52 protein-coding genes (2 of these 52 running past the window's edge) are annotated in these 57,362 nt (G+C 62.0%); 10 read left to right on the top strand and 42 right to left on the bottom strand.

Going from position 1 to position 57,362, the window contains the following annotated elements; translation table 11 throughout:
* The 20 genes from QTJ18_RS24675 to QTJ18_RS24580 form a co-directional block, all read right to left on the bottom strand.
* A protein-coding gene (locus QTJ18_RS24675) for a hypothetical protein (RefSeq protein WP_252753804.1) crosses the window boundary here: on the bottom strand, window positions 1–175 show its 5' end (the start). 191 nt of this gene lie to the left of the window's left edge; 175 of the gene's 366 nt are visible here — the first part of the coding sequence; the start codon lies at window positions 173–175; its stop codon lies beyond the left edge, outside the window.
* 26 nt (window positions 176–201) lie between these two features.
* Window positions 202–762: a rod-binding protein gene (locus QTJ18_RS24670; protein ID WP_252753803.1), complete on the bottom strand. Its 561-nt coding sequence runs from the start codon at window positions 760–762 to the stop codon at window positions 202–204.
* 177 nt (window positions 763–939) lie between these two features.
* Window positions 940–1,350, bottom strand: coding sequence for a hypothetical protein (locus QTJ18_RS24665; RefSeq protein ID WP_252753802.1), 411 nt, complete (start codon window positions 1,348–1,350; stop codon window positions 940–942).
* Between the two features lie 7 nt (window positions 1,351–1,357).
* Entirely contained in the window at window positions 1,358–2,110 is a 753-nt protein-coding gene (fliR, locus tag QTJ18_RS24660) for a flagellar biosynthetic protein FliR (protein WP_252753801.1), read from the bottom strand.
* Window positions 2,107–4,194: a flagellar biosynthesis protein FlhA gene (flhA, locus tag QTJ18_RS24655; protein WP_252753800.1), complete on the bottom strand. Its 2,088-nt coding sequence runs from the start codon at window positions 4,192–4,194 to the stop codon at window positions 2,107–2,109. The genes fliR and flhA overlap by 4 nt, the downstream gene beginning before the upstream one ends.
* Before the next feature lie 120 nt (window positions 4,195–4,314).
* On the bottom strand, window positions 4,315–4,581 hold the full coding sequence (gene fliQ, locus QTJ18_RS24650; RefSeq protein ID WP_252753799.1) for a flagellar biosynthesis protein FliQ: 267 nt from the start codon (window positions 4,579–4,581) through the stop codon (window positions 4,315–4,317).
* An 81-nt stretch (window positions 4,582–4,662) separates the two neighbouring features.
* Window positions 4,663–5,133, bottom strand: coding sequence for a flagellar hook assembly protein FlgD (gene flgD, locus QTJ18_RS24645; protein WP_252753798.1), 471 nt, complete (start codon window positions 5,131–5,133; stop codon window positions 4,663–4,665).
* Entirely contained in the window at window positions 5,124–5,573 is a 450-nt protein-coding gene (gene flbT / locus QTJ18_RS24640; protein WP_252753797.1) for a flagellar biosynthesis repressor FlbT, read from the bottom strand. The genes flgD and flbT overlap by 10 nt, the downstream gene beginning before the upstream one ends.
* Window positions 5,570–5,917, bottom strand: coding sequence for a flagellar biosynthesis regulator FlaF (gene flaF / locus QTJ18_RS24635; RefSeq protein WP_252753796.1), 348 nt, complete (start codon window positions 5,915–5,917; stop codon window positions 5,570–5,572). Before flaF ends, flbT begins: the two co-directional genes overlap by 4 nt.
* Before the next feature lie 37 nt (window positions 5,918–5,954).
* Entirely contained in the window at window positions 5,955–7,037 is a 1,083-nt protein-coding gene (locus QTJ18_RS24630) for a flagellar hook-associated family protein (protein WP_252753795.1), read from the bottom strand.
* Window positions 7,038–7,041: 4 nt separating this feature from the next.
* The gene (flgK, locus tag QTJ18_RS24625; RefSeq protein WP_252753794.1) at window positions 7,042–8,529 is read right to left on the bottom strand and encodes a flagellar hook-associated protein FlgK; all 1,488 of its coding nucleotides are present in this window, start codon (window positions 8,527–8,529) and stop codon (window positions 7,042–7,044) included.
* A gap of 31 nt (window positions 8,530–8,560) precedes the next feature.
* Complete coding sequence (locus QTJ18_RS24620; protein WP_252753793.1) at window positions 8,561–9,766, bottom strand: flagellar hook protein FlgE; 1,206 nt, start codon at window positions 9,764–9,766, stop codon at window positions 8,561–8,563.
* A gap of 208 nt (window positions 9,767–9,974) precedes the next feature.
* Window positions 9,975–10,646 (bottom strand): response regulator transcription factor, encoded by a 672-nt coding sequence (locus tag QTJ18_RS24615; RefSeq protein ID WP_252753792.1) that lies wholly within the window; start codon window positions 10,644–10,646, stop codon window positions 9,975–9,977.
* A 281-nt stretch (window positions 10,647–10,927) separates the two neighbouring features.
* Window positions 10,928–11,503, bottom strand: coding sequence for a transglycosylase SLT domain-containing protein (locus tag QTJ18_RS24610; RefSeq protein ID WP_252753950.1), 576 nt, complete (start codon window positions 11,501–11,503; stop codon window positions 10,928–10,930).
* Entirely contained in the window at window positions 11,433–12,974 is a 1,542-nt protein-coding gene (gene fliK / locus QTJ18_RS24605) for a flagellar hook-length control protein FliK (RefSeq protein WP_252753791.1), read from the bottom strand. Before fliK ends, QTJ18_RS24610 begins: the two co-directional genes overlap by 71 nt.
* Window positions 12,975–12,976: 2 nt before the next feature.
* Entirely contained in the window at window positions 12,977–14,284 is a 1,308-nt protein-coding gene (gene motC, locus QTJ18_RS24600) for a chemotaxis protein MotC (protein ID WP_489667234.1), read from the bottom strand.
* The gene (locus tag QTJ18_RS24595; RefSeq protein ID WP_252753789.1) at window positions 14,281–15,606 is read right to left on the bottom strand and encodes a MotB family protein; all 1,326 of its coding nucleotides are present in this window, start codon (window positions 15,604–15,606) and stop codon (window positions 14,281–14,283) included. The genes motC and QTJ18_RS24595 overlap by 4 nt, the downstream gene beginning before the upstream one ends.
* Window positions 15,603–16,241 carry a hypothetical protein gene (locus QTJ18_RS24590; RefSeq protein WP_252753788.1) on the bottom strand — a complete coding sequence of 213 codons (639 nt, stop codon included), beginning with the start codon at window positions 16,239–16,241 and terminating at the stop codon, window positions 15,603–15,605. The genes QTJ18_RS24595 and QTJ18_RS24590 overlap by 4 nt, the downstream gene beginning before the upstream one ends.
* 316 nt (window positions 16,242–16,557) lie before the next feature.
* Complete coding sequence (locus QTJ18_RS24585) at window positions 16,558–17,529, bottom strand: flagellin N-terminal helical domain-containing protein (RefSeq protein WP_252753787.1); 972 nt, start codon at window positions 17,527–17,529, stop codon at window positions 16,558–16,560.
* A gap of 283 nt (window positions 17,530–17,812) precedes the next feature.
* Complete coding sequence (locus QTJ18_RS24580) at window positions 17,813–18,754, bottom strand: flagellin N-terminal helical domain-containing protein (RefSeq protein ID WP_252753786.1); 942 nt, start codon at window positions 18,752–18,754, stop codon at window positions 17,813–17,815.
* A gap of 277 nt (window positions 18,755–19,031) precedes the next feature.
* Here QTJ18_RS24580 and cysD point away from each other — a divergent pair, with 277 nt between their 5' ends.
* Together cysD and cysN are read left to right on the top strand one after the other, a co-directional pair.
* Window positions 19,032–19,931: a sulfate adenylyltransferase subunit CysD gene (cysD, locus tag QTJ18_RS24575; RefSeq protein WP_252753785.1), complete on the top strand. Its 900-nt coding sequence runs from the start codon at window positions 19,032–19,034 to the stop codon at window positions 19,929–19,931.
* The gene (cysN, locus tag QTJ18_RS24570) at window positions 19,931–21,808 is read left to right on the top strand and encodes a sulfate adenylyltransferase subunit CysN (RefSeq protein ID WP_289852125.1); all 1,878 of its coding nucleotides are present in this window, start codon (window positions 19,931–19,933) and stop codon (window positions 21,806–21,808) included. Before cysD ends, cysN begins: the two co-directional genes overlap by 1 nt.
* A gap of 37 nt (window positions 21,809–21,845) precedes the next feature.
* On the opposite strand, the gene QTJ18_RS24565 is transcribed toward cysN, so the two are convergent.
* From QTJ18_RS24565 to QTJ18_RS24535, 7 genes are all read right to left on the bottom strand, one after another.
* Window positions 21,846–23,099 carry a DUF6250 domain-containing protein gene (locus QTJ18_RS24565; protein WP_252753784.1) on the bottom strand — a complete coding sequence of 418 codons (1,254 nt, stop codon included), beginning with the start codon at window positions 23,097–23,099 and terminating at the stop codon, window positions 21,846–21,848.
* Between the two features lie 194 nt (window positions 23,100–23,293).
* Window positions 23,294–25,357, bottom strand: coding sequence for an O-linked N-acetylglucosamine transferase, SPINDLY family protein (locus QTJ18_RS24560; RefSeq protein WP_252753783.1), 2,064 nt, complete (start codon window positions 25,355–25,357; stop codon window positions 23,294–23,296).
* Between the two features lie 181 nt (window positions 25,358–25,538).
* The gene (locus tag QTJ18_RS24555) at window positions 25,539–33,050 is read right to left on the bottom strand and encodes a beta strand repeat-containing protein (RefSeq protein WP_301557799.1); all 7,512 of its coding nucleotides are present in this window, start codon (window positions 33,048–33,050) and stop codon (window positions 25,539–25,541) included.
* 869 nt (window positions 33,051–33,919) lie between these two features.
* Entirely contained in the window at window positions 33,920–34,390 is a 471-nt protein-coding gene (locus QTJ18_RS24550) for a DoxX family protein (RefSeq protein WP_252753782.1), read from the bottom strand.
* Window positions 34,391–34,473: 83 nt separating this feature from the next.
* A complete protein-coding gene (locus QTJ18_RS24545) occupies window positions 34,474–35,253 on the bottom strand; it encodes an HvfC/BufC N-terminal domain-containing protein (protein WP_252753781.1) in 780 nt (259 codons plus the stop codon).
* Complete coding sequence (gene bufB / locus QTJ18_RS24540) at window positions 35,250–36,125, bottom strand: MNIO family bufferin maturase (RefSeq protein ID WP_252753780.1); 876 nt, start codon at window positions 36,123–36,125, stop codon at window positions 35,250–35,252. The genes QTJ18_RS24545 and bufB overlap by 4 nt, the downstream gene beginning before the upstream one ends.
* A 150-nt stretch (window positions 36,126–36,275) precedes the next feature.
* Entirely contained in the window at window positions 36,276–36,563 is a 288-nt protein-coding gene (locus tag QTJ18_RS24535; protein ID WP_252753779.1) for a BufA1 family periplasmic bufferin-type metallophore, read from the bottom strand.
* 203 nt (window positions 36,564–36,766) lie between these two features.
* On the opposite strand from QTJ18_RS24535, the gene QTJ18_RS24530 reads away from it, so the two are divergent.
* Together QTJ18_RS24530 and QTJ18_RS24525 are read left to right on the top strand one after the other, a co-directional pair.
* Window positions 36,767–37,303, top strand: coding sequence for a sigma-70 family RNA polymerase sigma factor (locus QTJ18_RS24530; RefSeq protein ID WP_252753778.1), 537 nt, complete (start codon window positions 36,767–36,769; stop codon window positions 37,301–37,303).
* A gap of 1 nt (window position 37,304) precedes the next feature.
* The gene (locus QTJ18_RS24525; RefSeq protein WP_252753777.1) at window positions 37,305–37,946 is read left to right on the top strand and encodes an NrsF family protein; all 642 of its coding nucleotides are present in this window, start codon (window positions 37,305–37,307) and stop codon (window positions 37,944–37,946) included.
* A 148-nt stretch (window positions 37,947–38,094) separates the two neighbouring features.
* On the opposite strand, the gene QTJ18_RS24520 is transcribed toward QTJ18_RS24525, so the two are convergent.
* Window positions 38,095–39,036, bottom strand: a complete 942-nt coding sequence (locus QTJ18_RS24520; RefSeq protein ID WP_252753776.1) for a flagellin N-terminal helical domain-containing protein — start codon at window positions 39,034–39,036, stop codon at window positions 38,095–38,097.
* 313 nt (window positions 39,037–39,349) lie between these two features.
* Between QTJ18_RS24520 and QTJ18_RS24515 the strand changes: the two genes are divergently transcribed.
* Complete coding sequence (locus tag QTJ18_RS24515) at window positions 39,350–41,275, top strand: O-linked N-acetylglucosamine transferase, SPINDLY family protein (protein ID WP_252753775.1); 1,926 nt, start codon at window positions 39,350–39,352, stop codon at window positions 41,273–41,275.
* Window positions 41,276–41,578: 303 nt separating this feature from the next.
* Here QTJ18_RS24515 and QTJ18_RS24510 read toward each other — a convergent pair whose 3' ends face one another.
* Entirely contained in the window at window positions 41,579–42,781 is a 1,203-nt protein-coding gene (locus tag QTJ18_RS24510) for a glycosyltransferase family 2 protein (protein WP_252753774.1), read from the bottom strand.
* Window positions 42,782–43,074: 293 nt separating this feature from the next.
* On the opposite strand from QTJ18_RS24510, the gene QTJ18_RS24505 reads away from it, so the two are divergent.
* From QTJ18_RS24505 to QTJ18_RS24495, 3 genes are read left to right on the top strand one after another with little or no spacing between them, the layout of a single operon-like run.
* A complete protein-coding gene (locus QTJ18_RS24505) occupies window positions 43,075–43,911 on the top strand; it encodes a hypothetical protein (protein WP_252753773.1) in 837 nt (278 codons plus the stop codon).
* Window positions 43,912–43,956: 45 nt separating this feature from the next.
* Window positions 43,957–45,447 carry a hypothetical protein gene (locus QTJ18_RS24500; protein ID WP_252753772.1) on the top strand — a complete coding sequence of 497 codons (1,491 nt, stop codon included), beginning with the start codon at window positions 43,957–43,959 and terminating at the stop codon, window positions 45,445–45,447.
* Between the two features lie 53 nt (window positions 45,448–45,500).
* A complete protein-coding gene (locus tag QTJ18_RS24495) occupies window positions 45,501–46,613 on the top strand; it encodes a DUF707 domain-containing protein (RefSeq protein ID WP_252753771.1) in 1,113 nt (370 codons plus the stop codon).
* 334 nt (window positions 46,614–46,947) lie between these two features.
* On the opposite strand, the gene fliP is transcribed toward QTJ18_RS24495, so the two are convergent.
* From fliP to flgF, 13 genes are all read right to left on the bottom strand, one after another.
* Window positions 46,948–47,685 carry a flagellar type III secretion system pore protein FliP gene (gene fliP / locus QTJ18_RS24490; RefSeq protein ID WP_252753770.1) on the bottom strand — a complete coding sequence of 246 codons (738 nt, stop codon included), beginning with the start codon at window positions 47,683–47,685 and terminating at the stop codon, window positions 46,948–46,950.
* Entirely contained in the window at window positions 47,682–48,197 is a 516-nt protein-coding gene (locus QTJ18_RS24485; RefSeq protein ID WP_252753769.1) for a flagellar basal body-associated FliL family protein, read from the bottom strand. Before QTJ18_RS24485 ends, fliP begins: the two co-directional genes overlap by 4 nt.
* Before the next feature lie 132 nt (window positions 48,198–48,329).
* Window positions 48,330–49,040 carry a flagellar basal body L-ring protein FlgH gene (gene flgH / locus QTJ18_RS24480; RefSeq protein ID WP_252753768.1) on the bottom strand — a complete coding sequence of 237 codons (711 nt, stop codon included), beginning with the start codon at window positions 49,038–49,040 and terminating at the stop codon, window positions 48,330–48,332.
* Complete coding sequence (locus QTJ18_RS24475) at window positions 49,037–49,597, bottom strand: MotE family protein (RefSeq protein WP_252753767.1); 561 nt, start codon at window positions 49,595–49,597, stop codon at window positions 49,037–49,039. Before QTJ18_RS24475 ends, flgH begins: the two co-directional genes overlap by 4 nt.
* Window positions 49,594–50,709, bottom strand: coding sequence for a flagellar basal body P-ring protein FlgI (locus QTJ18_RS24470; protein WP_252753949.1), 1,116 nt, complete (start codon window positions 50,707–50,709; stop codon window positions 49,594–49,596). Before QTJ18_RS24470 ends, QTJ18_RS24475 begins: the two co-directional genes overlap by 4 nt.
* Window positions 50,709–51,191: a flagellar basal body P-ring formation chaperone FlgA gene (gene flgA / locus QTJ18_RS24465; RefSeq protein WP_489667233.1), complete on the bottom strand. Its 483-nt coding sequence runs from the start codon at window positions 51,189–51,191 to the stop codon at window positions 50,709–50,711. The genes QTJ18_RS24470 and flgA overlap by 1 nt, the downstream gene beginning before the upstream one ends.
* A gap of 18 nt (window positions 51,192–51,209) precedes the next feature.
* Window positions 51,210–51,998, bottom strand: coding sequence for a flagellar basal-body rod protein FlgG (gene flgG, locus QTJ18_RS24460; RefSeq protein ID WP_252753766.1), 789 nt, complete (start codon window positions 51,996–51,998; stop codon window positions 51,210–51,212).
* Window positions 51,999–52,015: 17 nt separating this feature from the next.
* On the bottom strand, window positions 52,016–52,357 hold the full coding sequence (gene fliE, locus QTJ18_RS24455) for a flagellar hook-basal body complex protein FliE (protein ID WP_252753765.1): 342 nt from the start codon (window positions 52,355–52,357) through the stop codon (window positions 52,016–52,018).
* A complete protein-coding gene (flgC, locus tag QTJ18_RS24450) occupies window positions 52,354–52,773 on the bottom strand; it encodes a flagellar basal body rod protein FlgC (protein ID WP_252753764.1) in 420 nt (139 codons plus the stop codon). Before flgC ends, fliE begins: the two co-directional genes overlap by 4 nt.
* Window positions 52,774–52,776: 3 nt before the next feature.
* Window positions 52,777–53,169, bottom strand: coding sequence for a flagellar basal body rod protein FlgB (gene flgB, locus QTJ18_RS24445; protein ID WP_252753763.1), 393 nt, complete (start codon window positions 53,167–53,169; stop codon window positions 52,777–52,779).
* Window positions 53,170–53,220: 51 nt separating this feature from the next.
* A complete protein-coding gene (locus tag QTJ18_RS24440; RefSeq protein ID WP_489667232.1) occupies window positions 53,221–53,790 on the bottom strand; it encodes a flagellar protein in 570 nt (189 codons plus the stop codon).
* Between the two features lie 13 nt (window positions 53,791–53,803).
* Window positions 53,804–55,189, bottom strand: a complete 1,386-nt coding sequence (gene fliI / locus QTJ18_RS24435; protein WP_252753762.1) for a flagellar protein export ATPase FliI — start codon at window positions 55,187–55,189, stop codon at window positions 53,804–53,806.
* Window positions 55,190–55,206: 17 nt separating this feature from the next.
* A complete protein-coding gene (flgF, locus tag QTJ18_RS24430) occupies window positions 55,207–55,941 on the bottom strand; it encodes a flagellar basal-body rod protein FlgF (RefSeq protein WP_252753761.1) in 735 nt (244 codons plus the stop codon).
* 258 nt (window positions 55,942–56,199) lie between these two features.
* Here flgF and motA point away from each other — a divergent pair, with 258 nt between their 5' ends.
* Window positions 56,200–57,075 (top strand): flagellar motor stator protein MotA, encoded by an 876-nt coding sequence (gene motA, locus QTJ18_RS24425; RefSeq protein ID WP_252753760.1) that lies wholly within the window; start codon window positions 56,200–56,202, stop codon window positions 57,073–57,075.
* A 14-nt stretch (window positions 57,076–57,089) separates the two neighbouring features.
* On the top strand, window positions 57,090–57,362 hold the 5' end (the start) of the coding sequence (locus tag QTJ18_RS24420) for a FliM/FliN family flagellar motor switch protein (protein WP_489667231.1). 660 nt of this gene lie beyond the right edge of the window; only the first 273 of its 933 coding nucleotides appear in the window; it begins with the start codon at window positions 57,090–57,092; its stop codon lies off the right edge, out of view.

Raw genomic sequence — 57,362 nt, 5'->3', positions numbered from 1 at the left:
GATTGGTGCCGCGAAACAGCATGGTCAGTTCATAGAGGCAGCGGCTCTTATGCGCATTCGATACTTTCAGATCGAATTGGGGATCCGTGCCGATCCGATCATTCTCGTTGTCGATGATCATTTCCAGCCGGCCGAGAACCGTCTTTATCCGGTAATCCGTCGAGACAACATCCATAGCTTCTGTTCCTGTCATGTTCATTATCAAGCCTCAGTCCGCTCGCTGGGGGCGAGATCGAGTACTTTGCGTTGGAAATCGTCAATCATGCTGAGAGACCGGTTACGGCTGTCTTCGTCCGTTGCGGCATTGGGCGTCGCTTCGTTGCGCAGGCGCTGGAGCGATTGCGAATAGACCTGTTCGGCAATGCCGATGCCGCCATTGCGCGACATCTGGTCGGCAATCTGCTCGGACATCATGCTCTGCCAGAATTCGCCGGCCGATCCCTTGCCGTAGACTTCCTCGGAATCCTTCGGCATCATCGTGTTGACGAAATTCTGCAAAATGCTGGCTTCAAACTTCCGGTATTCTTCGGGCATCTTCTCCGTGCCGGCTGCGCGTGCATCGGCATGGGTGAGGTTGGCCTTGGAGGCGGCATTGTCGAGAAGGTCGACGGCCGCCGAAAATCCGTTGCCGGCAGCGGCCAGGCTGGAGGCCGCGAAATTGGCCCGGTTCGCGTTCAGTTTCGCCTGTGCGGCCTGCACCTCTGAAGGGTCTGCGGCGCGCAGCACGTCAAGTACGAGATCGCTTGGAGGAGAGATCGCCACGTGAGCTTCCTTTCTTGTCAGTGGCGAAACTATGCTTTGTGAAGCTTGCTGCAGGCTGGCGTCCGTTTCGCAACCCGCTGATTGCGCGGTTTTTTTGAAAAACAACCAGTTGGCCGCGGTGGTCGCCAGGGCCGAAAATGCCTGATATCGTGGCGATCCAGACCCGTCTCGCCGTCCTCAGTAGGTCTTGCCGCCGCCCGGAATGAGGGTGATTTCCAGGAGGTCGAAGATCGCATTGTCTTCCCGCTCCCGGTCTTCGAGGCCGCGCGCCTCCTTCATCTGCTCCTCCAGCCTGTCGCCCTTGATGCGTTCGCGCCGGATATTGGCCTCCTGCACCTGCTGAACGCCGTTCAACTGCTGATCCTTCACCATCAGCCGGCCGAAACGTTCCGAATAGCCTTTGGCAAATTGCATATGCACCGGCGTCATCGAGCCGATGGCGCCGATGACGCTGTCCATCTGTTCGCTGACTTCGCCGCGCTGGCGCATGGTCTCGGCAAGATCGCCCTCCATCATCTTCTCGACATGCCGCTGGAGCGAAACGAGGCGTTTCAACTTCTTCGAGCGGGGTTGGCCACTGCTTGCCATGAGAACCTCAAAAGGAGTTGAAGACCGGCGCGAATCCGTCGGCGAACTGCCGCACCATGGCAGCAATCGCCAGATAGAGCATGAAAATGCCGCCGGTGATCAGATAGGGGGTCGAGATGAAGTAGACGGGAATCTGCGGTGCAAGCTTGTTGATAAGGCCGATCGCCACGTTGAAGAGCAGGCCGTAGATCAGGAAGGGGCTGGCCAGCCGCAGCATGATGTTGGTCGAGGCGCGCAGCGTATCGGTGAGGGTGATCAGCAATTTCTGCGGCTCCAGCACGGAACCGACCGGCGTGACCGAATAGGATTCGACCAGCGCGCGGAAGACGACATGATGAAAATCGAGCATGAAGAGCATCATCAGGCCGCTGAAGGTGATCAGGCTGGTCATCGCCGTATCCTGGCTGTCTTCCAGAACATCGTGACCGCCGGGTGCGGTGAAGCCGATTGCCATCGTCAGGATCGATCCGGTGAATTGCAGACCCAGCACATAGACCCTTGCAATCATGCCATACATGATGCCGATCAGCATTTCGGAGCCGATCAGGCCGATCATCGTGGCCGGCGAGGTGGAGACGCGCGGATAGAGCGTATCCCACAGCATGGGCAGAACGGCGAGAGAAAGGCCGAGCGCGAGGAAGAGCCGGATATTGGTCGGCACGCGCCCGCTGGAAAAGCCCGGCAGGGTCATGAAGCACCCTCCAATCCGGCAGAAAGCCAGAAAAAGTGCCAGCACGGTCCCCTGCGGGTCTGTGATCATGAAATCGAGCCCAGTATCTTGATGTCGAGCCCCTTCGCCAGCTCGACATGCGAGAGCACCGGCAGAGTCGGGAAGAGTCGCTCTATGATCATGCGCACATAGGACCTTGTTTCCGGCGAGGTGACAAGAACAAAGGGCAGGCCCCTGTCCATGAACTCACGGATAACTTTGCTGGCCTGCTCGCTGAATTCCTCCAGCGTGCGCGGATCGATATCGAATTCCAGCACCTCGCCCTTGCCGTCGCGCTTGAGCGCCTGGTGGAAGAGGAGATCCCACTTGCCGCCAAGCCGCAGAACCCGCAATTGACCATTATCGGCCAGGTCCCCGCACAATTGCTGGGCCATGCGCACACGCACATGCTCGACGATCTGCTCTGTCTTGCGCACATGCGGCGCCAGTTCGGCGACCGCCTCGAGAATGAGGTGGAGATTGCGGATGGAAACACGCTCCGCCAGCAGAAGTTTCAGAACCGCCTGCAGGCCGGAATAGGACATATGCGAGGTGCAGATCTCGTCCGCGAGCTTCTTGTATTCCGGATCCATCCGGTCGATCAGGATCTTCACATCCTTATAAGACAGAAGCTGCGGCAGGTTGTTGCGGATCACCTCGCTGAGATGGGTCAGAACGACGGAGACATTGTCGATGGGGTGGAAGCCCTCGCGCTTCAGGTCGTCGGCGAAGGCTTCGAGAATGGAAACGGCCGGCATGCCGAAGGCCGGTTCGCGGATCTCGTCGCCGGGAATGCTCGGCTTGCGACCGGAGCCCGTGATGACGAGGACGTCGCCGACGCGCAGCGTATTGGAGGCGATCGTCGTCCCGTGGATCCGGATCTGGTATGACTTTTCCGGAATGGTGATATCGTCCGCCACTTTGATTTCCGGCACGACGAAACCGTATTGCGTGGCGAATTTCTTGCGCATCTTGCCGACCCGGAAGGCGAGTTCCTGATGCGCGCCGAGAAGGCGGGTGGAGACCTGCTTGCCGAGGGCCAGCTCGATTTCCGCCGTCTTCAGCATGGATTTGACCGAATCCTTGTCGGATTCCTTCGTCTGGATCTTCTTCTTTTCCTCCGATTCGCGACGGATCCGGTTTTCCGCCTCGATCCGGCGCGGCACGATCCAGGCGCCGAAGCCCATGACGCCGCCAAGGGCGACAAATGGCAGGAAAGGCAGGCCGGGGACCACTGCGAGAAGCGTCATGAGGCCCGCGGCGACCCAAAGGGCGCGCGGATAGCCGCCGAGCTGATCGAGAACCGCCTTGTCGGCCGTGCCGGCCGTGCCGCCGCGGGTAACAAGAAGGCCGGCAGCCAGCGAGACGATGAGGGCCGGCACCTGCGAGACGATACCATCGCCGACCGAGAGCTTGACGAAGACATCGGCCGCTTCGCCGATGGCCATGCCATGCCGGAAATAGCCGATGACGATGCCGCCGAAGACGTTGATGGCGGTGATCAGAAGGCCGGCAACCGCATCGCCGCGGACGAATTTCGAGGCACCGTCCATGGCGCCGAAGAACATGCTCTCCTCTTCGAGCTCGCGGCGGCGCTTCTGCGCCTCCTTCTCGTCGATGATGCCGGCGGAAAGGTCGGCGTCGATCGACATCTGCTTGCCGGGGATCGCGTCGAGGGTGAAACGCGCGCCGACTTCGGCGATACGCGTCGCGCCCTTGGTGATGACGATGAAATTGACGGTGACGAGGATCATGAAGACGATCACGCCGATCATGAAGTCGCCGGACATGACGAGCGTGGCAAAGCCGGCAATCACGCCGCCTGCGGCGTCATGGCCCTCATGCCCGTGCGTCAGAATGGTTCGCGTCGTGGCGATGTTCAGCGCCAGGCGAATCATCGTCGAGATCAGCAGAATCGTCGGGAAGGACGAGAAGTCGAGAGGCTTCTGGATCCACAGGGCAACCATCAGGATCAGAACGGAGAAGGCGATGGAAAAGGCCAGCCCCATATCGATCATGAATGTGGGAATCGGCAGGAACAGAATGCACAGAATGCAGACAATGCCGAGGGCGAAGCCAATATCACGCCCGTTCGGGCTGACCTTGGGAATGGATAATGCCGGAGGTTGCGCCATCGATAATCCGTCTCTTCATGAGAGGGTGGCACGGACTGAGCCATGCCGGTTTATCGTCACTTTACAAAGTGAAGCTTGCGCGAGGATGGCATGACGCCGAAAGGCCCGCCCTGCGCGCCCTCAGAAGCCTGACTGGATGCGCGAAAAGACGAGCTGGGCAAACAGGTTGATCTGGCTGCCGATAAAGGGGGCCGTCAAGCCGACGGTCAGCAGGATAGCGACGATCTTCGGGACGAAGGTCAGCGTCATTTCCTGCACCTGCGTGAGCGCCTGGAGAAAGGCGATGACCACGCCGACCACCATGGCGACCAGGATGGCCGGTCCAGAGGCGATCAGGACGGTTCGCATCGCGGCCTGCATGACTTCCAATGCATCGGCTTCGTTCATCCGAGCCTCTCCTTCCCCCGGATCATCCAGGGTGATTCGACCAGCCCGTTTTACCGGGCCTGTCCGACGACGTCGAGCCGCCTACTTTGTGTTGGACGTGCCGTCCGTCGTTTTTGCCTTCGCAGTGATGACATTGTCCGACACGGTGACGCCGGCCTGCAGCAGGACCTTCTTGTCGTCCTCGGTCAGCGCGATGACGCCGTCCGTATAGACCTGCATTTCCTTGATCTTGCCGGTGGTCGTCTGGTCGGCCGACATGATGTACTTGCCGACCATATCGGCGGCGCGGGTGAGCGCTTCCGCCTGAAGCATGCTTTTCAGATGGGTGTTCGTCTGGATCGTCTGCTCGACCTGCGAGAAGGAGGCGAGCTGCGAGATCTGTTCCGAGGCATCCATCGGAGAGGTCGGATCCTGGTTCTTCATCTGTGCGATCAACAGCTTGAGGAAGCTGTTATAGTTCACGGATGCCTTGTTCTGATCCGAAGTGGTGGCAGCGGCATTGGCCCAAGGATTGGTGGTCGCGGTCGTGCTGGAGACTGAACCTACCGCCACGGCGCAATCTCCCTGCGGATCTGTTCCACCGTCGCCGGGGTCATTTCCTGGCTGTTGAGGATACGATCTTCGATCGAGTAGAGACCGCGGATGGCCTTCAGGGCGTCGAAGGCACGGCCGCTGGCGACCATGGCATCGATGCGCTTCAGTTCGGCCAGGACCTCTTCGTCGCGGAAGCAGGTCAGCAGCATGGTGACCGACTTGCGGAACATCGACAGCGACTGTTCCTTGCCTTCCGGATTGATCAGCATCATCTGTGCGATGAAATAAAGCTGACGAAGCGGCGTCGTCGCGTCCTCCAGCTGGAGAACATGGTTTTCGAGCAGGAAGGTCACATCGTTGAGGAATTCCACGGCAACCTTCCGGTCGACCCGCAAAACGGCTCCGTTGATGAAGATTCTTTCGCCCGACTTCAGCGAGATGCGCAGCGTACTTTTCATTTAAGTCCATCCCTGATGATGGTGGTCACGTCAATGATACCTTGGAAGTTGTCCGACTGGCGGCGCCGTATCTGTTCGCATTCCTTCAAGATCCAGATTGCGATGGAGATAAGGTTGGCCCGCAGGTCGGTATTCAGTTCGTTTTCCGGTTGCCGTAGATCTTCGATAAATCGGATCCAGACGCGCCGCGTATAAAAGAGGGCTTCGATGGAGACGCGAGAATAGTCCTTTTCGTCGCGTGCTGCTTTCAGAAGCTCGATACACCGATCCAACGCTTGCCGTTCGCGGGTTTTGGCGTCGGCGACGTCATCCTCCATGATCTCGGCATATGAAAACTGGTACATTCATGTATCCTTCATTTTCATGGACTCCCTTTGATCATCAAAGGTAGTTGATAAGGCTCATTTTCTGCAGTTTCGACGTCAGCGTGTAAGCGGCTTCGAGAAGGGACTGCAATTGGGTAACCCGCGTTGCTGCCTCGTAAGGATCAACGGACTGAAGGTCGTTGACACTGACCTCCAGGATCTTCTTCTGCGCCTGCAGGCTGTCGGTCGCCTTGGCGATCCGTTCGCTGGACAGGCCGAGCTGGCTGCGCAGGTCCGAAACATCGGTCGAGGCGCGGCCGACGGCAGCCTGGGCGACATCGACGATGGCCGAACGCGTCGCATCCGTCGCCGTCGGCAGGAACTCGATCGCGACGATCGCGCCGAAGGTGAAATTGCGGAAGGCGGCATCATTGGCGTTGACGGAACTGGTGATCGTCTCGCTCGGGGTGATGCGCGTCGACATATTGGTGCTGGAGGCGCCGGATCCGAAAGCGGTCCAGAAATCCTCGCCGCCATGGCCGGTCTGCGGCGGATCGGTGACCGGCGTCTGACCGTTGAACTTCTTCTCCAGGTCGGCGAGGAAGGTCTTGGTCTGCGCGGCGGTCATGTCCGACTTGGAGGCAATGCCGTTATCCGTCAGGTACTTGTTCAGTTCCCGATCGACGGCTTCCTTCAGGGGCGAGTTCTGCTCCGTATAGGATGTCAGAGGCTTGACGTCGGTATTGGTGCCCGAGAACAGATATTCTCCGGCGGCGGACGAATTGCCGGCGGCGGTGAAGCCGTCCAGCGCCGCCTTCAGCGACAGCACGACCTGGTTGACGGTCGACTGGTTGTTGCCGAGACCGGTCAGAAGGCCGCTCGCCTTCGTGGCGTTGTCGGCCATGTTCTTCAGCGCGCCTTCGGACGAATCGATCCGCGTCTTGGCCAGCGCATTGGAGGCCTGCAGGCTCTCGATGCGCAGAAGTTCCCGCGTCAGGTCCAGGCTGCGCGTGGTGGAGGAGCCGAGCGAGACCCCCATATCCGCATGCTGTCCGGTCGAGACTTCCTTGTTGGCGTCGACCAGCTGCTTCTGGGCCTTCGCCATGGTCTGCGCAAGACTGCTTTGAACGCCGAGATTGGAACTGAATGATGTTTTCATGGGTCTAACCTACCGAATCCAGCAATGTCTTGATCATCTCGTCAACGGTGTTCAGCAATTTCGTTCCGGCCTTGTAGGACTGCTCGACTTCCAGCAGCAGGGACAGTTCCTCATCGAGGCTCACTCCGGTCGTATTAGAATATGCTTCGCTTGTGCGAGACATGAGTGCCGTCTTGGTTTCATCCGCTTTGCTGGCAGAACTGCGGATCGTCTCGAACCAGCCGGTCGAAGCGGTCGAGAAATTCAGCAAGGTCTGGAAGCCGCCGATTTCGGTTGCCGCGGCAAATTCCGGGAAGCGATCCGTTGCAGGCGCCTTACGCTGCCCGGTATCGTTGAAGAGGTCGGCATATTTCTTCAGCAGGTCCGAGTAACCGCTCGAATTGGTCGTGTTGCTGCCGTAGCCGGCGCCATTGATATTGCCGTCGCGCAGCTTGGCCGGATCGCCGCCGGGCGGTGTGACGGCCGAATTGATGCTGATGCGGAAGGCAAGGTTGTCGATGCCGCCGACGGTCCCGGTCGTCGAGCCGCTGTCGACGAAGAGGCCCATGCGCTCGTCGGTCGAAGGCGGGTTGGCCGTTTCCTTGAAGATGTCGATCAGGCGGTTGGCGATCTCGTCCATCTGCCGCTGGAATGTCGGTGCGATGTCGTCGCGGATCTGCAGCAGTGCCTGCAGCGAGCCGGACGCGGAGGTATCCCCACCCTTGCCGGGCGGCAGCGTGACGCCCTCGATCTGCACCTTGCCGCCGATTGTCGCGGCATCGTAGGTGACGGTCGGCGTGAAGGATACCTTGCGCGGGATCGTCTCGAACAACGTGGTGCCGTCCTTGGTATAAAGCGCCATATCGCCGTTTTCGCGGATCGTCGTGCGCACGCCGACGATTTCGCTGATCTTCTTGAGGAGCGAGGCCCGCTCGTCGATGGCGGAATTGGCGTCGCGGCCGGTCGCCGTCGCCTGGATCACTTCGTTGTTCTTGGCCTCGAAGCGCTCCAGAAGCTTGTTGAGGTTGCCGACCTGCTCGCTGATCTTCTTGTCGGCATCCGCGCGGATGTCCTGCAGCCCCTTCGACGTCTTGTTCAACGAATCGGTGAGGTCGCGTGCGGCGGAGATGGCGCCGGAGGCGAGCGTCTTGTCGCTCGGCTTTGCGGTATAGGATTCCAGCGCGCTGTAGAATTTCGTCAGATAGGTGTTGGGCGACAGGCCGTAATTATTGCCGCCCAGCAGGTTTGCGATCTGGCTGGTCAGACCCTCGACCAGCGTCTGCTGGCCGCTCGCATCCGACAGGCTGTCGAGAGCCTGGCGGAAGAGCGCTGCGTTTTCCTCCCGATAGACGGAGCCGACGCGTGCGCCGTCTTCCGTCGATACGATCATCACGGTTCGCTTGTTGTAGTCAGGGTTCTGCACATTGGAAATATTGGTTCCAATGACCGCCGATTGACGGGCGGTGTTGTTGAAGATGGCCTGAGCTGTGGACCGTGCAGAAGAAAGCGACATGGGTCTGCCTTTTATGCGTCACGCGACGCGATTAGCGCTTCAGGTTGACGAGAGTTTCCAGGAGTTCGGAGCCGGTCTGGAAGACTTTCGAATTGGCTGTGTAATTGCGCTGGGACTCGATCATCGAGGTCAGTTCGGACGCGATATCGACATTGGAATTTTCGAGCGTGTTCGACAGGATCTCGCCATAGCCGGAGCTGCCGGCATAACCCATGACCACCACGCCGGAATCCCGGCTCTGCGCGTAGACGTTGCCGGCCAGAGGCGTCAGATTGTTCGGGCTCTGCACATTGGCCATGGCGATGCGGTAGGTCGGGATCGACTGACCATTCTTGTAGAGAATGGAGACGATGCCGTCCTTGCTGATCTCGACCTTGTCGACCGCCGAGGCGCCCTTGCCATCGATATTGCCGGTGACCGAATAGGCCGCGCCGAGCTGCGACATCTGGCCGATGTCGATCTTCAGCGCCCCGAGCTCTGCTCCGTCAATGGTCTGGGCCGTCGTCGTCACCGGTGTCGTCGGCGCCGTCAGCTTGCCCGTGGCGTCGAAGGTGAGCGACGAGGTTGCAAGCGTGGTCACGGTGCCGCCGGCATCCTTGTAGCTGACGGTCAGCGACCAGGCATTTGCTGCCGTCTTCTCATATTCGAGATTGAGCAGGCGCGAATTGCCCTGCGAATCGAATGCGACGAGCGACGAGGATTTCTTGAAGCCGATCGCTTCATTGGCGGGCAGGTTGCCGGTCACGGAACCCTGGGTCGACGGGGTGGCCTTCAGGCCGCCGCCCTTGACGTTGATTTCCTGCAGACCTTCGAAACCGTTGATGACGATCGTCGGATCCTTGCCGGCTTCATAGGGATAGCCCATCAGCTTGAACCCGGCCGCATTGCGCAGCGAGCCGTCGGCCTGCGCTTCGAAATTGCCGGCGCGGGTCATGTATTTCGCGCCATCCGCACCCTGCACGATGAAAAAGCCATTGCCGTTGATGGCGAGGTCCGTGGTGGAGGTGGTGTAGCTGAACGAACCCTGGCTATCGATGGAGTAGCGCACATTGGTGTTCACGCCGCCGGAATTATACTCTCCGCCGCCGGAGGGCAGGACCATCGATGAGAATTCGGTCGTAGCTTTCTTGTAACCAACCGTGCTCGAATTGGCGATATTGTCGCCAACCGTGCCCAGCCTGTTCGCCTGTGCGTTCATTCCAGACACACCGGTCCGCATTGTTCCGTAAAGGCTCATGTCAAATCCTCGTTTTGCCTATGGGACGACATTAGACAGCGGGCCTTGCGTGAAGCTGTCTGTCGCGTCAGCTCCGGTGCTCGCTATGCGTGCCGCCAGATATCCAAAACCAGGCCCAAAATAAAAACCCCGGAAATCGAAGTCGATTTCCGAGGTCGAAGATAATTAATACTGGATTAGGACCTGTATTTCCTGAAGCGTAACTGTATCAACTCCAGTCGATACAATAGCCGAGGAAGCGCTTCGAATCGATCGGATCGAAATCGAGCTTTTTGCGCAGCTTCTTGCGCAGCTTGCTGATGTGGCTTTCCACGACGTTTTCTTCCACTTCGTCGTCGAAGATGCCGTAGATCGCGTTGAAGATCTGCGTCTTGGAAACGCGTCGGCCACGATTGGCGACCAAATATTCCAGGATGCGGCGCTCGCGGCGCGGCAAGGGGAAGATGTCGCCGTTGATTTCCGGATCACGCCCGTCATCGAAAACCCGGATCGGGCCGATATCGGTGTAATTGGTCAGCGCCTTGACGCGCCGCCGAATGGCCGCGGCCCGTGCCAGGATTTCCCTGGGATGAACCGGCTTGCGCACGACATCGTCCACGCCGCTGTCGAACAGCGCCAGCGTGGCTTCCAGCGAGGGTTGATCGCTGACCGCGATAACCGGTGCCGATGTTCTGTCGCGAATGGCACGCGGCAATTCCAGCGCGTGCTCGCTCTGCCCGATGAGAAAGGCTTCGACGGCAGCGATATCCATATCCGCTGCCGTATTGACCCATTCTCCGAATTCCTTGGGATCAAAACCTGTGGAAGGTACACCTTCACGCCCAAATAGTGAGGTGTAACCCTCTTTAACAAGCTCACGCTCATCAACCACTACGATCATTCGTCCGCCTCCGAATCAGTGTGGTGCCTCGATGTACTATGCGTACGAATCGACGGAGTCTGGGACAACTCTATAAAATTAACCATGGAATTTAATAGTTGATTAAGACTTGGGTTCCGATTTGCCCTATATCTAGTGGGTCTTCGGAAAATCAAACACAACTCTCCGGTGGAAAAGTTAACAAGGTCGGAATCGGCGCTTGGCATGCCACATTTTCGCCAAATCACTTGGGTCCCAGCACCCCATAGATCGGCGCGGGATTCAACCAACTTTCGGTTGCATTACTCGCAAAAGCTCTTGGCGGTCGGAGTCCAGTTTCCGTAGCCGGTGGCGACAAGATTGGCGATGACGCGGCACACATAGCGCTTCTGCGCCGGGTCATTATTGGGTCCGGCATGGTATCGCGCGACGGCCATGGTCCAGGTTTCATGCCTGTCATGGAGGTTGCGCAGAAAGCGCGCCGCATATTCCACGTTGCGCCGTGGGTTTAGCATGTCCTCCACGGAGACGAAATTCTCCCCGTGGAAATACTGGTTGATCTGCATGCAGCCGACATCGATCAGCTTCTTCCCGGCTCCGCGCGCCTCGGCAAAGGTCTGCAGCGCCTCGTTCGGATCCTTGGGGAAATAGGCCTTCCCCTCGATGTTCAGCGCCCAGGGATAAAGGCTCCCCTTGCGGCCGGTCTCCGTCAGCCCAACCGAATAAAGAATGCCTTCCGGTATGCCGTATTTGGATGCCGCCGCCTGGATCTCTTGTTCGCAGGCGCCGGAACTGGCCGTCGATGCGTCAGAGGTAGAGGCCGCCAGAAGAACGGCCGCCGTCAGGGGAAGAAGACCGAGTATCAACCGCCGCATCATGTTCATTCGTTCCACCTGACGTCCTTGATTGGCCGGACGAGGCCTGGCCCTGCTGCTGCATCTGGCCCTGTTGCGCATTGGGATCCATGGATCGCTGCTGTCCGTCACCGGTCGCCGTCTGATCGCCTTGCTGGGCAGGCGCCACGCTGACCGTCACCTGATCGACAGAGAAGCCCTGGGCCCGCAGAGCGCCCAGTATGCCGCTGCTGTCATCCGACAGCTGCTTTTGGGCAGCGCGGGTTTCGACGGTCAGATGCACCGTCAGCGCCTCCCCGGCCAGCCGCAGCGTGGCTGTCACCGTTCCGAGATCGATCGGTGTCATCTGGAGCTTCAGCGTATTGACGACGTTCTTCGTGGCATTCTGCGAGGCCGTGTTGCGCAGCTCCGAATCGGCCTGCATGGCCGATTGCCAGCCTGGATCGGACGACATGGCCGAGGCGAGCGCCGAACCGTTCAGGGACTGCGTGAAGCCGAGGAAGCGGCGACTGTCGAGCACGGTGATGGTGTCGGCGCCGGCAGCGGCCTTCTTGCCTGTTTCGAAGCTCGCTTTGCCCTCGGAATCGGTGCCGATGGTCATGCTCATGCTCCGGCGTCCGTCCTGCGCCGATGTCAGCTGGAAGCTGCGCTTTTCACGATCGGCCTCCACACCATCCCGCGCGACGAGACCGTCAATGACATCCTTGGAAAGCGTCTGACCATCGACAATGGCCTCATCCTTGCCCTCGCGTCCCGCCTTCTGAACGGCATCGGTGCGCGATGTGCTGGCCTGGCCGCGGCTATTTGCCCGGCCGTCCATGCCGGCCTGCCCCGCTTGCCCTGCCTGTCCCGCGAGGCCCTGCGCAGCGGCAAGACCGGTGAGCAGAGTGGCCACCGCATCCTGCGCCGCAGCCTTCGTGCCCGCCTCATCCTTGGCCGGCATCTGCGGCGTGGCGGCGGCGGCGCCTTCCATGGCTGCCGCCATGGCGGCCTGCGCGTTCATGCCGATTGTCGCCGATCCGGACGGCACGGCGCTCTCGGCGGTCTTGCCATCAGTGGCGGCGGCAGCCTCATCCGACTTTTCCGCAGCCTGGCCTTTCGCCGGCCGCGGCTGGGGGGCCTTGCCGTCTTTTGCAATGGTTGAAGGATCTGCGCTGGCAAGCAGCAGGCGCTCGGCCTCGCTCAGCACCGCGACATCGGATCCGCTGCCGGCCGGCAGGTTTGCCTGCGCAGCCTCTGTTGCGCCGGCACGCAGATAGCTGAGGTCCAGCCGCGATTTGCCGCTCTGGCCGCTCTGGCCGGCCTCGCCGCTGCCGACCTCATCCTCCGCCTTGTGCTTGTCGGCTTTCCGGGCATGGCCGTCACGCGGCGCGTTGCGGTCCCCTTCGACCGAGGACAAGGCATCGTCGAATTCGCCGCTGCCGGACCCGGAGCGGCTGGAAGGCATGCGATTTCCCTGGCTGTAGGCAGCCGCCGTCGTGTCCGGTGTGATCATTGTCACTTGTCCTTGTTGAGCAATTCATCGATTGCGCTCAGGCTTGAGCGACCCTTCTCCAGTATCGTCTGGATGGTGGGATCGATGGCAGGTGAACCTGCCGCACCATGCGCGCCGGGGACATCCTGTCCGGGCAAGGCCGATGTCTGTTCGGCACTGATCTGATTTGGAATAGTGCTCGGCCTGTCTTGCCTGAGACTGTCTTGCCTGAGACTGTCTTGCCTGAGACTGTCTTTCTCAACGCCGTCTTGCGTCGGAGCGCGCAGCACCTGTTCGGCCACGCGCCGGGCCGCAGCACGCAGCGCCCTGTCGCCGGGGCTGAGCTGGCTTTCCTCGACCGCGTCGATGGCCTGCGCCGCCTGATTGACCTTGCCGGAGGAGAGATCGGCGACATCGGCAAACAGCCGGGCGGCCTGGCGGGCGAGAGCAGGCGCATTTTCGCCTCTCTCCTTGGCGCGCCGGGCGGCAAGTGCGGCAAGCTCGGTCTTGCCCTGGATGGTCGCCTGGCGGGCGATGCGCAGGTAGATTTCCTGTGCCCGGTCATCGCTCATCACCTCCAGGGCGCCATCCACATCATCAGCCGTCACGGCGCCGTAATGCTCGACGGCGAGGCGGACGAAGAGGTCTGCGAACTGGCTCGCATAGGGCGAATGGATGAAGCGGCGGGCATATTGCCGGGCATAGGCCAGACCCTCTTTCGCCATGCCGGCCTCCACCGCAATGGCGACCGAACGGCGCAGGGCAGCCTCTTCGACAATGGTGCCGGGCAGCGTCAGCCGGGCTAGCGCATAAAGCCTCAGCGCCTCCTTCGGCTCCTTGGCGACCATCACATTGCCGGCCACAAGCGCCAGATAGGGACCGATGCGCTTGTCCTGATATTCGGGCACCATCTCCACCAGCGTCTTGGCCGCCAGCAGACCACGCCCGGCAAGATATTTGCGCAGGACATCCGATACACGATTGTCGAAATAGCCGCTGACATCCCGCGTCACCAGATATTCCAGCGTCGCCGGATTGCCGCCGCTCATGGCATAGATCAGCGCCGCGTCGACATTGCGGGGATCTTCGAAGACCTTGGGATTGGCCGTGCGCAATCGCCTGTCCAGCGATGTCAGCATGAAGCGCTGCATTTCCGCCGCAGAATGATCGCCCATCACGACGGTATCCTGCACATATTGCAGGGAGCGCATCATCTGATAGGGCTCCAGCGTCTCGCTTGGCTCCTGCGCACGGACCTGCCCGCCGAGCGGCGCAAGAAATGCCGCAGCGGTCGCCAGAAGAAGAGTGTGCCTGATCGCCAATCTCATCAAGTCTCGCCGCCCTCGAGCAGGATCTCGATACGTCTGTTCTGCGGCGCCATAGGATCATCCGGCACCTGCGGGCGGCGATCGGCAAAGCCGGAAATCTGCTTGACCCGGCCGTCCGCCAATCCGCCCTTTACGAGCATGAAGAAGGCGCTGTGGGCGCGCGCGGCCGAGAGCCGCCAATTGTCGTTCGTCGCATCCTTGAAGGGTCGCGCATCGGTATGGCCGCGGATCACCACGTCGCCGCGCCGCTGCTGCAGGATCTGGCCGATCTTTTCCATGGCAAGCACGAGTTCCCTGCGCGGAACGGCGGATCCCACATCGAACATGGGTGTCTGAAGCTGGTCGGAAATGGTGATCAGCACCCCGCCTTCGGCCGGCTTGACGATCAGCCCTTCCGGCAATTTGCCCGCCACGCCGCCGATCTGCGCCTCGATTTCCTGCTTCAGCGCATTTGCCTGCGTCTCAGCGCTCTCGGCGCTCTCAGCGCTCTGGGCGCTTGCTGCAGAGGCGCCTTCAGGCTTGTCTGCCGCCTTCTGGAGCTGCGTTGGCTCGGGCCGCGGCTGCGGCACCGCGACGGCCATCTCTACCGGCTTGTCCTCGGGAGAAGCCTTTGCCTGCGTGGTATCCTGCACTGTCGACGGCGCTGTTCCGGCAACCGGGGGTACGGGCGGCAACATCTCGGTCGGCGCCTCGTCGGCCGCGTTGACAGGGCGCGATTCGGCCGGCGCCTGGTTCTGGCCGTCCGCCCGCGTCACCTCTATCTGCTTGGTCCAGAAGTCGGGATCGAAAGGATCGCGATAGGCTTCGCCGCCGTCAGCGCCGGTTGCCGGTCCCGAATTATTGGCACCTCCCTCACCCTTGGCGCTCACATTGGCCTGCTGACCGACCTCCTGGGCGATCTCCGCCAGCACCGAATAGGGATTCTGGAAGAAATCGGCTTCTGAGTAATTGGATTCCTCGCCGGAACTGGATGTCTGGTCTTCGCCGGTTGCGGCAGCCGCACCCACTTTGTCGGCATCCGCCTCGACGCGCGACCTTTCCTTGGTCTGTTCGCCTTCGGCCGAACTGGTAGGCTTTTCAAGGCCCTTCTTGGCCGGCGTATCGTCCGACAGCTTGATCGGGTTGAAATAGCTTGCGACCGAGGCCTTCGTCTCCTCATTGGCCGCGTTGACAAGCCACATCACGAGGAAGAAGGCCATCATGGCGGTCATGAAGTCGGCATAGGCGATCTTCCACGCGCCGCCATGGGCGCCGTCATGGCCGCCGCCATGCTTCTTGACGATGATGATCTCGTTCTTGCCGTGATGATGGTTCTGTTCGCTCATCCGAGCACCTTCTTCACACTGCCGGCCCAGGCGGACAGGCGTGTCACGAGAACGGCTTCATTGATATCCACCGAGAGATCCAGATCGGCCGATTCGATGTGGCGCAGGTCGCCGGCATCCTCGCCCATGGCGTCCTGCAATTGCTTGAACAGTGATTGCGGTCCGCGCACGGTGATCTGCGCCGCCTTTTCCGCCATCAGGGCCTGCTTCACCGCCGCAGCAAGCTGCTTGACGGCCCGCTTGGCAAGCGCCTCCTCGAGAACCGGTGCGAGCAGCGGCGCAAGCTCAGCGCAGACCTGATCGGCCACCTGATCGACGCTCTCGCGCAGCCTGGTCTCCAGCCGCGTCACCGCCTCGCCTTCCAGACGCGCCCGCAACAGGCTTTCCGCCTTGGCATTCTCCGCCTCGCTTAGCGCGCGCTCGGCATCGTATTGTGCCTTTAGCCTGGCTTCGGCAGCCGCCTCGCCTTCCGCATAGGCCCGGGCCTTTTCCGCCTCCAGGTCGACGGGCGGCTCGTGATGCACGTCCTCGAAGGCAAAGCCTGCACCGAAATCCTCGCTGATTGCCGTCACGACGGGCGGCAGAGGCGGCGGCGCGGAGAAATCCTTGAGGAACCTCGACAGCGGTGGTGTCATTGAAAAGCTCCTCGTCCTGATGCGGCCTGCGCCATGGCGATCGTTCCGAAGATGGCTCCGGACGGGCGAACCGGGTCCCTTCCCCGCACTCCGGCGGCCTGCCGGAAAACGCACCGGCCTTGCTTGGCCAATCGACAATCGGAGTTTGGAACGGTCATCTACACAGTCCTGAGGAAAGCCGGGAAGCACGCATCTCATACTTAACGAAAAAGCGTGAAGAGATCGGAACCTTAGGCAGCCAAACTTGTGCGAAGGTGAAGCGTCCGGACCGCGACGGGGCAGCGCGTGGTCCGGACGCCTCAATGCAGAGCGAGCCTTACTGCTGGAACAGCTGCAGGATGTTCTGCGCGTTGGTATTGGCGATCGAGAGTGACTGGATCGCCAGCTGCTGCTGTGTCTGCAGCGCCTTCAACCGCGTCGATTCCTCGTTCATGTCGGCATCGACGAGACGGCCGACGCCCTTGTCGATCGCGTCCATCAACGTCGATACGAACTGCTCCTGCATGTCGATGCGGGTGGTGATCGCACCGAGCGTCGACGCCGAATCGGTCAGCTGCTGCAGCATGGCTTCCACAGCCAGGAGCATGCCCGAGAGATCCTTGGCCGTCGTATTGGCATCGATCTTGATCTCGGCGCCGGTTGCGCTGCTGCCTGCGGTGCCATTGGGGATGAGATAGTAATGGGCGGTGGTCGTGATGCCGGAACCGTTCGTCTGACTGACGGACCAGTCGCGGGTCAGGATGCCGCGTCCGGCGCTGTGGGTGTCGATCATGATCGAGCCCGACGCGTCGTAATTCAGCGTCGTCAGCGAGATCGCGCCGTCGGCCGAGCGGTTGAAGGAGGCGACGATGTTCTTCGTGCCGGCGGTGGCACTGTTGGTGTTGTAGAGCCAGTTCTCGCCGGAGAAGGAGGCCGATTCGGCAATCGAGGCGAGCTGTTTCTTCAGCTCGGACACTTCCTTGTCGATCTTGGTTTTGTCGACGCCGGGCTGCGAGGCGGCGACCAGCTTGGACTTGATGCTGTCAACCACCTTGATTGCGGATTGCAGGCCGGTATAGGCGGTGTCGGTCGTGGCAGCACCGAGGCCGAGCGCGTCCTGAACCGTGCTCAGCGCCTGGTTGTCGGACCGCATTGTCGTCGCGATCGACCAGTAGGCAGCATTGTCGGCGGCCGTTTCGACCCGAAGTCCCGAGGAAATGCGGTTTTGGACCTGCTCCATGTTCTGGTTGACGGAACGAAGCGTTTGCAGCGCGGCGAGCGCTCCGGTGTTGGTAATGATACTGGTCATCGAGGTACTGCCCCTGGTGTTTGCGGGACATTCCGGAGCGCAACCGGCAACGCAGGATAGCATCATGCTGGCAGGCGGGGGGCATTGCCCCGGCATCTGCCCGGCGTTCTCAAGCAAGCATGTGCCATGCCGCCGGGCTTTCGCCGACGACGCATGCACTGCGTCTCGATGCCGATTAAAGAGCCATTATCCTGCGCGAAGCTGGTGTCTATGCACGATTGCGAAAAAATAAAAAGGCCGCGCAACCGCGCGGCCTTTCCGAATGGCGATGTCTGGCAGACGTTTACTGGAAGAGCTTGAGAACGTTCTGCGAGCTGCTGTTGGCAATCGACAGAGCCTGGATGCCCAGCTGCTGCTGCGTCTGCAGGGCCTTCAGGCGGGTCGATTCTTCGTTCATGTCCGCATCGACCAGCTTGCCGACGCCCTTGTCGATCGAGTCCATCAGGTCGGACACGAAATCCTTCTGCATGTCGATACGGCTCTTGATCGAGCCCACATCGGCGGCAGCGTTGGTCATGTCCTGGATGACCTTTTCGACGCCGGAAAGCGCGTTCGACAGGTCGCCGGTGGTCATGTTCTTGATGTCGAGCGTCAGGACCGAGTAGTTGAGGGCGACAGTACCGCCCGTCGCAGTGCTGAACTTCATGTTGTTCGACAAGAGGCCATTGCCGTTGGTGACGTTGGCGCCAGCCGTGTCGGTCTGGATCAGCGAAGAATTGGTCGTGTCGTATTCGAGCGTGGTGAGCGAGACATTGCCCTGGGCGTCGCGGTTGAAGGAACCGACAATGGCCTGCGTGCCGGCACCTGCAGACGCCGTGTGGTAGACCCAGTTTTCGCCGGAGAAGGAGGCCGACTTGGCAATCGAGGTCAGCTGGTTCTGCAGCTGCGTGATTTCCTTCTGGACCTTGGCCTTGTCAACGCCCGGCTGAGACGCGGCGGTGATCTTGGCCTTGATCTCGTCGAGAACCTTGATGGAGGAGTTCAGAGCGGTATAGGCCACATCGGTGGTTGCCGCGCCAAGGCCGAGAGCGTCCTGAACGGTGCCGAGTGCCTTGTTGTCGGAGCGCATGGTCGTTGCGATCGACCAGTAGGCGGCGTTGTCGGCGGCGGTTTCAACCCGGTAACCCGAGGAAATCCGGCTCTGCGTCGTCTCCATGTCGCTGTTGATGGAGCGCAGTGTGGAAAGGGCTGCGATTGCAGCGGTGTTGGTCAAGATGCTCGTCATTTTACTGCCCCTTGTGCAGGTTGAATGTCAGGGACATTCCGGTTCCGTTCCGGCAAAGGGTGCTGCGCTTCATGCTTGTCTCGACATCCCGTGTGTCAAGAGCGCACCGCTTGAGTGGTCACAGTTAATCGCAGCTTGGTTAATGAGCCGTAAACGGCCGGCCCGATTTGTTTAATTGCTTAAGCTTCTTTTGAATTAGTAACATCTCACTCAGCAGTTAACACCTAAGCAGGAATCAGCTAGGCAGACGGCGACCGAAACGGAACGCACGCAAATCATGGCTCTTTCCCATCTTCAGCGGCTGGAATCCGAGGCAATCCACATCTTCCGGGAAGTCGCGGCCAGTTTTTCGAAGCCCGTCATGCTGTATTCCGTGGGCAAGGACTCCTCGGTCATGATGCATCTCGCGCTGAAGGCCTTCTTTCCCCGCAAGCCTCCGTTTCCCTTCCTGCACGTGGATACGACGTGGAAGTTCCAGGAGATGATTCGCTTCCGCGACGCCATGGCGAAGAGGCATGGCTTGGACCTCCTCGTGCATCAGAATCCCGAAGGCCTCGCCCGGAACATCAACCCCTTCGACCACGGCTCCAGCATGCACACGCATATCTGGAAGACCATGGGTCTGCGCCAGGCGCTCGACGCCTACGGCTTCGATGCGGCCTTTGGCGGTGCAAGGCGTGACGAGGAGAAGTCGCGGGCGAAGGAGAGGATCTTCTCCTTCCGCAATGCGCAGCAGGCCTGGGATCCGAAGAGCCAGCGTCCGGAAATGTGGAAGACCTACAATACCCGCATCACCGCCGGCGAATCGATCCGCGTCTTCCCCATTTCGAACTGGACCGAGGCCGATATCTGGCAATATATCCAGCAGGAATCCATTCCGATCGTGCCGCTCTATTTCGCCGCGCCGCGGCCCGTTGTCAGCCGTGACGGCACGTTGATCATGGTTGATGACGACCGCCTGCGCCTCCGACCGGGCGAGACCATCGAAATGAAGACGGTGCGCTTCCGCACCCTTGGCTGCTACCCGCTGACCGGCGCGATCATCTCCGACGCGGCAGACCTCGACGCGGTGGTGCGCGAGGTCTTGGGTGCCAGGACCTCCGAACGCCAGGGGCGGCTGATCGACAGCGACGAGACCGGCTCGATGGAGCGCAAGAAGAAGGAGGGCTATTTCTGATGACGCAAGCATCCCTCTCTTCGGCGCCCGATCACGAGATCTCCCTGCTGCGGTTTCTCACCTGCGGATCGGTGGATGACGGCAAGTCAACACTGATCGGCCGCCTGCTGCACGATACGAAGACGATCTTCGAAGACCAGATGACCTCACTGCAGCGCGACAGTTCGCGATTCGGTACGACAGGCGAGGAGATCGACTTCGCCCTTCTGGTCGATGGCCTGGAAGCGGAGCGCGAGCAGGGCATCACGATCGACGTCGCCTACCGGTTCTTTGCCACGGCTCGGCGCAAATTCATTGTCGCCGATACGCCGGGCCATGAGGAATATACCCGCAATATGGCCACCGGCGCCTCGACGGCCGATCTTGCCATCGTGCTGGTCGATGCGCGGCAGGGCCTGTTGACGCAGACACGCCGCCACTCCTTCATCGCCTCGCTTCTCGGCATCCGCCACGTCGTGCTGGCCGTAAACAAGATCGATCTCGCCGGCTTCGACGAAGAGATTTTCACCTCGATTTCCGACTCCTACCGGCAATTCGCCGAAACGCTGGGCTTCGACAGCATCCAGGCCATCCCGCTCTCTGCCCGCTTCGGCGATAATGTCTCCAACCGCTCCTCCCGCATGCCCTGGTATCGGGGACCGACGCTGATCGAACATCTGGAAGCGGTGGATGTCCATGACGACCTGACGGCCAAGCGCTTCCGCTTTCCGGTCCAGCTGGTGGTGCGGCCGGACGAAGCGTTCCGGGGTTTTGCGGGCGAAGTGGCCTCCGGGACGGTCGCGGTGGGGCAGCCCGTGGTGACCGCCCGCTCCGGCCAACCGAGCCGCATCAAGCGCATCGTGACGATGGATGGCGACCTTGCTTCTGCGGAGGCCGGCCAGGCGGTGACGCTCGTGCTTGAAGACGAGGTGGATTCCTCGCGCGGCGACCTGTTTTCGCCGCCGGATGCGCGGCCGACGGTCGCCGATCATTTCCAGGCCCGGCTGATCTGGTTCCATTCCAGCGCCATGGTGCCCGGCCGCTCCTATCTCCTGCGGACTGAAAACCATAGCTCGGCCGCCACCGTCACCACCCTGAAATACCAGGTCAACATCAACAGCTTCGCACATGAAGCGGCCAAGGTGCTGCAGATGAACGAGGTGGGCGTCTGCAATATCTCGACGCAGGCGCCCCTGGTCTTTGATGCCTATGGCGACAACCGGGTGACCGGCAACTTCATTCTCATCGACCGGATGACCAATGCGACCGTCGCGGCGGGAATGATCGACTTCCCCCTGCGCCGGGCGCTGAATGTCCATTGGCAATCGCTCTCGGTCGACAGGAGCTTGCGATCGCAGCTGAAATCGCAGGCGCCTGCAGTCCTCTGGTTCACCGGCTTGTCCGGCGCCGGCAAATCGACGATCGCCAATGCGCTCGAACGGCTGCTGGTGGCCAAGGGACGCCACACCTACATGCTCGACGGCGACAACCTTCGCCACGGCTTGAACCGCGATCTTGGATTCACGGTGGAGGATCGGGTGGAGAACATCCGTCGCACCGCCGAAGTGGCGAAGCTGATGGCGGATGCCGGGCTGATCGTGCTCGTCTGTCTGATCTCGCCCTTCCGGGCCGAGCGGCAAATGGCCCGATCCATGATGCCGGACGGCGATTTCGTCGAGATCTTCGTCGACACGCCGCTTTCGGTCTGCGCCGAGCGGGATCCGAAAGGTCTCTACAAGAAGGCGATGTCCGGCCAGCTGGCCAATTTCACCGGCGTCAGTTCTCCTTATGAACCCCCGGAATCGCCGGAACTGCGCCTCGACACGACGGCCGGCCCCGCCGATGAACTGGCGGCGCGGATCGATGATTTCCTGCAGCAGCGTTTTCGCCAGAGCTAAACGACAGACGGCAAAGCCTGGATGCCGCCGGCCTGGTCTAGACCGACAGCCGCTCCTGCATCAGCGCATCATAGTGATCGACCAGCCCCTCGAAATCGGCGCCGCGCTCCTGCGGCCCGAAACTCAGATGGCTGACGACGAAATCGGAATGGATGGCGCAGGTGCGGCCTAGATAGGCGGGCAGATCCACTGTCAGCACGCGCTCGTCATCGCCGGGCGCCAGGGCCATATGGATGATGTCCCGGCCGAGCCAGGCGATGAAGTTGATCGATTGGCGGTCGGTCCATTCGACGAGCGGCGCCGAGAGCGGGAAGCGCTTGTCGGGTGATTGCAGGAAGTGTTCGTGCAGGGCCACCGCCCTTTCGCCGCTCTGCCACAGGCTGCCACCGAAGCCGCCCGGCGGGTGCTCGAAGGTGCCAAGCGTTGCAGGAAGGCTTCCGGCCTGCTGCTGCAGATGCGCGCATATCCCGTTATTGATGACATTGGCCGAGAGCAGGAAATAATGCGGGTGACGGCGGCGGGCGTCGATGAAGCCCGAGAGCCGGTCCAGGTCGAGATAGACGATATCATCGTCGCATTTCAGGAAAACGGCATCTGTGAATTGCGACAGGCGCCGCGCGTAATAATCATAGGCCTGCCAATACGGCATGGGCTCGTTGGGATTGCCGATATAGCGGCGGACCGGTGCCTTCGCATCGCAGATTTCGAGATTGCCGCCCCAGCCGCCGCGGACCATGACCTCGGTCTTGCCGCCGATGTCGAGATCCGGCCATTCGCCGACCACGACCGAATTGACCTCCAGGGTCGCCACGCCGTCCGGCGACAGGCTGATCACCACGGCATTCTCGGCACCCGGCGACAATATGCCGGGCGTGATCTTCGACCAGAGATTGACCGGCTCGCTGCGGTCGGCATGGCCAAGCTGGTCTCTTGGGCATTTGCGCAGGGCGGAGGCCTGGTTGTTCCATCCGCCGATCACCAGTTCGTAGAAATGCTCGGGATCATTCTCCGGAAGCAGGGCGATATGGAGATCATTGGTGATTGCCATGCTGGCGCGGAAGGCGGCGCGCACCGACAGCTCTGCCTTCGCCTGATAGGGCACTTTCGACCCCATGAACCGCACCGGTCCGAATTCGGCCGTGACCCAGTCATGATCCTCCGGCGAGCGGGTGAAATCCCAGACATGCCATTCATCGATGATGCCGAGGTCGAGCGCCTTGCGGATATAGCGCGTGAGAACGCTCATGCGCTTTTGCCGGCCGGCGAAGGTGACGAGAATTACGGGAGCCATGGGGGCCTCGGCTTCGAGTGGGGTGACGGTGGGTCGCAACAAGCATCGTGACGGTGCGATGCGGGTTCATATACAGGCCGCAAGGCAGCAGGAGCTGCCGTCTTCTAATCTTCGGGACAGAGCGGAACCGGAGAGTGCGGCAGCCCGGCCGCCACCCGGAGCGGGCGGTCGACCGGAGGCTGCGGCCGATCCCGTCAAGCCGGATCGGAGCCGGAGGCCGGCCAGAGCTTATTGTCCGCCGGCAGGGGCATGTAATCATGCCATTCGGCAAGCCGTTCGCGGTAGCGGGCCCGATAGGCCTCCTCGGTCTCGAATTCCACCGGGGTCTGGGCGAGTTCCGCCCCGATCTCGTAATAGATGTCGAGGTTGGAGAGGTCCGGCACAGGCACCCTGCCCTCTTCCGCATCCTCCTGCATCTCGTGCAACAGCGCCTCGAGCTGGCGGGTCGTTGCGGGCATGTCGCGCAGCACGCAGGCCTCGCGCTGGCGCTTCAGCGATTCGCGGATTGCCAGCAGCGTCTGCGGCGCACGGGCGAATTCCACGGCCTTGCGGATGTAATCCTCAGGCGAAGCACAGAGAAGTTCCGGCGCGCCGGCGGCCGTCACGACGCTTGCACAGAACCGCGCGGCAAAGCTCTTGCCGGGCATGGTCAGCACCGGCAGTCCGCGGGTGATGGAATCGGCTGCGGTGGAATGAGCGCCATAGGGGAAAGTGTCGAGAAACAGATCGGCCAGGGCGATCCGCGCGAGATGCTTCGGATTGGCCGCCTTGGCCGCAAAGATCAGCCGCTCGGGACCGATATTGGCCTCCTTGGCCATGTCGCGCAGGCGCTGATCCACGCCTTCGCCGCCGGTCAAGAGCCAGAGCACGCTGTTTGGCGACAAAGCGAGGATGGCAAGCCAGCGCATGAAGACCTGCGGCGTTATCTTCTGCATCCCGTTGAAGGAGGCGAAGACGAACTTGTCCTCCGGCAGGCCGACGTCCTTGCGGCTCGGCATGTCGGCAATCAGCCGCTTACGGTCGAGAGGCTGGTTGCAGGGGATGCGGAGCACTTTCTCCGAATAGTAGATCTCGCTTCCGGGCGGAATGATCACCGGATCGGCGATAAGATATTGGTGGAACGGGCTGCCCATCGATCCCGGATAGCCGCAGAAATTGACGATGACGGGCGCCGGCCGATAGGAGAAGATCTTGGGGCGGGCGTGCTTGGTATAGCCGTTGACGTCGATCAGGATGTCGACCTCGTCGGCACTGATCTGCGCCGCCGCCTCGGCATCGGTCATCGCGGCAATATCGCGCCAGCAATCGGTGGCCGCCTTGATCCTGGTCTGCGTGGCATCGTTGATCCGGCGCTCGCCGCAGTAATAGGCGTAGACCTCGACCTTGCTCTTGTCATGCAGTTCCAGCACCTCGACAAGGGCGAACCCCACCGCGTGATCGCGCAGGTCGGACGACAGATAGCCGACGCGGATTCGTTGACCGGACGCGAGTCTTGGCCGCACCACGCCCCTTGCGCCGCGATCCAGCGCGGGACGGCTGCCAAACAGCGCGCGATTGTATTTGTAAGCCTTGGCCAGCTGGAAAAGCGGATCGTCGCTGTAGCAGCTCAGGGTGAGCGACGACATGGCATCCAGCATCTGCCGTTCCGTCACATGGCCGGACGGCGCCAGCACAGGCCACTTGCACTGCCTTTGCCGCAGCGAGGCCCAGTGCTGTCCGTTCTCCAGATGCGAGGGCTGCAATTCGAAGGCTGCCAGCAGGCTCTTTTCCGCATCGTCCATCTGGTCGGCGGATTCCAGCACGCGCCCGATATTCTGCAGCGCCATCTGGCGGTGAGAAACGCGGTCCGGAACGACATCGGCTGTCTCTGCCGCATAGGCCTGCCATTGCTGGACGGCCTGGACCAGCTGGCCGCTATCTTCCAGCACCCGGCCGAGATTGATATGGGCGGGGCCGAAACCCGGCTCGAACTTGACGCAGGCCCGCAGAGCCTGAATGGCGCCGGCCGCATCGCCGGCATGGTTGAGCGCGACGCCGTAATTGAAGTAGGCGACGTGGATCAGCGGATTGTCGGGATTGAAGGCCACCCAGTTCTTGTAGACCTCGGCGGCGGCCGCCTTTTGCCCGGCAGCGGAAAGATCATCCGCCAGTTGCAGCACTTCGAGAAGCGAGAGCTTCTGCTGCTTGATCAGGCTGATCTTGTCGGACAGGGCGGAAACCACCTGCGGTATGTGCGGATCTGTGACGTTCAATGTCATTCTGCGACGGCGCCTCTGTCCTTGATGGGCTGGATGACGCTCTTGCGCGTCTAGTCCTTCCTATCCAATTGAACTTGCGCAAAGCTGGAAATACCCAGGGTACGCCGTCATCGCCAGAAGATTTGCAATAAAAAATGCGGCGCGGAAGATCCGCGCCGCAGGAATGCTTCAGGAGTGATCGTCAGTTATTGGCATAGGCATTGATGATCGCGGCAACCTGATCGGAGTCGAACTTTGCCATCTGGTCGCTGGTGAAGGCGGCCAGCTGATCCGTGCTGAGCGATGCCAGGTCCTCGGTCTGCAAGCCCGACAGGGCCGACGTCCGGATCGATGCGATCTCCGCCGTGCTGAAGGTCTTGAAGTCTTCGGTTTCCAGTGCGGCGATCTGTGCCGAGTTCAGTCCGGCGATCTGCGACGTGGTCAGCGCTTCGATCTGGCTGGAGGCCATGGCCGAAAGCTGTTCCGTCGTGAGCGCCGCCACCTGCAGGCCGGCCAGGGCCGCGATCTGGCCGCTCTGGAGGCCGGACAGGGCACTGGTCGTCAGCGACCTCACCTGCTGGACGGACAGTCCTGCCAGCTGATCGGAGGTCAAAGCCTGGATCTGGTTGGACCCGAGCACCGAGACCTTGTCCGTGGTGAGCGAGGTGATCTGTCCCTTGCTCAGTCCGACGATCTGCGAGGATGCCAGAGAAGACAGGGTCGCAGTCGACATGCCGGCCAGCGCTCCGGTGGTGATCTTGCCCAGTTCCTCGGTCGAGAAGGTGGCAATGTCATCCGAAGACAGGGTGGCGATATCTTCCGAGCTCAGCGAGCTGATCTGCGCCGTTGTCAGCGCCGCAACCTGTCCCGTCGAGAAGGCGTCGAGCTGACCGGTCGTCAACGCTGCCACCTGAGCCGCCGAGAGAGAGGCAACCTGATCGGTGGTGAGTCCCGCCAGTGCATCGGTCGTGATGGCCGCCACCTGGGAGGCCGCGAGGCCGCTCAGCTGCGTGGAGGTCAGTGCGCCGATCTGGGCCGAGCCAAGCACAGCCACCTTGTCGGTGGTGAGCGAGGAGACCTGGGCCTTGGTCAAGGCTGCGATCTGCGACGAAGCGATCGTCGAGAGCGTTGCCGTGGAGAGGCCGGCAAGGGCTGCGGTCTTGATGGCCGCAACATCGTCTGTGGCGAAGGCCGCGATATCCTCGGAAGCCATTGCCGCCAGCTGGGCGGAGCTCAGCGAGCCGATCTGGCCGCTGGTCAGCGCTTCGATCTGGCTGGACGCCATTGCGACGATCTGATCCGTCGTCAACCCGGCCATCTGGGCCTCGTTGAGCGATGCGATCTGGCCGCTGCTGAGGCCGGCAAGAGCATCCGTCGACAGAGCGGTGATCTGTCTCGACGTCAGACCATCGATCTGGTCGCTTGTCAGAGCCTCAAGCTGCGTGGAGCTGAGGACCGCCACCTTGTCGGTGGTGAGCGAAGAGATCTGTGCCTTGGTCAGAGCGGCGATCTGCGACGAGGCGATCGTGGCGAGCGTACCGGTCGAAAGCCCGGCAAGCGTTGCGGTCTTGATTGCGGCGATCTCGGCGGTCGAGAAGGCGGCGATGTCTTCCGAAGCCATGGCGCCGAGCTGGGTGGCCGTCAGGGCACCGATCTGGCCGCTGGTCAGCGCTTCGATCTGGCTGGAGGCCAGGGCGGCAACCTGATCGGTCGAGAGGGCGGCAATCTGGGCCGTCGACAGCACCGCGATCTGGGCCGAGCCGAGGCCGGCCAGCGCATCGGTGGAAAGCGCCTCGATCTGCCGGCCCGTCAGGCCGCTGAGCTGGTTGCTGGTCAGGCCTTCGAGCTGGCCGGAGGTCAGAACCGCGACCTTGTCGGTGGTGAGCGAGGTGACCTGAGCCTTGGTCAGCGCTGCGATCTGCGACGAAGCAAGCGTCGAGAGCGTGGCGGTGGAGAGGCCGGCAAGCGAGGAGGTCTTGATGGCCGCGATCTCATCGGTCGAGAAGGCTGCGATATCCTCCGAGGCCATGGCAGCGAGCTGGGCGCTGGTCAGCGAGCCGATCTGGGCGCTGGTGAGCGCTTCGATCTGGCTGGAGGCCATGGCGGCAAGCTGGTCGGTGGAGAGGCTGCCCACCTGGGCACCGGAGAGAGCAACGATCTGGCCGGAGCCGAGACCGGCCAGCGCATCGGTGGAGAGAGCGGCGACCTGACGCGTGCTCAATCCGCTGATCTGGTTGCTGGTCAGGCCTTCGAGCTGCCCCGAGCTCAGGCTTGCCACCTTGTCGGTGGTGAGCGAGGAGACCTGGGCCTTGGTCAAGGCTGCGATCTGCGACGAAGCGAGCGTCGAGAGCGTGGCCGTGGAGAGGCCGGCAAGGGCTGCGGTCGTGATCTTCGACAGCTCCTCGGTGGAGAAGGTGGCGATGTCGTCGGACGACAGGGCTCCGATATCGTCGGCGCCGAGTGCTCCGACCTGCGCAGTGGTCAGGGCCGCGATCTGGCTGGTGGACAGAGCCGCCAGCTGCGCCGTGTCGAGCGCCGCCACCTGGGCAGTGCTCAGCGAGGCGACCTGATCGGTCGTCAGACCGGCCAGCGCATCCGTGGTCAGGGCAGTCAGCTGACGGTTGGTCAGGCCGGAGACCTGTCCCGTCGTCAAGGCACCGAGCTGTGCGGAGGTCAAAGCCGCCACCTTGTCGGTCGTGAGGGAGGTGACCTGCGCCTTGGTCAGAGCGGCGATCTGCGACGAAGCAAGTGTCGAGAGCGTCGTGGTGGAGAGGCCGGCAAGCGTTGCGGTCTTGATCGCGGCGATCTCGGCGGTCGAGAAGGCTGCGATGTCTTCCGAAGCCATGGCGCCGAGCTGGGTTGCCGTCAGGGCACCGATCTGGCCGCTGGTCAGCGCTTCGATCTGGCTGGAAGCCAGGGCGGCAACCTGGTCGGTCGAAAGCGCGGCGACCTGGGCCGTCGACAGAACCGCGATCTGGGCCGAGCCGAGGCCGGCCAGCGCATCGGTGGAAAGCGCCTGGATCTGCCGGCTCGTCAGGCCGCTGAGCTGGTTGCTGGTCAGGCCTTCGAGCTGGCCGGAGGTCAGAACCGCGACCTTGTCGGTGGTGAGCGAGGTGACCTGAGCCTTGGTCAGCGCTGCGATCTGCGACGAAGCAAGCGTCGAGAGCGTGGCGGTGGAGAGACCGGCAAGCGAGGAGGTCTTGATGGCCGCGATCTCATCGGTCGAGAAGGCTGCAATATCCTCCGAGGCCATGGCAGCGAGCTGGGCGCTGGTCAGCGCGCCGATCTGGGCGCTGGTGAGCGCTTCGATCTGGCTGGAGGCCATGGCGGCAAGCTGGTCGGTGGAGAGGCTGCCCACCTGGGCAGCGGAGAGAGCAACGATCTGGCCGGAGCCGAGACCGGCCAGCGCATCGGTAGAGAGAGCGGCGACCTGACGCGTGCTCAATCCGCTGATCTGGTTGCTGGTCAGGCCCTCGAGCTGCCCCGAGCTCAGGCTTGCCACCTTGTCGGTGGTGAGCGAGGCGACCTGGGCCTTGGTCAAGGCTGCGATCTGCGACGAAGCGAGCGTCGAGAGCGTGGCCGTGGAGAGGCCGGCAAGGGCTGCGGTCGTGATCTTCGACAGCTCCTCGGTGGAGAAGGTGGCGATGTCGTCGGACGACAGGGCTCCGATATCGTCGGCGCCGAGTGCTCCGACCTGCGCAGTGGTCAGGGCCGCGATCTGGCTGGTGGACAGAGCCGCCAGCTGCGCCGTGTCAAGCGCCGCCACCTGGGCAGTGCTCAGCGAGGCGACCTGATCGGTCGTCAGACCGGCCAGCGCATCCGTGGTCAGGGCAGTCAGCTGACGGTTGGTCAGGCCGGAGACCTGTCCCGTCGTCAAGGCACCGAGCTGTGCGGAGGTCAAAGCCGCCACCTTGTCGGTGGTGAGCGAGGTGACCTGCGCCTTGGTCAGAGCGGCGATCTGCGAGGAAGCAAGTGTCGAGAGCGTCGTGGTGGAGAGGCCGGCAAGCGTTGCGGTCTTGATCGCGGCGATCTCGGCGGTCGAGAAGGCTGCGATGTCTTCCGAAGCCATGGCGCCGAGCTGGGTTGCCGTCAGGGCACCGATCTGGCCGCTGGTCAGCGCTTCGATCTGGCTGGAAGCCATGGCGGCGACCTGGTCGGTCGAAAGGGCGGCGACCTGGGCCGTCGACAGAACCGCGATCTGAGCCGAGCCGAGGCCGGCCAGCGCCGCGGTGGAGAGCGCCTGGATCTGCCGGCCCGTCAGGCCGCTGATCTGGGTGCTGGTCAGGCCTTCGAGCTGGCCGGAGGTCAGAACCGCGACCTTGTCGGTGGTGAGCGAGGTCACCTGAGCCTTGGTCAGAGCGGCGATCTGCGACGAAGCAAGCGTCGAGAGCGTCGTGGTGGAGAGGCCGGCAAGGGCGGCCGTGGTGATCGAGGCCAGTTCGCCGGTGGTGAAGGTGGCAAGATCGTCCGACGACAGGGCGCCGATATCGTCAGCGCTCAGGCCGGAGATCTGGACGCTGGTGAAGGCTTCGATCTGGGCGGTCGAGAGAGCCGCCAGCTGATCGGTCGTCAGCGCACCCACCTGGAGCTTGCTGAGCGAGGCGACCTGACCCGAGCTGAGGCCGGCCAGCGCATCGGTGGCGAGGGCCGTCAGCTGACGGGTGGAGAGGCTGGCAAGCTGCGACGTTGTGAGCGCGCCGACCTGGTCGGAGCCGAGGGCGGCGAGCTTGTCGGTGGTGAGCGAGGCAACCTGCGCCTTGGTCAGAGCTGCGATCTGCGAGGAGGCCATGCCCGAGACGATGCCGGTCGACAGGCCGGTCAGGGCGCCGATGCTGAGGGCAGCAATCTCGTTGGTGGCAAAGGCGGCAATATCGTCGGAGCTCATCGCGGCAAGCTGTGCCGAGGAGAGGCCGATGGCCTGCGACGAGGTGAAAGCCTCGATCTGCGAGGAGCTCAGCGCGGCGATCTGGTCCGTCGTCAGGCTGCGAACCTGGGCAACCGACAGAGCGGCGATCTGGGCCGAGCCGAGACCGGCCAGCGCATCGGTGGTCAGGGCGGCGACCTGGCGCGTGCTCAATCCGCTGATCTGGACACTGGTCAGGCCTTCAAGCTGCGCCGAGCTCAACGTGGCCACCTTGTCGGTGGTAAGCGAGGTCACCTGCGCCTTGGTCAAAGCGGCGATCTGCGAGGAGGCGATCGACGAGAGCGTTGCCGTGGAGAGACCGGCCAAAGCGGCCGTGCTGATGCGGGAGATCTCCGTCGTGGTGAAGGCGGCGATGTCCTCCGAAGCCATGGCGCCGAGCTGGGCCGAGGTCAGGGCACCGATCTGGCCGCTGGTCAGCGCTTCGATCTGGCTGGAAGCCATGGCGGCGACCTGGTCGGTCGAAAGGGCGGCGACCTGGGCCGTCGACAGAACCGCGATCTGAGCCGAGCCGAGGCCGGCCAGCGCCGCGGTGGAGAGCGCCTGGATCTGCCGGCCCGTCAGGCCGCTGATCTGGGTGCTGGTCAGGCCTTCGAGCTGGCCGGAGGTCAGAACCGCGACCTTGTCGGTGGTGAGCGAGGTCACCTGTGCCTTGGTCAGAGCGGCGATCTGCGACGAAGCAAGCGTCGAGAGCGTCGTGGTGGAGAGGCCGGCAAGGGCGGCCGTGGTGATCGAGGCCAGTTCGCCGGTGGTGAAGGTGGCAAGATCATCCGACGACAGGGCGCCGATATCGTCAGCGCTCAGGCCGGAGATCTGGACGCTGGTGAAGGCTTCGATCTGGGCGGTGGAGAGAGCCGCCAGCTGATCGGTCGTCAGCGCACCCACCTGGAGCTTGCTGAGCGAGGCGACCTGACCCGAGCTGAGGCCGGCCAGCGCATCGGTGGCGAGGGCCGTCAGCTGACGGGTGGAGAGGCTGGCAAGCTGCGACGTTGTGAGCGCGCCGACCTGGTCGGAGCCGAGGGCGGCGAGCTTGTCGGTGGTGAGCGAGGCAACCTGCGCCTTGGTCAGAGCTGCGATCTGCGAGGAGGCCATGCCCGAGACGATGCCGGTCGACAGGCCGGTCAGGGCGCCGATGCTGAGGGCAGCAATCTCGTTGGTGGCAAAGGCGGCAATATCGTCGGAGCTCATCGCGGCAAGCTGTGCCGAGGAGAGGCCGATGGCCTGCGACGAGGTGAAAGCCTCGATCTGCGAGGAGCTCAGCGCGGCGATCTGGTCCGTCGTCAGGCTGCGAACCTGGGCAACCGACAGAGCGGCGATCTGGGCCGAGCCGAGACCGGCCAGCGCATCGGTGGTCAGGGCGGCGACCTGGCGCGTGCTCAATCCGCTGATCTGGACACTGGTCAGGCCTTCAAGCTGCGCCGAGCTCAACGTGGCCACCTTGTCGGTGGTGAGCGAGGTCACCTGCGCCTTGGTCAAAGCGGCGATCTGGGAGGAGGCGATCGACGAGAGCGTTGCCGTGGAGAGACCGGCCAAAGCGGCCGTGCTGATGCGGGAGATCTCCGTCGTGGTGAAGGCGGCGATGTCCTCCGAAGCCATGGCGCCGAGCTGGGCCGAGGTCAGGGCACCGATCTGGCCGCTGGTCAGCGCTTCGATCTGGCTGGAAGCCATGGCGGCAACCTGGTCGGTCGAAAGCGCGGCGACCTGGGCCGTCGACAGAACCGCGATCTGAGCCGAGCCGAGGCCGGCCAGCGCCGCGGTGGAGAGCGCCTGGATCTGCCGGCCCGTCAGGCCGCTGAGCTGGGTGCTGGTCAGGCCTTCAAGCTGGCCGGAGGTCAGAACCGCGACCTTGTCGGTGGTGAGCGAGGTCACCTGTGCCTTGGTCAGCGCTGCGATCTGCGACGAAGCAAGCGTCGAGAGCGTCGTGGTGGAGAGGCCGGCAAGGGCGGCCGTGGTGATCGAAGCCAGTTCGCCGGTGGTGAAGGTGGCAAGATCATCCGACGACAGGGCGCCGATATCGTCAGCGCTCAGGCCGGAGATCTGGGCGGAGGTCAGCGCAGCAATCTGCCCTGTTCCCAGAGCCACCAGCTGATCGGTATTCAGAGCGACGACCTGCGCCTTCGTCAGAAGGGCGATCTGGTCCGTTCGCAGACCCGTCACGGCATCGGTGGAGAGGGCTGCGATCTGGCGGGTGGTGAGAGCGCTGATCTGGTTGGTGGTGAGCGCGGCGACCTGAGAAGAGCTCAGGACGGCGACCTTATCGGTGGTCAGAATGCCCACCTGCGCCGCCGTAAGAGCCGCGATCTTGTCGCTTGCAAGCGAGCTCAGCTGGGTCGTGGTGAGGCCGCTCAAGGTGGCGGTACGGATGGCGGCGATTTCCGCCGTGGTGAAGGTTGCCAGCTCATCGGTGGCGAGCGCCGCAAGCTTGGCAGACGAGAGACTGCCGATCTGGTTTGCCGTGAGCGCTTCGACCTGGGACGAGGAAAGCTGCTCGATCTGGCTGACATAGAGCGCGGCGATCTGCATGGTGCCCATGCCGGCAACCTGGCTGGACGACAGTGCCGACACCTGGTCAAGGGTAAGGCCCAGCACGCCGGCCGTGGAGATTGCCGCGATTTGCGATGCGCTCAGGGCGGTGATGTCTTCCGTCTGGAGAGCGGCGATCTGGTTGGAGCTCAGGACCTTGATCTGCGCGACGCTCAGCGCAGCGATATCGGTGGATTTCAGCGCGGCGATCGAGTCAGTGGACAGTGACTTGATCTGGTTAATGGTCAAAGATGCGACGATCGATGTCATCTATGTGAGCCCTTTGTTCGGATAGTTCACTGTGGCAATGACCTTCTCGCCGATCCCGCCAGAGCCGAATGCTCATGAAGGATCGAAGGCGCCGGGGGCGCCCTCCAGCACAGACCTTGGCATCGCACCGTCTCACGGTGGCGATGCAACATAGGTCAAGCAGACCGAAGGTTGATGATTACAACATGACTCGCGCGAGTCTTGCATCCGAGGGGCTTCATGCTTTCGAAGCGTGTGCTTCGACCTCTACGCCATGCTTTGCAGCCAATGGCCCATGCGAATCACTTCGCCTGCGCACTGGACGGCATTCGATAAAATCTTAGTCGACAATATGCGAGTCCAGCCTTTAATTTTACATTAATTTTCTAGCTCGCCGCAGTCTGTTTTTGCGCCCATCTGAGTATTGATTCGGCCTATTCGAAAACAGATCAGGTGTTCTATATGGATGCCTGAGGCTATAACGTAAAACCAGCGGGGAACTTCATAAGTCTACTGTAGTTCATTTAGGGGTTATCCGGATTTTTACCGAGTTTTTCATGAAGCATACCCATAGATATTCCATCTGATAACCTCTTAATATGCTTTCATAAACGATAGGATATTTTTATTTTCTGATGGATGTATATGCTTATGTTCTCAAGCAAAGCACCCAGGAGCGCCAGAAGAACTAATCATGTACTAAAATAACGGGAGACGGGGCCGCGATGGGCGCCCCCGCCTTTTTCGCACTGCAGCAGCGCCGCTCGAGCGCCATGCCTCTCCCCGACACTCGGAAGCATGGGAGCGGAGACCCGAAAGGCTGAGGCGCCGCGGGTCTTCCTGATGTGTGTCTGTTGTTGCCTGGCTCCTGTCGATGTCCAGCTTGTGCGTCAGCCGGCCGGTCTGCGATCGGCATGCAGGGGCAGCGGGGTTATGACGTTGTCGAGAGCCAGCCTGCCGCCGCCAAAGACGATGAGCGTCAGCGCCATGGCCGCCCAGGGAAGATGAAAATTCGCCCAGCCTTCCGGAAGGGTGATCTGGATGACGGCGGTCATGATCAGCAGTGCCAGGGCGGCATAGCGGGTGAAGAGACCGAGAACCAGGAGGATCGGCAGGACCAGCTCGGCAATCCCCGCCGCCGCCGCCATGGTCAGCGGGAGGGGATAAGGATAGTCACTGCCGAAGAGATGCAGCCGGAACTCCTGTTCGAAAAGATAGCGGGCGCCGGTGGAGAGGGTGAGAAAGCCATCCCACTTCGTCAGGCCCGATTTGAAGAAGGGGATTGCGAGCGCGACGCGGAGCGCCAGCAGCGGCAGAGATCGCGGGATCCTGGCCAAGCTCGCCTCCATGCGTGAATGCATGCGCCGCAGCGCCGCGCCTCGGCCCCTCGCCCCTGCCCTGTTCGTGGCAGATGCAGGACCCCTTGCAGATGCCTTGTCCGTCATTATCCCTCTCCTTCTAATGGGTGGAAGCTGCAGAAGGCGCCAAGGCCGACAAGGCCTACCAGCGCCGCTCCGAAGTCAAATTCCCGGTTCTCGTCCAGGGCCTTCCCGGCGGCCTCCCCAAGCGGCAGCCCCGCCAGGAGATCGGCGGCAAAACCGGCATCCTGCGGCGGCAGAACATGGACCAAGACCTGCAACGCCGGCCGCACGACCAGCACCGTCTCCGCCGAGCGGTGGGAAACGGCGCGAAGAACCGGCTCCTGATGCGCGCTCCAGATACTGCCGGCCGGGAAGCGGGAGAAGACAAGTCCTGCCGAGGGATGCGGGATAAGCGACAGAGAGGCGAGGTCCGCATCTGCGATCCGCAGTAGCGAAGCCGGCGCAAGTGGCCTTCGATCGGCGGCGTGATAGGCCCTTGTCCAAGCGACCTCTATCCGTGCGAGATCGGGAAGATAATCCAGCGAGGCGGCAGGCGGGAAGGCCGCGACGAAATCCGGAAAATCGTCACCATACTCCATGATCAGCGGCGAGGACGGCTTGTGGTCGGCCGCATAGACGCGCGCCATGCCGGTGAAGAATGCATCGCCGACCAGCCTGTGCGTCACCGGAAACCGCTGCGCGAGCGCCGTCGTGAGGCTGACATGGACATTATTGCGGTAGACGGCGAAGCGAAGATCGTCCGGGACGCCGCGTGACGTCGTGACGCCATCCGGCACAGTGTGACCGGGATTGCATAAAGCAAGGGCAAAGGCCCGCTGACGTTCGGCAAGATCCATGGTCATGCGGCCCGATGGGCCGTGCCGGACCCGAAATCCGAGAGCATCCGGTCCGTGCGGTCCGCCTCCGCCTGCAGCGTGGCGAAATCGGGAACCTCGTTATCCCATTCGATCAAAGTCGGCTTTGGCCCGGCAAGCGCCAATGCGGATTGGTAGAGCGCCATCACATCCGCTTTCACGGCGCTTCCATGGGCATCGATCAGAAGCCGGTCGCCGGCCCCGTCCGTCGTCTCGTCATACCCGGCGAGATCCATTTCCTGGACCCTGTCCATGGGAAAACGCTGCAGGTAAGCGAGCGGATCCAGCCCGTGATTGACGGCCGAGACCATGACATTGTTGACATCCAGCAGCAGCCCGCAACCCGTGCGATCGGCGATTTCCGCCAGGAAATCCACCTCGTCGATCGTCGAGTCCGAGAACAGGATATAGGTGGAGGGGTTTTCCAGTAGCATTTGGCGACCGAGCCATTGCTGGGTCTCGTCGACATGGTCGACGACGCGGGCCAGCGTTTCCTGCGTATAGGGCAGCGGCAGGAGATCGTTCAGGAAGCCGGCATCATGGGTCGACCAGGCCAGATGTTCGGAAAAGCTCTGCGGCCGATAGCGGTCGACAAGCGCGCGAAGCCGCTTGAGATGGACCTTGTCCAGCGTCCGGGCGGCACCGATCGACAGCCCGACGCCATGGAGAGACAGGCAATAGAGATCTCTCACCGCCTCCAGATAGCGATGCGGCGGCCCGCCGGCCCCCATGTAATTCTCGGCATGCACTTCGAAGAAGCCGATATCGGGTCGCGTGCCGAGAATAAGCTCGTAATGCTGCGGCTTGAGGCCGAGGCCGGCCCGGGCCGGCAGGGCGGCGCTCTTGGCAAGATCGGTCATGACTGTCCTCCCTTGGTGACAGATGAAGGCATTGGCGGTCTTCCACAGACGCGGCGCTTTCCGGTGCGAAAGCCGCAAGGTTCGCGCGTTGGGCCGATGCGGCGCGTGGCCCCGGGGTTGATGGGCCACGCGCCGTCATCGCCGGCCGCGTCAGCTCTTGACCGGTTCCAGCATGCCCTTGTGGCCGTCGACATTCATGGTTGTGCAGGTGCCGGCAGGCACGGCCTTCCAGGCATTGCCCTGGTAATCCACCGTCGATGTGCCGGCGCAGGTGGTGCCGGGGCCGGCTGCGCAATCATTCTGGCCCTTCAGCGCAATGCCGTAACATTTCTCGTTGCCGACCATCTTCTCCGGCGCCAGCGGCGCGGCATGGGCAGCGGAGGCGAGCGCGCCGGCAAGCGAGCCGGCCAGGACAAGGCTGAGCGTGGAACGGTTCATGTGGGATCTCCTCTTGAGGCTTCGCAAGGCCGTTCATCGGCTTGCGTCCCCAGACTTCGATCCAGGCGGACAAGACGTTACCGCTGCGGCTCTACACGAAGTGGTGATCGCCTCATCGCCGACCGTTCGACATAGACCCATTGGACAAGATTCGCAGCGGGCGTAACAAAAGCGGATCCGCGCACGTAATGCGAGGCATGGGATTGAGCGGCAGGATCGAACAAGAGCTTGTGACGCTTCTTCGGGCTGCGCTCGAAGGAGATGAACATGCCTATGCCGCCTTTCTGCAGCGCGCCGCTGCCCTTGTTCGCGGCTTTGCGCGGCGCAAGATCGTGCATGGCGGCATCGATCCGGAAGACATCGTGCAGGAGACGCTCCTCGCCATCCACACCAAGCGCCATACGTGGAACAGCGAGGCGCCGGTCCTGCCATGGGTCTATGCCATTGCGCGCTACAAGCTGATCGACGCCTTTCGCAAGCGCGGCAGGCGGATCGAGATCGATATATCCGAGATTGCCGAAACCGTGGCGCAGGCGGAGACCGAGACTGTGAGCGAGCGCGACATCGGCCGGATCCTCGAGCATCTGTCCCCCGGCCAGCGCTCGGTGGTGGCCGCGATCTCCATCGAGGGCCATTCGATCGGCGAGACCGCGGCGAAATTCGGCATGTCGGAAACGGCGGTGCGTGTCGCCCTGCACAGGGGTCTGCGGGCCATCAAGACCACCTTCGGACGGAGATGAGATGCACACCGATGACCTGATCAACAGCCTCAAGGCGGATGCCGCGAGGAGAGCCATGCCTCTCGACCGCGCTCTGTGGATTGCGGCGGCAGGCGCAACGGTGATTGCCGCGGCGGTCTTTTCTCTCCTGCTCGGTCCGCGGCCAGATCTTGCAGCGGCAGCGGAAACGCTGCGCTTCCTGTTCAAATTCGTGGTGACATTCCTCCTGGCCGCGACGGGCTTCTATCTGTTGCGAGCGCTGTCGCGTCCCGGCCTGGAAAGGCCGCGCGCGGCCGTCTGGCTGATGGCTGCTGCGCCGCTTGCCGCTGCGACGGACGTGGTCGCGGAGCTTGTGACGGTTTCTCCGGACCAGTGGGCCCGCGTCTGGTGGGGAAGCAATATTACCATCTGCCTGACCTCCATACCGGCGATCGGCCTCGGCCCCCTCCTCATCCTCCTGCTGGCGCTTCGCCATGGCGCGCCCACCCGCCCTCGCCTCGCCGGCGTGACGGCGGGGCTTGTTTCGGGCGGGCTGGCCGCGCTCTTTTATGCAGCCCATTGCACCGACGATTCCCCCCTCTTCGTCGCCACCTGGTATTCCCTGGGGATCGCCGGCCTTGCCTGTCTCGGCGGCGTGCTTGGCCGCGTCGGCCTGCGCTGGTAGGCGTCGAGACGACGACCCGCGCCAGCAGCCGCCCGGCGGACGCAAAAAAACCCGACAGCCGCGAGGCTGACGGGTGTTTCGATGAAGGCGCGAGAGGCCAGGCGGCAAAGATCTGCCGGATGGCGTCAGGCCGCTCTCCTGCTCTGTCTTAACGGAAGAGCGACAGGATGCTCTGCGAGTCGTTGTTGGCGATCGAGAGAGCCTGGATGCCCAGCTGCTGCTGCGTCTGCAGGGCCTTCAGGCGGGTCGATTCTTCGTTCATGTCTGCATCGACCAGCTTGCCGACGCCCTTCTGGATGGAGTCCATCAGGTCGGACACGAAGTCCTTCTGCATGTCGATACGGCTGTTGATCGAGCCGACATCTGCGGCAGAAGCGGTCATGTCCTTGATGACCTTGTCCACGCCGGACAGAGCGCTCGACAGCTCGCCGGCCGTCATGTTCGTGATGTTGAGCGACAGGACCGAGTAGGTCAGCGCCTGGGTGGTGCCGTCGGCCTTGGTGAAGCTCATGTTCTTCGACAAGAGGCCATTGCCGTTGGTGACGTTGGCGCCAGCCGTGTCGACCTGGATCAGCGAGGAGTTGGTCGTGTCGTAGTTCAGCGTGGTGAGCGAGACATTGCCCTGGCCATCGCGGTTGAACGAACCGACGATCGCCTGGTTGCCGGCACCGGCAGACGCCGTGTGGTAGACCCAGTTTTCGCCGGAGAAGGAGGCCGACTTGGCAATCGACGTCAGCTGGTTCTGCAGCTGCGTGATTTCCTTCTGGACCTTGTCCTTGTCAACGCCCGGCTGAGAAGCGGCGGTGATCTTGGATTTGATTTCGTCGACGACCTTGATCGAGGACTGCAGGGCGGTATAGGCCACATCGGTGGTTGCCGCGCCGAGGCCGAGGGCGTCCTGAACGGTGCCCAGCGCCTTGCTGTCGGAACGCATGGTTGTTGCGATCGACCAGTACGCAGCGTTGTCGGAAGCGTTTTGAACCTTGTAACCGGAAGAAATACGGTTCTGCGTCGTCTCCATCTCGCTGTTGATGGAGCGCAGCGTGGAAAGAGCTGCAATCGCAGCAGTATTGGTCAGAATGCTGGCCATAGTGATAGTCCCTTTTTTTCACTTGATACTATTGGGGGACATACCGGGCTTGTTCACCGGTAATGACGTCTGGCTTCATGCCCACTCGGTTCCGACTTGCGGTCAGAAACCAAACCCGTCATGTGAGGGTGACACTCGCAGGAAAACATTGCAGATTCCTTAAATCGCTCTGGACAAGTCGGCGTAAATGGTCACTGATTCGTTAACGCTTTCCGGACACCGGTTTCGGACAAGCTCCAGACCCTAGGGTGTCGGCTCGACCGCGGCTTGAATTCCGCGAGCATTATCGACAACTTGTGCCCGGAGCCCGACGTTGACTTCACAATCCCTGTTTTCGAATGCATCCAAAAGTTACCATAAGGGCGACTTTACCGAGGCGCTGACATCCCTCAATCAGCTTCTGGACCACAACAGGGATGTGAAGACCTACGCGCTTCTGGCAAGGACGCTGATGGCCCTCGGCTTTCGGGAAGATGCCGCACGCACCTATGTTCTGGCCGCGGAACTGGGCGGTTCGCGCGCCGAGGATTACTACGCCGAGGCAATGAAGACTTATTTCGACCTCGGCGAGGACGATTTGGCGCTCAGCCTGGGCCGGCCGCTTCTGGAGCGGGCGCGCAGAGACCCCGAGCTTGCCTTCATCATCACCTCCCTCTTCCTCAAGCGGGGCGAGAAGGATGCGGTGCGGGTCTTCCTTCCGGCACTGTCGACCAGCTCGAACTCGAAGCATAACAGCCTGGCCTTCCTGCTTCTGACCGGTACGCCGGAAAATGCGCGCGACCGGGAAACCGTGGCCAATCTGCTGCAGCGCCTGCCGCGCAGCATCGTGGTGATCATGGCGCATCTCGTCTTCCAGCGGGAAGTCAACAATTACTGGGAAATGGAACGTCTGCAGCCCGAACTCGACCGGATGCTCGTGAAGAATCCGAAGCAGATGATGGGGGTCGAGGCACCTTTCTACAATCTTCACTGGCTGGCCGACGAGGCCCTGAACAAGCTGGCGAGCTACAATCCCGATGCCTATCCGCAGAGCCACAAGGCAGAGCGTCTCGCCATGCCGCATATCTGGGGCGAGAGACTGCGCATCGGCTATCTGTCGTCCGACCTCTGGCATGATCATGCAACGATGAAACTTGCCGGCCGCGTCATGGCGCTGCATGACCGCGACAAGTTCGACGTCACCATCTTCTGCTACACGGATCCGAAGAACCTGGAGAACGAGATCGATCAGGATCGCAGCAAATGGGGCAGGATCGTCACCATGGGCGAGCTCGATGATGCGGAGGCGGCGCAGCTGATCCGCGACCACCGCATCGACATTCTGATCGATATGAAGGGTCATACCCGTGGCGGCAGACCGGGCATACTGAACCACAAGGCCGCCCCTGTGCAGGTGGCCTGGCTCGGCTATCCCGGCACGACGGTCAATATCGACCTCGACTATGTAATCGGCGATCATCATGTGATCCCGGATGCGTCCAAGCCGCATTACTGGGAGAAAGTGTGCCGCCTGCCGGAAAGCTATCAGCCGAACGATCCGACCCATCGTCCGCGCAAGGACGTCTTCACCCGCGCCGATGCAAAGCTGCCGGACGACGCCTTCGTCTTCGGCTCCTTCAATGCAACGCGCAAGATCTCGCTGCGCAACATCAATCTTTGGGTCCGTATCCTGAAGGCCACGCCCGGCAGCGTCTTGTGGCTGATGTGCAAATCCGACGAGGCACGCGACAATCTGCTGCGGCGCTTCACCTCGGCCGGGATCGAGGCCAAGCGGATCGTCTTCACCAAGGTCGTCCCCTATGACGATCACCTGGCGCGCCTGACGCTGGCCGATGTCGGTCTGGACACCTTCCCCTATAACGGCCACACGACCACGTCCGAGCAATTGTGGGCTGGCTTGCCGGTGGTCACGCTGAAGGGCACCCATTTTGCCTCACGCGTTTCGGAGAGCCTCCTGCATGCGGTGGGTGTGCCGGAGCTGATCGCCGAGGACGAAAACGACTATGTCAACATGGCGATCGATCTCTACAAAAATCGCGACCGGCTTGACGGTTTCAAGACACAGCTGGAGCAGAACCGCCTGATCGAGCCGCTCTTCGATGCCGAGCGTTTCTGCCGCCATCTGGAAACCGCCTATCGGATGATGGCCGAGCGTGCACGCCAGGGGCTGGGTCCCGATCACATCGACGTGCCGGCCCTGCCGAAGCGCGGCACTCCCTTCGTCTCGGCCGAGGATTGAGCGGCCTCATCAGACAAGGGTCGGGCGCATGATCGGAAACGGCCCGACCCCATAGAATCTTTCTCTGACGCATCAGGTTGACGAAAAACCGAACTCCGTGTTTTCGCCCGATGCTCCGACAGGATCTCCAAGATTGCGCGCTGTCCGGCCCGGACAGCGCGCTTTTTCGTGTCAAGGCATCGCTGAGACATTGGTGGAGATGCTGGTGGGACGTCGGCGAGATCTTGGCGAGACAGTGGCCGAAACGACAACAGCGCCTTTCGGCGCTGCTGGTGGGTCTCGGCGGGATGCGCTTGGCAGGGGTCAGGTAAACTGCGCGATATAGTGGCGCAGCTCGAAGACGCCATCGGTCGGACCGGCCTGGGCGGCGAAATCCGGATGCATCACCAGCCAGGACCGCGGGCCTTCCTGGTTGAAGCCCGGATGCCGGGTGACGACCGATTTCAGATGATCCGGGATCAGCTGCAGGGCTTCGTCATTGACCAGCGGATCGACGATCACCGGCCCGCCGCTATAGCCCGAAGCTTCTGTCAGGGCTGTGACGATCGCCGCCAGAAGGCAAATCTGCTCGAAGGTCTCCTTCGGCGCCGGTGAGGGATGATAGGCCGCCATGCGGTGATACATGATATAGGCTTCCGGCCAGTTGCGGAAGGCGATGTGCAGGCGCAGCGCGACGGATTTGCGGATCAGCATGAACTGGTTGAACCGCTCGTGGAAGGAGAGCCGCAGGCCGCCATCGTCGAGGCTGGAAATCCTGGCATGCGAGGCGAGATATTCGAGGCCGCCAAGATAGGTGTCCCACTGGAACATCGTCTCCTTCTTGCCCTGCTGCACATTCTCGTCGGCCGCTATGCCCGTCACCCGCGCGAAAGGAGCCGGCAGGAAAAGAATGTCGCCATTGCTGAGCGCCCTCGTCGTGTAGAGGAAGGCCCAGAAAATGAAGGGGCCGAGGCTCGAAATCGACCTTTGCAGCACATCGCGGCGGATGATCAGGAATTCCGGGAAGACGTGATGCTGCAGGATATATTCCAGCATCTCCTGGAACTGGCCCTGCCGGAACCGCTGCGGACCGGGAATGTGGTAGAAGGGCTGCATGTCGCGGCCGCCATCGCGCTCGTCCACCAGCATCCACGGCGCCTGGATCATGCCGAGCGACGGATCCTGTTCCAGAAGCCGCAAATATTCCAGGACCTTTTCCGGGATCAGCAGGTCGTCATCGCCCAGGAACAGCGCATATTTGCCGCGCGCGCGCTGCATCGCGAAGCCGTAATTGCTGAGAAAGCCGGAATTCTTCACCCGCCGGTAATGCGAGATCTCCGGTACGCCCTGCAGCCCCTGCAGAAATTCATGCGTGCCGTCGGTGGATCGGTCGTCGACGATGACCATTTCGAAGGAGATGCCCAGCTTGCGAAACACGTCCAGGTGAAAGCGAACGCTTCGCTCCAGCATCGGTCTGCGATTATAGGTTGGAATGCAGATCGACAGTATTGGCGTGGTGGCAACCATCCACTTCTCCCTCGCGGCTTGTCTTTCGCCGCATCAAGGGGCGGCATGTCCCATCCGCGAATAAGAGCTTTGCCTTTCGCGAAGCTGTCGCAGTGCCATTCGCAGCCGCTCCAAAGCATGTTTACCCGGCCCTGCTTGAACGTTGCTGCCACAGTCAGCCCGGCGCAAGTTTTCCCTCCTAGATTGACGAAGACTATCGTGATGACATCCGCTGCCTGGCGGATCAATCAGACCATTGGGTGCAGTAGGCTCACGCCCGGTGAGACGATCCTGCGCCGAGCCGGAGGCCATTCGTGAACAGGATTATTCTCGCTCGTTACCTCGAATCCGTCGATTGGATCGTCGATGTTCCGGATGACTTCGAAGTCATCATCTACAACAAGGGTGATGCTATCACCTCGCCGTCGGTCATCCGCAAGGCGGCCCGTATCATCGGCCGGCCGAATGTCGGCCGCGAGTCGGAAACCTACCTCCATCACATGTTGACGGAGGTGAAGGACGACAGCGACTTCACCGTCTATGCGCAGGCCGATCCCTTCACCCATAGCCCGGATTTCCTGGAACTGCTCTCGGTGTGGCGTCACTGGGACGATCTGCAGCCTCTCTCCTGGTGCTGGAAGGAGGATTCGGATGTTCCGCCGAAGCATCTGCTCAACGAATATCGCCAGCGCCTGGACGGGCGGCTGCGGATCCGGCCGGAGCGCTTTTCGCTGCACAGCTGGTCCCCGGTGGAGTTTTACGACAAGGGCGCGGTGCAGACCGGGCTCACCTATCGGGAGCTGCACCCGGATCTTGCCGATGGCGGCAACATGGCCGCGCATTTCCTGCAGCTCGCCGGCCTGCCGGAGATTGCCGAGAAGGCCGAGGCGCATTCGCTCGGCATCTTCTCCTATGGCGCGCTGTTTGCCGCGCGCAACGAACTGATCACGGAATTGCCGGCGGTTGCCGGCCAGCAGCTCTACAGGGCCACCATGGCTCATCCCTGCTACGGCTACGTGCTGGAGCGGATGTGGCTGCACTTCTTCGGCTGCGCCTTCGAACTGCCCCGCTTCCTTCCCGCACTGCAAGAAGCGGTGCACGAGGTTGAAGAGTGGCAAAGACCACAGCTGGTCGCCGCCGGTGGCGGATGACCACTCAATGCCAATGACGCCTAGGCGTACGGAAAGGAAACAGGAATGAAGCCTTTGATGGCAGAACATCTGGACATGGCGGGACGCAAGACCAAGCTCGGCTGGAGCTCGGTTGCCTTCATCGACGATGTGTTCCGGCATGCTTTCTGGCCCGCCAAGGAATTCTTCTATGAATTGCTGGGCGCCCCGCTGACAGCGGTCATGGCAAAGGCGATGCCGCAGAGCGTGCGGCGGCAGATGTGGCAGGCCGGCGTTCTCACGCAAGCCGGCTCCGCTTTGCCCCAGGGTCCCGAAACCCAGTGGCTGCAGGAATATGCGGCGCTGAGCCCGCAAAGCACCAGCCTGCTGTCCGGCTATATCGATCCGACGGCCCTGCATATTTCCTACGAAGCCTCGCCCGGCCTCCTGCAGTTTCTCGACGCGAGCGGCGTCACCTATATCGATTTTCGCCTGTCGCCGGTGCGTTTCCTGCCCGATGTCATCCTGGCCATGCGCAGCAACGCGCCGCAGATCAACCAGGCTCTGTCCCAGATCGGCCTTCCGCGCCACGAAATCGTCAAGGAAGCCACCAAGCTGTCGGCCTCCTTCCGGCATCGCGACCGCTATACGCCGCAGCCGGACATTCCCCGCCATCCCGGCCCGCAACTGGTCGTCGTCGGACAGACCTCCTCCGATGCGAGCATCATCAGCAACGGCCGCTTTTTCCGGCTCGGCGATGCGATGGACACCCTGGCCAAGCAGGCCCAGGGCAAGCATGTGCTGTATCTTCGCCATCCGAGCGCATCCGCCGATCACCAGGATAGCGAACTCGCCTTGCTGCGCACCCTCTATCCGCGGGTGGAGGTCACCAGGAGCAATAGCTACGACCTGTTGTGCTGCGAGCAGCCGCTCGAATTTGTCGGCCTCTCGTCCGGCCTTCTGCAGGAGGCGGCCTTCTTCGGCCGTCCCACCACATCGCTTCTGCCCCCCATATGCCCGCTGGCCTTTCCGGGCGAGCCCGCAACTGCGGACGGCTACTGGCAGATCACCTTCGACACCTTCATGTCGCCCGAATTCTGGCAGCGCCTGCTCGGCGGCGAGGAGGCGCATCCGCGCGAGACGCTGCGCAATATCGTGCCCAATCAATTGCGCGAACTGCACAATGTGTGGTGGGGCTATCCGAGCCATAAGATCAAGCCGAACGACTATACCAAGGCGCTGATCGGCGATCCGAGGAAGGACCTGCAGCGCATCCATGGTGCGGCCCGCTTCATCCTCGACGTCGTTGCCGGTCCGCAGGACCAGGTGGCGGGCGACGAGGTGACCACGCGGGCCTGGCGCTGGCCGAACAACAGCGTCGTGACACTGGAGCCCGACGGCTCCATACGGCGGGACAACCAGACCGCGGGCACCTGGCGCAGGCTTGCCCAGGCAGATTCGCTCTACTTCCTGGTCTGGAACGAGGGCTACTGGATCGACGTGGTCCGCTATGCCGGAAACGGGCACCTCACCTGCCGCAACAATATTGGCGACAGCTTCGTGGTCTACGAAGCCTGAGAGGCCGCTGACGACAGATCCGGCAGTCTCCCTCACTTGAACAGGATGCAAAGATGAACATGTTCGCTTCAGACAATTCGGCACTGACATCCGTCGACTGGGGCACGGCGCCACCGGTGACGCAGGCCGCCCTGGAAGGCTCCTTCTGGCAGCTGTCCAGCCTTGACGCCGGCCCGCTTGCGCCCTTTCTCGTGCTGGCACCGGGCGGTCGCATCGGCAATTTCTTCGATCAGGGCGCCGATTACTGGCACGTTTTCCAGGATCATCTCTGCTTCGTCGATGCCCAGGGCGCTTTGAGCGTGATCTTCAACGCCGCGCAGATGCGTGACGGCACCCTTCTGGGTCTGGCCGGCCGCGGCACGATCAACGGCATTGCCGGCGTCTTCATGCTGAGCTGCACGCAGCATCCGGCGCATCCGGTCAATGCCACGCCGCCCGGCGTCGAGCGCCGCGCACATTTTCTCGTCGAGCCCAGCAAGCCGCTCCGGCCGAACCTCGTAGTGGTTCCGGCCAATGCGCAGACCCTTCATGGTCACTGGCTGGAAAACCTGCCCGACACCAAGCGGACCTGGGATCTTTGCGTCGGCTTCTATGGCGAGGAGCGCCCCTTCCTTCCGGCCCCGGCCGAATATCTCGCGCATCTGCCGCGCAGACGGAAATTCATGCTGCTGGCCGATCTCTTCTACGAGGGAAGCCCGCTCTGGGAGTATGAGCGCATCTGGCTTCCGGATGACGACCTTATGGTGAGCGGCCATGCGATCAACCTGATGTTCCATCAGTCGCGCAAGCACGGCCTCGACCTTTGCCAGCCGGCCATGTCGGATGAGCCCGGCAGCCATCCCAACCATCCGCTGACGGTGCGCCGGACATCCGGCGGGGTGCGTCACGAGCGTTTCGTCGAAATCATGTGCCCGCTCTTTTCCAGGCGCGCCCTGCGGATCTGCATCGGAAGCTTCAAGGATTCGGTGTCCGGCTACGGTCTCGATCACCTCTGGCCGAGCTTTCTGGGCCGCCCGCTGGAGCGCATGGCCATTCTCGACGATATCGGTGTTGTCCACACGCGGCCGATCGGCGCCACCTACAATATCGGCGCGGCGATCGGCGAGCAGCAGGCCCTGTTCGGGGTCTATGGCTACCGCTTCGAGCCCGTGCCCGGCGTCCGCTAGGGCAGGTCCAAGCAAAAGTGCGTCAGCGGTTTTGCGTCCGGACTGCGTCAAAGACAAAGAGATAGAGCATCGGGCGAAAAACTGGAATCCGGTTTTTCGTAGACCCGATGCGACAAAGAAAACTCTGCAGCGTCGGGCTGTTTCGAATGACTTGCCTGACCCTGTAGACAAGCATCCCACCGGCCGCGCCGGTCAATCCGCGCTGATGCGATTGCAAGACGGCCGGGGCCTTGAACCCCGGCCGTCATTTTAGTTTGCGCGAGCCTGCACAGGCGGGCACGCCTCGACGCTCACGGACGATGAGACAAAGCCGCAGCCCGGCAAAAGGCATGGATCAGTTGAAGGACCTGACGAGGCTTCCGACAAGCAGGTTCCACCCGTCGATCAGCACGAAGAAGAGGATCTTGAAGGGAAGTGAAATCGAGGTCGGCGGCAGCATCATCATGCCCATGGCCATGGTGATCGCCGCAACGATCATGTCGATGACGAGGAAAGGCAGGACGATCAGGAAGCCGATTTCGAAGCCGCGGCGGATTTCCGACAGCATGAAGGCCGGGATCAGCACGCGGTAATCGACCGCTTCGGGCGTGCCCACCGACTGGCCGCGCTCCTCGGCGATTTCAACGAAGAGCGTCAGGTCCTTGTCCCGCGTATTGGCCGCCATGAAGGTGCGGAACGGTTCGGCGATCCGCTGCACCGCCTGCGCCTCGTCGATCTCGTTGCGCAGCAGCGGCTGCACTCCGTCGTTCCAGGCGCGATCGAAGGTCGGCGACATGACATAGAAGGTCATGAACAGCGCCATGGAGATCAGCACCAGGTTGGACGGGGCGGTCGCAAGGCCCATGCCCGTGCGCAGAATGGAGAAGGCGATGATGAAGCGCGGAAAGCTCGTGACCATCACCAGAATGCCCGGCGCGATCGACAGGACGGTGAGCAGGCCGAAGGTGCGGATGATCCATGCTGCCGCCGAGCCGTCGACGGGCAGGTTCAGCAGATCTGCCGGCGATTGCTGAGCAAGGGCGGAACCCGGAACCATCGCGAGGATGGCAAGCAGCGAAACAAGTCGAATCATTCGATCACGAAGGTTCTGAACATCACCTTCGATACTTTGCCTTGCGAACGCAGGTCAACACGTTCCTGAATGTCGTCCTTAAGATATTGAAAGCCGCGCGGCCCTTCGATCTGCTGCAGCGAGACCGTCCGCATATAGGCCAGTATATCCTGATGGATATCCTCCGCCAGAGGCAGTTCCGGCTTGCCGTTGAAGGCCAGAGCGACTTCCAGCCGGATCCAGTTGTCGGAGGGATAGGCAAGATTGGTGGTGATGGGTTCCAGCTGGATGACCCCATTGGCTTCGGTCGCAATATGCGGGAGGCCCTCTTCCTTCTTGCCGCCATGCGCATCTGCGGCCGGCTCGGGTGCCTTGGCCTGCGTATCCACAGGCGGCTTGGGCGCGATCATGCCGCCCAGAACCCAGCCGCCGCCCGCGCCGATCAGGGTCACCACGGCGACGCCGGCGATGGTCATGACGAGACCACCCTTCTTCTTCGCCTCTGGCGCACCTTCTGCCGCTTGTTCCGCCATGTCTTGCCTCTTGCTGTGTCAGCCTGCCGTCAGAGCATTTTCGGTGAAAACGAGATCGCGCAAAATGCGCTATCTTTTTGTTTTTACGCAGTCCGGACGTAAAACCGCCAACGCACTTTTACTGGACATGCTCTAGAACGGCGAGAACAGATCGACGACCTGCTGCCCGACGGGCGGCTGCTGCACTTCCATCAGACGGCCGCGGCCACCATAGGAGATGCGGGCCTCGGCGATCCGGTCATAGGAGATGACGTTCTTGGCATCGACATCCTGCGGCCGCACGATACCGGCGACGTTGAGGATGCGGATTTCGTGGTTGACGCGCACTTCCTGCGAGCCGCTGATCAGCAGATTGCCGTTTTCCAGCACGCCGGTGACCACGGCGGCGACCAGGAGGTTCAGCTTTTCGGACCGCTTCGTCGATCCCTTGCCCTTGGTGGAGGTGTCGGAATCGGTGCCGAGATCGCCATTGGTGGAGGGATCCCAGCCGAGAATGCTGGCGCCGACCTTCCACTTCAGGCCGGTGGCGTTCTTGCGGCTGCGATCGGTCTCGTTGTCGAAGTCAGCCTTGTCGTTGATCTGAATATCGACCGTCAGGATGTCGCCGACATTGAGCGCCCGCGCATCCTTGAACAAGGCCGCCTGGCTGTCGCTCCAGAGGGAATAGCCATTGGCCATGTGGCGCGGCTGCTTGGGATAAAGACCCATCTGCTGCGTCTGGGCATATTGGAGGCCGCTGCCGATCGGGCTCATGGCCGGGGCATTGCCGATCTCCTTCACGGTCTGGCTTTGGCAGCCTGCCAGCACGAGCACGGACAGGAGGGCGTATGAACGCTTCGTCATGAACGATCCTTAGACGTCTTGGGGTCTGCCGCACTGGCAATGATCATCGAGATGAGGCCGGCCTTCTGCGGATCCATTTCGCTGAGAATGAGCGCCGACTGATTGGCGGGAAGCTTCATGATCACGGCCGCCGCCAGCTCCGGCTTGATCTGTTCCAGCTGCGGGGCCGCAGCGTCGGCCTTCATTTTCTTGTAGATGTCGACGAGGCCGGCTTCGGCCTTGACGAGGAAGTCGTCGCGGCGCTTCAGCCATTCCTCATACTCTGCCTTGCGCGTCTCCAGCAGCGCAATGCGCTCATTGACGTCCGACTGCAGCTTTTCAAGCTCCTGCTTCTGCATCAGGTAGCGCTGGTCGCGCGCCGGCTCGGCAATATTGGTGCAGAACTTCTCGATGTCCTCGGCCGTGTTCGACGGCAGGTTGGGATTGCCCTGCTGGGCATTGACCTGCGGCACCAGGACGAGAAGCGCGGCCAGCGCCGCAAGTTTCGGCAGAAGGGCCGTCGCCGGCATTTTCGGCAGCGACATTACCGTCATGGACCGTGCGATGATCTTCATCATTGGATGACAAGCTCCGCTTGCAGCGCGCCGGCGGACTTGATGCCCTGCAGGATCGCGATGATGCCGTCCGGCTTGACGCCGATGCTGTTGAGACCGGCCACCAGCGTGCGCAGATCCGGACCGTTCAGGATGGCGACATTGCTGCCCGCCTTTACAACGCTGATATCGGTCTGCGGCTGGACTGCGGTCACGCCGTCGGAAAAGGGTTCGGGCTGAATGATCTGCGGCGTTTCATTGACCTGGACGGTGAGCGTGCCGTAGCTGACTGCGACGCGCGAGACCTTCACATCCGCACCGATGACGACGGTGCCCGTCCGCTCGTTGACGACGACCTTGGCCGGCGTGTCGGTCTCGACCGTCAGATTTTCGATCTCGGCCATCAGCCGGGTCAGGTCGGCAGCTTTCGGCTTTTGCACCACGACTTCCTGGGAATCGCGCGCCTCGGCGATCGGTCCGCCATAGCGCTGGCCGGCGAAGCGGTTGACAACGTCGGAAATCCGCACCGCGGTGGAGAAATCGGGATTGCGCAATTGCAGGACCAGGTTCACGGCATCCTTGAACTTGGACGGCAGTTCGCGCTCGATGATCGCGCCATTCGGCACCCGGCCGGCAGTGGTCACGCCTTCCGTCACCGATGCCGCCTGCCCCTGGGCACTGAAACCGGAGACGACGATCGAGCCCTGGGCGACGGCATAGATCTGGCCGTCGGCGCCCGAGAGCGAGGTCATGACCAGCGTTCCGCCGCGCAGCGAGGTCGAATCGCCGAGCGAGCTGACGGTAATGTCCATCCGGCTTCCCGGGCTGGCAAAGGGCGGCAGATTAGCCGTTACCATGACGGCGGCGACATTCTTCGCGCTCGATTGCCCGCCTTGCGTGGAAATGCCCAGATTCTGAAGCATTGCGCGCATGGACTGTTCCGTGAAGGGCGAGGAGCGCAGGCTATCGCCCGTTCCCTGCAGGCCGACGACGAGACCATAGCCGATGAGCTGGTTGTCACGCCCCGCCTGGAGCGAGGCGATATCCTTGATCCGCGAGGTATCGGCCAGGCTCTGGCCGGAAAAACACGACACCGCCAGGAGGATCAAGCCTGCTGCCGTCCAAACTCGGTTCATCATTTTGCCATCACCTGTACCGTTCCGTCGCGCATCACGGTTCCGGAGACGATCACGCCCGAATCGATGTTGCGCACCCGGATCACGTCACCCATGGCGGCGTTTTCCAGCGGGGTGCCGGAGGCCGAGATCACCATATTGCCGATTGCGAAGGTCAGCCGCACAGGCGCGCCGCGCTTGACGAGGAAGGGCGCCCGCAGGGTCGCCACCTGGATTGTCCGGCCGGGCAGAAGCGTGCGGGTGCTGACCATGCCCTCCACCTCGCCCAGAGCGGTGGCATAGCCTGCGGCCAGTTTGGGATTGGTGACCTCCACCTCTTCGAGCTGCGTGGCGGAGATTTCCTGCCCCGGGTAGATGATCTGCTTGGGGACGACGGCCACGCCCATTTCGGCGTCGGCACTGCCTGTCCAGGCGAGAAACGCCAATGGCGCGAGCGCAATCGAAGCCCTGCCCCGGTTTTTGCTCATCCGGCCAAACATCATGTCTGCCCCCTTTTCGGTTTACTTCAGGTTCTTGCTGACGATGGACGCCATTTCATCGGCCGTGGTGATCACCTTGGAATTCATCTCGTAGGCGCGCTGGGCGGAGATGAGGTTGGTGATTTCCTTGACGGCATCGACGTTGGACGATTCGAGATAGCCCTGCTTCAGGTAGCCGAAGCCGGGATCCTCCGGGGCAGCCACGATGGCTTCGCCCGAGGCCGCGGTCTGCTGGAAGAGGTTGTCGCCGAGCGGCTTAAGACCTGCCTCATTGACGAAATTGGCCATTGTCAGCTGGCCGACATCCTGGAACTGGGTATTGGTGCCGATGCGCACCGTGACCTGGCCCGTGCGGCTGATGACGGTTTCCGTCACATCGGCGGGAAAGGTGATGTTCGGCACGACGGCGTAGCCGTCTATGGTCACGAGCTGGCCTTCGGCATTGGTGTTGAAGGCGCCGGCGCGGGTGTAGAGCGTCGTGCCGTCCGGCGCCTGCACCTGGAACCAGCCGCGGCCGACCACGGCGACGTCCAGCTTGTTGCCGGTTTCGGCCAGTTCGCCCTGGGTATGGATGTTGCGCACGGCAGCCGTCTGCACACCGAGGCCGATATTGGCGCCTTCCGGCACGATGGCCTGGTTGGCGCGGTTGGGAACGCCCTGTGCCCGCTCGGTCTGGTACAGGAGATCCGCGAATTCCGCCCGCGCCCGCTTGTAGCCGGTGGTGTTGATATTGGCGATGTTGTTGGCGATGACCTCGAGATTGGTCTGCTGGGCATCCATGCCCGTCGCTGCGACTGAAAGCGCTCTCATCTGTTCGTCCTCAACCGTTACATCTGCATTTTCGTGATATCGAGATAGGCATTGACGATCTTGTCGCGGAAGGCGATCGCCGTCTGGAGCGACTGCTCCGCCTGCAGGACCGAATCAACGACTTCGCGCATGTTTGCCTTGCCCTCGATGGCATCGAAGGACTTGGACTCCGCCGCCTTCACATTCTGGACGGCATCGGCTGCCATGCCGCCGAGGACGCTGGCAAAGGACATTGCCGGGCTTTGCATGGCGGCGGCGGCAGCACCGGCACCCAGACTGGCCAAGCCGTCTTCAGACGCGATCTTGCCAAGCCCGCGGGTAAGCGACAGGGAGCTGACGTTCTGGACATTATCGATCATTGTGAAGCTTTCAGGAGGTCGAGGGTCGCAGAGATCAGTTCGCGAGTCTGCTTGATGGTTTGAATATTCGCTTCGTAATTGCGATTGGCTTCCCGCAGATCGGCCATTTCGATCAGCATGTTGACGTTCGGCATCTTGACCATGCCGCGGTCATCGGCTGCGGGATTGCCGGGATCGTATTCCTCGACGAATTTCGATTTGTCCTCGCCGAGCTTCTTGACCCCCACCAGGTCGGCACCGCTGGCCTTGTCCAGTTCGGCTCCGAAGGTGATCGTCTTGCGGCGATAGGGGTCGGCGCCCGGCGTGTCGCCCGTCGATCGGGCATTGGCGATGTTTTCGGAAACGATGCGCAGGCGCGTTGCCTGTGCCTCCATTCCCGAGCCTGCAATTTTCAAGGAGGACGAAAGCGGATCCATGGCTTATCTCTTCACTGTCATCAGCATCATGCGATGGAAGGATTTGACGAGACTTGTGCTCAGATCATACTGACGCTTGATCTCGCCGGTCTTTCTCAGCTCTTGCGAGAGCGAGACCGAGTTGCCGGATTCCTGCACACCGATCTCGTTGTTGAGCTCTTCCTCCTCGATGGAGACGTCCAGCCGGCTGTCGATCGAATTTCCCGACAAGTGCCCGGCATTGGTGCGCGCCATGGTGAAGCCGGAGGACTTCAGCACGGCATCGAAGGGGGTGATGTCTTTCGCCTTGAAACCCGGCGTACTGGCATTGGCGATGTTGCCGGCAACGACCTGCTGGCGCACCGACAGCCATTCGGCCTGTCGCGACGCAAGGTCAAAGAGTTGGATCGGTTGCATAGGCTTCTCCATGTTCTGAAAAGAGCCTAGGCTGGTAATCTTGCGTCAGACTTACCGGCTCTGCGCTGCCTCATCACGGTATATTTCACCGGTCGACGTGACGATCACCCAGCGCCCGTCGCGCTGCTCGATCGTGGCCAGACGGCTGTTGTCGGGAAGGATCGAACCGACGCGCACCATGTACATTCCCGAGCGGTCCTCGATGAGGGCTCGGCCATTGGCGACATGCATCAGGCGAAACGTGTTCTTGCCCGGAAAGGGCTGCGCCAGCGCCGCGGGATCTTCCTTCTCCTTGCCGATGGAGGAGACGGTCGCCGTGGTCAGATTGTCGACCGGATCGGGAGCCGGGCCGGGCGTGTGCTTGTCGTCATTGTCGATCAGCGCAAGGGGCGATACGCTCATGACGCTCCTCGGCGGACCTTCCGGCAGGTCGCGGGTATTGTCCATCGGCACGACGCTGATGCCGAATTTGTCCTGGTTGAAGAAGACGTACCAGGGGAAGAAAGCCGATGCGCCGGCCAGCAGAATCCCGGTCGCGGCCATCAGCCGGTCCGTCGGCGTCCCGCGACGCAGCCAGATCCGCTTTCCGCGCTTCTCCGTGTCGTTCATGTCGAGCGCCATTGCGCCACCCTCTCTATCTGAAATTGCCGGAGCCCTGAGCCGCGACAGCGGCCCGCAGCGCGTTTGCAAGATCGCCATAGGCATCATCGGACGGAGGATCACCCGGTGTCTGCTTCAGCACCTCGTAGATGACCGGCACCTGCTTGATGGCCATGTCGAGATCCGGATCGCTGCCGCTGCGATAGCCGCCGATCAGGCGCAGATCGCGGGTTTCCTCGAAGCGGTGGATCAAGGATTTGAGACGTGCCACGAGCTTTTCCTGATCGCCCGTCCAGGCCTTGCGCGCGAGACGCGAAATGGAGGCGAGAGGATTGATCGGCGGGTAGCGCCCCTCTTCCGCCAGGCTGCGCTCGAGAACGATATGACCGTCGAGGATACCGCGGGCGGAATCGGCGATCGGGTCGTTGTGATTGTCGCCATCGACGAGAATGGAGATGATGGCGGTGATGGTGCCGGTGCCTTCAGGACCGGGCCCGGCCCGCTCCAGGAGCCGCGGAAGCTCGGTAAACACCGATGCCGGATAGCCGCGGGCGATCGGCGGCTCGCCGGAGGCCACCGCCACTTCGCGAATGGCATGGGCAAAGCGCGTCACGCTGTCGGCGATGAACAGGACATTCTCGCCCTTGTCGCGGAAATGTTCGGCAATGGTGATGCCGACCAGCGGCGCCATCTTGCGCAGCATCGGGCTCTCATCGCTGGTTGCCACAACGACGATGGATTTCTCCAGATTGTCGCCAAGCGTATCCTCGATGAATTCGCGCACTTCGCGACCGCGTTCGCCGACCAGCGATATGACGACCCTGTCGAAGGCTTCGGCGCGCGCCAGCATCGACAGGAGCGTGGATTTGCCGACGCCCGATCCGGCGAAGATGCCAAGACGCTGCCCCAGGCAGAGCGGCGAGAAGATGTCGATGGCCCGCACGCCGGTGGCAAAGCCATGCTCGATCCGCTGGCGGGTCATGGAAGGCGGTGCCGTATTGGCGATGGAGCGCTTGGCAAGGCCGTTGCGCAGAGGGCCCTTCCCGTCGATCGGCTCGCAGAGGGAGCTGATCGTGCGGCCGCACCAGCTGTCATCCGGAGCAACCCGGAAGGCGCCCTTGCGGATCACCGTGTCGCCGATTCCGATCGGCTCGCCGGGTTCGATCGGGCAGACATAGATCAGGTCGGGCTCGACGCGGACCACTTCCCCGAGATGAATGCCGGTCGGGCTGCGATGAGCCACGAATTCGCCGAGCCGCACATGGCGCGACAGGCCGGATACCGTGTAATGGCCTGCAGCGATGGTGCGGACATGGCCGCCGGGTGCGATGGCATTCTCCGGCTGCATGAAGCGCTGAACAAGGTCAGCCATCTGCACCAGCTTGGTCCTGCCCGGGCCGTCAGCCTTGATCGTTTCCATGGTTCATCCCCGCGGCGTCAGCGTGAGCCACCGAGCACTTTGATCGCCTCGCTGAACGAGCTTTCGGTGTCGCGCATCAAGGAGGAGATGGCCGCGAAATTGCGGTTCACCTGGATCAGCTCGGTCATTTCGCCGATGGCATTGACGTTGGATTCTTCCAGATAGCCCTGCGCCACGCTGACATTGAACGTGTCCACGACCGGCTGCGGCGCAGCGGTCGGAATGATGCCGCCGTTTTCGTAGCGCAGGTAGCCCTGCGACACATCCGCCGAAAACAGGCCAAGCGTTGCGACGACATTGCCGTCCTGCGTGATGCGCCCGTCGGCGCTGATCTTCGGCGGTCCGCCGGCCCGGTTCAGCTGGATCGGCGCGCCGCCGGCATCGAGAACGGGATAGCCCATATTGGAGATCAGTTCGCCCGTCTCGCGCATGGTGAAACGGCCGTCGCGCGTCAGGACCTGACCCGCCGGCGTATCGATGGCAAACCAGGCATCGCCCTTGACGGCGACATCCAGCGGATTGCCCGTCTGCGTCAGGCCGCCACTGCGGGTGGAAAGATAATCATTGCCCTGGCTGACAAAGGCCACTTTGGCATTCAGATCGTTGTGCGTCTTGCTCAACACTTCGTCGAATTTCACCTCGGTCGAACGGAAGCCGACCGTGTTCATGTTCGCAATGTTATCGGCAATGGTGTTGAGGCGCCGCTCAAGAGCCATTTGCGACGAGATGCCGACGTACAATCCAGACTGCATGAAATAAAGCTCCGTCTCGAACTCTCTTGGCAGCCGGGCAGTAACCGGACCCAGGCTGCAGGATGGAGGGATGCGGATGGTGAAGCGATCCGTCCTCCCGGTGATAAGCAGAGAGACTTGTGCGAGGCTGTCTCACACCAGAGGGCGGCTGTCTCGCGCCGGAAAGCCTGGAAGCGACCGGCAACCCAGCCTCACGCAAGCCAGTGCCGGTATCAGCAGGATGGGATACAACCAGTTCAGGCACGGTACAGGCACGCGATGACCATTATTATCGGATTTGTGATCACTCTCGGCTGCGTTCTTGGTGGCTACATGGCGATGGGCGGGCACCTGGACGTGCTTGTCCAGCCCTTCGAGCTGATGATCATCGGCGGGGCGGGCCTTGGCGGCTTCATCATGGCGAACCCGATGAAGGTGGTGAAGGATTCCGGGAAGGCTCTCGGCGAGGCATTCAAATATGCCGTGCCGAAGGAGCGCAATTACCTCGACGTCCTTGGCGTTCTTTATTCTCTTATGCGCGACCTTCGCACGAAGTCGCGCAACGAGATCGAGGCGCATATCGACAATCCGGAAGAATCGGCGATCTTCCAGTCGGCGCCGACCATCCTGAAGAACAAGGAACTCACCTCGTTCATCTGCGACTATGTTCGTCTCATCATCATCGGCAATGCCCGTAGCCACGAGATCGAGGCCTTGATGGACGAGGAGATCGAGACGATCCTGCACGACAAGATGAAGCCCTACAACGCGCTGGCGACCATGGGCGACGCCTTCCCCGCCATCGGCATCGTCGCGGCCGTTCTCGGCGTCATCAAGGCCATGGGCAAGATCAATGAATCGCCGGAGGTTCTCGGTGGCCTGATCGGCGCCGCACTGGTCGGCACCATGCTCGGCATCTTCCTGTCCTACTGCCTCGTCTCGCCACTCTGCTCGCAGATCAAGATCGTGCGCGGCAAGCAGCATCGCCTGTACATTGTCGTGAAGCAGACGCTGATCGCCTATATGAATGGTTCCGTGCCGCAGGTCGCTCTTGAATATGGCCGCAAGACGATTTCCAGCTACGAACGCCCCTCGATCGATTCGGTGGAACAGGAAATGATGAATCCCGGCGGCGGCGGCGAAAAGGCGGCTTGAGCAGGATGACGGATATGAATGACACGCACAGCATGGATCTGGCACTCCTGGCGAAGCTGACCGGCGGCCTTGGCGACTACAAGACCGTCGAGAAGATCTGCAGCGACTTCGGCCAGCTCTATTGCGAGTTCCTGCCGGACGTCTTCCAGAGCGAGACGGGTTTCCCGATCTCCGTCACCTATAACGGCTTCCAGTCCGGCCTGATGGAAGATCTGCTGCGCGAACTTGGCCAGACCTTTGCCTTTTCCAACGGTTCCCTGCGGAACTGGTCGCCCAACTTCGTTCTC

It is taken from the genome of Rhizobium sp. SSA_523, from assembly GCF_030435705.1.
GTDB lineage: Bacteria > Pseudomonadota > Alphaproteobacteria > Rhizobiales > Rhizobiaceae > Neorhizobium.
This window is presented reverse-complemented; position numbering and strand designations above follow the sequence as displayed.

Coding starts and splice junctions, on each gene's coding strand:
- QTJ18_RS24665 (WP_252753802.1), bottom strand. CDS start 1,350: ATGGCAAGCAGTGGCCAACCCCGCTCGAAGAAGTTGAAACGCCTCGTT.
- flhA (WP_252753800.1), bottom strand. CDS start 4,194: ATGGCGCAACCTCCGGCATTATCCATTCCCAAGGTCAGCCCGAACGGG.
- flgC (WP_252753764.1), bottom strand. CDS start 52,773: ATGGATCCGCTTTCGTCCTCCTTGAAAATTGCAGGCTCGGGAATGGAG.
- motA (WP_252753760.1), top strand. CDS start 56,200: ATGACCATTATTATCGGATTTGTGATCACTCTCGGCTGCGTTCTTGGT.
- QTJ18_RS24630 (WP_252753795.1), bottom strand. CDS start 7,037: ATGAAAACATCATTCAGTTCCAATCTCGGCGTTCAAAGCAGTCTTGCG.
- flgG (WP_252753766.1), bottom strand. CDS start 51,998: ATGAGAGCGCTTTCAGTCGCAGCGACGGGCATGGATGCCCAGCAGACC.
- QTJ18_RS24470 (WP_252753949.1), bottom strand. CDS start 50,709: ATGAACCGAGTTTGGACGGCAGCAGGCTTGATCCTCCTGGCGGTGTCG.
- flgB (WP_252753763.1), bottom strand. CDS start 53,169: ATGCAACCGATCCAACTCTTTGACCTTGCGTCGCGACAGGCCGAATGG.
- fliE (WP_252753765.1), bottom strand. CDS start 52,357: ATGATCGATAATGTCCAGAACGTCAGCTCCCTGTCGCTTACCCGCGGG.
- QTJ18_RS24560 (WP_252753783.1), bottom strand. CDS start 25,357: ATGACATTGAACGTCACAGATCCGCACATACCGCAGGTGGTTTCCGCC.
- flaF (WP_252753796.1), bottom strand. CDS start 5,917: ATGTACCAGTTTTCATATGCCGAGATCATGGAGGATGACGTCGCCGAC.
- fliK (WP_252753791.1), bottom strand. CDS start 12,974: ATGATCACACCGGACACGACGGCGGCTGCCTACAGCCAGGGAAATCGC.
- QTJ18_RS24475 (WP_252753767.1), bottom strand. CDS start 49,597: ATGATGAAGATCATCGCACGGTCCATGACGGTAATGTCGCTGCCGAAA.
- fliR (WP_252753801.1), bottom strand. CDS start 2,110: ATGATCACAGACCCGCAGGGGACCGTGCTGGCACTTTTTCTGGCTTTC.
- flbT (WP_252753797.1), bottom strand. CDS start 5,573: ATGAAAAGTACGCTGCGCATCTCGCTGAAGTCGGGCGAAAGAATCTTC.
- flgA (WP_489667233.1), bottom strand. CDS start 51,191: ATGATGTTTGGCCGGATGAGCAAAAACCGGGGCAGGGCTTCGATTGCG.
- QTJ18_RS24550 (WP_252753782.1), bottom strand. CDS start 34,390: ATGCATTCACGCATGGAGGCGAGCTTGGCCAGGATCCCGCGATCTCTG.
- QTJ18_RS24615 (WP_252753792.1), bottom strand. CDS start 10,646: ATGATCGTAGTGGTTGATGAGCGTGAGCTTGTTAAAGAGGGTTACACC.
- QTJ18_RS24620 (WP_252753793.1), bottom strand. CDS start 9,766: ATGAGCCTTTACGGAACAATGCGGACCGGTGTGTCTGGAATGAACGCA.
- bufB (WP_252753780.1), bottom strand. CDS start 36,125: ATGACCGATCTTGCCAAGAGCGCCGCCCTGCCGGCCCGGGCCGGCCTC.
- QTJ18_RS24595 (WP_252753789.1), bottom strand. CDS start 15,606: ATGAGCGAACAGAACCATCATCACGGCAAGAACGAGATCATCATCGTC.
- QTJ18_RS24610 (WP_252753950.1), bottom strand. CDS start 11,503: ATGATGCGGCGGTTGATACTCGGTCTTCTTCCCCTGACGGCGGCCGTT.
- flgH (WP_252753768.1), bottom strand. CDS start 49,040: ATGACGAAGCGTTCATACGCCCTCCTGTCCGTGCTCGTGCTGGCAGGC.
- QTJ18_RS24510 (WP_252753774.1), bottom strand. CDS start 42,781: ATGGTTGCCACCACGCCAATACTGTCGATCTGCATTCCAACCTATAAT.
- QTJ18_RS24590 (WP_252753788.1), bottom strand. CDS start 16,241: ATGACACCACCGCTGTCGAGGTTCCTCAAGGATTTCTCCGCGCCGCCG.
- QTJ18_RS24535 (WP_252753779.1), bottom strand. CDS start 36,563: ATGAACCGTTCCACGCTCAGCCTTGTCCTGGCCGGCTCGCTTGCCGGC.
- fliQ (WP_252753799.1), bottom strand. CDS start 4,581: ATGAACGAAGCCGATGCATTGGAAGTCATGCAGGCCGCGATGCGAACC.
- QTJ18_RS24545 (WP_252753781.1), bottom strand. CDS start 35,253: ATGACCATGGATCTTGCCGAACGTCAGCGGGCCTTTGCCCTTGCTTTA.
- QTJ18_RS24520 (WP_252753776.1), bottom strand. CDS start 39,036: ATGGCCAGCATTCTGACCAATACTGCTGCGATTGCAGCTCTTTCCACG.
- QTJ18_RS24555 (WP_301557799.1), bottom strand. CDS start 33,050: ATGACATCGATCGTCGCATCTTTGACCATTAACCAGATCAAGTCACTG.
- fliP (WP_252753770.1), bottom strand. CDS start 47,685: ATGATTCGACTTGTTTCGCTGCTTGCCATCCTCGCGATGGTTCCGGGT.
- QTJ18_RS24495 (WP_252753771.1), top strand. CDS start 45,501: ATGAACATGTTCGCTTCAGACAATTCGGCACTGACATCCGTCGACTGG.
- QTJ18_RS24500 (WP_252753772.1), top strand. CDS start 43,957: ATGAAGCCTTTGATGGCAGAACATCTGGACATGGCGGGACGCAAGACC.
- QTJ18_RS24585 (WP_252753787.1), bottom strand. CDS start 17,529: ATGACCAGTATCATTACCAACACCGGAGCGCTCGCCGCGCTGCAAACG.
- cysD (WP_252753785.1), top strand. CDS start 19,032: ATGGCTCTTTCCCATCTTCAGCGGCTGGAATCCGAGGCAATCCACATC.
- QTJ18_RS24485 (WP_252753769.1), bottom strand. CDS start 48,197: ATGGCGGAACAAGCGGCAGAAGGTGCGCCAGAGGCGAAGAAGAAGGGT.
- QTJ18_RS24580 (WP_252753786.1), bottom strand. CDS start 18,754: ATGACGAGCATCTTGACCAACACCGCTGCAATCGCAGCCCTTTCCACA.
- fliI (WP_252753762.1), bottom strand. CDS start 55,189: ATGGAAACGATCAAGGCTGACGGCCCGGGCAGGACCAAGCTGGTGCAG.
- QTJ18_RS24565 (WP_252753784.1), bottom strand. CDS start 23,099: ATGGCTCCCGTAATTCTCGTCACCTTCGCCGGCCGGCAAAAGCGCATG.
- QTJ18_RS24525 (WP_252753777.1), top strand. CDS start 37,305: ATGCACACCGATGACCTGATCAACAGCCTCAAGGCGGATGCCGCGAGG.
- QTJ18_RS24440 (WP_489667232.1), bottom strand. CDS start 53,790: ATGGCGCTCGACATGAACGACACGGAGAAGCGCGGAAAGCGGATCTGG.
- flgK (WP_252753794.1), bottom strand. CDS start 8,529: ATGTCGCTTTCTTCTGCACGGTCCACAGCTCAGGCCATCTTCAACAAC.
- flgF (WP_252753761.1), bottom strand. CDS start 55,941: ATGCAGTCTGGATTGTACGTCGGCATCTCGTCGCAAATGGCTCTTGAG.
- cysN (WP_289852125.1), top strand. CDS start 19,931: ATGACGCAAGCATCCCTCTCTTCGGCGCCCGATCACGAGATCTCCCTG.